The sequence below is a fragment of the Bizionia gelidisalsuginis genome (assembly GCF_008086185.1).
GTDB lineage: Bacteria > Bacteroidota > Bacteroidia > Flavobacteriales > Flavobacteriaceae > Bizionia > Bizionia saleffrena.
In genome coordinates this window covers 1-49,883 of the sequence record NZ_VSKN01000019.1, presented here as the reverse complement: position 1 = coordinate 49,883, position 49,883 = coordinate 1, and the positions used below count along the sequence as shown (strand labels likewise).

The window sequence follows — 49,883 nt, the reverse complement described above, 5'->3', positions numbered from 1 at the left end:
ACCAGCATTGCTTGATAACCAATCTTCTAAAGTTCCATCTGGAGTTACACCACATTGAATAGCTATATTTTCAACAGCGGTTGTATCGATAACAGGCGCCGTAGTATCTTCAATATTAATTGTCTGTTCTTGAGTTGTTGTGTTTCCACAAGCATCTGTTAGTGTCCAAGTTCTTATGAAAGACGATTCGTTAGCACAAGATTCGGCAGTTGAAGCACCATCAGTGTATGTTGCTTCTAAAGCAGCGTTTCCACAGTTATCAGCTTCATCGGTAACATCACCGGTTACTGTTAAGTCGGTAATATCTTCATCACATTCTAAAGTCACTGCAGCAGGAACCGTAAAGGTTGGCGCCGTAGTATCCTCGATGTTTATGGTTTGTGTTTGCGTATTATCGTTTCCACAAGCATCGGTTACTGTCCAAGTTCTTACAAATGAAGACGCGTTAGCACAAGATCCGGCAGTCGATGTTCCATCAGAATACGTCGCTTCTAAAACAGCGTTTCCACAGTTATCAGCTTCATCGGTAACATCACCAGTCAACGTTAAGTCGTTTACATCTTCATCACATTCTAAAGTAACTGCAGCAGGAACCGTAAAGGTTGGTGCCGTGGTATCTTCAATATTAATTATTTGCTCTTGAGTTGTTGTGTTTCCACAAGCATCGGTTACCGTCCAAGTTCTTATGAAAGACGATTCGTTAGCACAAGATCCGGCAGTCGATGTTCCATCAGTATACGTCGCTTCTAGAGCAGCGTTTCCACAATTATCAGCTTCATCGGTAACATCACCAGTCAACGTTAAGTCGGTAATATCTTGATCACATTCTAAAGTCACTGTTGCAGGAACTGTAAATGTTGGAGTAGTAGTATCTTCAATATTAATTGTCTGTTCTTGAGTTGTTGTGTTTCCACAAGCATCGGTTAGTGTCCAAGTTCTAATAAAAGAAGATTCGTTAGCACAAGAGCCAGCAGTTGAATTTCCGTCAGTATACGTCGCTTTTAAAACAGCGTTTCCACAATTATCAGCTTCATCAGAAACATCACCAGTTACTGATAAGTCGGTAATATCTTGATCACATTCTAAAGTCACTTCAGTTGGAACCGTAAAGGTTGGAGCCGTTGTGTCTTTAATGATTATAGTTTGTGTTTGTATAGTTCCATTTCCACACGTATCTGTTAAAAGCCATGATCTAATGAAAGATGATTCGTTAGCACAAGATCCAGCAGTTACTGGTCCATCAGTGTGCGTTGCTTCTAAACCAGTGTTAGCACAATTATCTGCTTCGTCTGTTACATCACCAGTTAATGTTAAGTCTGTAACATCTTGGTCACATTCTATAGTTACTTTAGGAGGTGCTGTAAATGTAGGAGCAATAGTGTCTTCTATAATGATTGTTTGAGTTTGAGTATTTATATTACCACATGCATCTGTTAATGTCCAAGTTCTAATAAAGGAGTATTCGTTAGCACAAAATCCTGTGGTTACTGCTCCGTCTGTATACGTTGCTTCAAGTGTTCCAGTATCACAATTATCAGCTTCGTCAGTGACATCTCCAGTTACTGTTAAGTCTGTAACATCTTCATCACATTCTAAAGTTACTGTTGCAGGAACCGTGAAGGTTGGAGCCGTCGTGTCTTTTATATGTATTGTTTGTGATGCATTCGTTTCATTCCCACAAGCGTCAGTAGCAGTCCAGTTTTTTGTAATTGAATATTCACCTTCGCAATCTCCAGCTGTTGTTACATCCTCGAATGTTAAAATCACTCGTAAATCGCAATTGTCAGCTCCTTTCGGTTCGGCCCACACAGGAACAGTATCACACTCTATTGTAGTTTCCCCAGGTAGAGCAGTTATTGTTGGAGGAGTAGTATCATTAATTAAAATAGTTTGAGTAGCATTTGCTGTAGAACCACAGTCGTCAGTTATTTTAAATGTTCTAGTTACAGTGATAGGACAAGATCCAGAAGCAGAATCTTGATAAGTTATACTTGCCACATTCTCTTCAGTAAAAACACCGCCTTCAGCAGTAAACTGTGCTTCAGTAATCGAATTTGGTGTTCCATTATATGATAAATCGGTTAAATTACCATTAGTAATATCGCTTGTAGAACACCCTTCAACAGTAATGCTTTCTGGTGCAGTAAGAACAGGAGCAATAGTATCGTTTACTAAGATATCAAAGTTTGCAGTTGCAGAGCAACTAGAATCTAAATCATTTACAGTAACTATATAATTACCCGCCGATAAATTAGAAATATCTTGAGTTGTTGAATTCGCTGTATCCTCCCAAGAATAGGTGTAGTTACCAGAACCGCCAGAAACATTAATATCAATAGCTCCATTACTCGTGTTATTACAAGAGTTGGGCGTGTTTGTAATCAAGGTTATGGTGATTTTATCGTAGACTTTTACCACGATTGGAACTCTATTCGGGCTCATACAACTAGCATCGATACCTTCGGCAACATAATAAGTTGTTGTTCCGGATGTCTCTGTATTAGGTGAAATCGATGATTGCCCATAAGTATTAGGGTTATTATCTGTATAATATAATAGTATATAGTCTGGATTAGAGGGGGTAGCCGTTAAAGGAATGGCAGTCTCGTCTTCACAATACTCAACATCTGTTGCTGTTGGAACCGATATAACTTCTTCTACATTAATTGTGAATTGGTAATAACACGTTGTCGATCCTGGGGGGATAGCATAATAAGTTCCTGATTGTGGAGGGAACGAATTAGAGCTGTTATATTGAATTGTATTGTTTGTTAAGGGGTATTCGTTATAAAATTGTGTTCCTGCCGGAAATTGAGGGGCAACCTCTATTACAGAAATAGGTGTAGAACCAATGTTACAGTAGTAAAAATCTTGAACAGCCGTGTAACTGCCACAATTCTCATTAACAAATTGTGTCGAGTTAATAGGTATTACGGTTGGAGTAGGTATAGGCTCTCCTAAACAATCTCCAGAGGTTTGATACCCTTGTATTAATGGTTGATTAAAAGTAGTTTGAGAGGTTTCTCCAATACCACTTATAGAACCTGTTAACGATACATTAGTACCACAATTAGCATTTACTAAAAGCGCACAATCTGTAGTTGCTAATAAATCAAAAGATAGGTAAGCTAAAACATCACCTGGATTATTGGGTAATGGTAAATCTCCAATTTCCCATACAATGGAACCTGTTGGCCCTAAAGTAATATCAAAGTATGGAGCAGGTACCGTGTTTAAATTTAAGGGAGGGTGAACAGTATAACTTATACTTCCAGCCTGATAGGTAGAAGTATAAGGAATAGGCAGCGTAATTACCGTATTGTTTGTGGTTTCCGTACCGTTATTTGTAATTTCTAAACCATATTGTACACCATCACCCGGTATTACTTCTAAGGGCACAGGATTTGGAGCATCATTTACTGTATTTGCAGTTAAAACACCATTAGTTTCTGGCACGTAAGCGTCCACAGAAAAAGTGACGTTATAAATTATATAAGTATCTCTGGTTGAGCCATATTTAAAACTTGCCGAAGTTTGGTTATTTGCAATTATATTATTGTTTGTATTATCAACATTAAACATACTAATATCCATACCAGTATTGTTTAAAAGATTAGGATTCCTAGTGTTGCCTCCGGTATAAATAGTAGAATTAAAGAAATTACCTGATGAGTTTTCAGGGTGATTTAAACTTACCCAATTATTACTTGTGTTTTTAATTCGAAAATAGTCTCCAGAAATATTTCTATCTCCTTCACCGGCCATCATTCCTAATTTAAAATTAACATCACCATTTTGAACGGCTTTAAATCCTGAGATACCAAAAGTATAATCAGCAACAGTGCTTCCTCTTACATAAGCATACCCATCAAAAACGGTAATATCTCGCCAATTCATTTCAGAATTTTCATAGACCACAACCATTCCCCAACCTCCGTAGTATCCTGTTCCTCCACCGTTTCCTTGAGAGGTTGCAATATCTGCGACAAAATACTCTCCAAGACCGCCGGCTTTAACAGGATCTGTTACTTCTATATAACCTGCAAACATATTGTTATCACCGGGATATTGAATATCATTTGCATTAGCCTCTAAGGTTGTATAAGACGACTGACCAGGAGTTTTAAATTTAACAGTTCTCCTCTCTAAGTTAGTATAATTGTTAGTATTTCTACCCGTCCAATACAAACCCGCATAAATAATGTTAGAACACTCAGGATTCGCACCATTTTCATCTGACAAGTTTAACGTTGCTGAAGATGAGTTGTCCGTAGAGTTATCATTATCAACATCAACATATTTCATTATATTGTTGTTACCAGTATTATCACCGTATGAACTTAATGTAAGGTTCGTGTTCCCTATCATAGTGAAATCACCACGAACATTATAGATCGTTTTTCCAGGAGAATAAACAGAAACTCTTGGGGTAAAGTTTTTTCTTACTTGGCCAAAAGAGTTTCCTACAAAAAAGAGTCCTATACAGAAAGCTATTAAAAAGCGAAAATTATTAAGAGTAAAATTTTTCATAGTTAGTACTATTATTAAGAAGGGATTTCTATTTTAATATATTGCAATATTACGTTAGAAAAACAGTTCGGTTTTGATAATTTTTTTTGGGTATCTAGTTTTGTTTCAATAATGTAAAACACATACTTTAGTGATTTAAACGCAGAAAGTTTTGAACAATCTATACGATCTAAATCGAAGTCTAAATCGGTTATTTTTATTAATAGCATTTCAATGGATTCAGAAAATCGAAACGGTTTATTTAAACGTGATAAATCAGCACTATTTATATATAATTTTTTAATGCCGTTTTCAGCGTTTAAAAAGTGAATTTGGTTGTCTTCAAAATAAGAGATACCAGATTTTTGATCCCCATAAAGTCTTAAAACAGGTTCCAATTTATTCTTAGAAACATAGGCTTTACTATTTAAGTTGGATTCTTTTAATACGACTGGTGTTTGCGCATAGCTGTTGTATGTTACATTTAAAACAAGTAAAAGAAGGAGTACTTTTTTCATATCCTGAAATTTTATTTTTATTACTTAGATTTAGCTGATTATCAATGTAAAAAATAATTTCATATTAAATTAACTACTTTTATTTCGTAAATTAATTGTAATACAACTCAGATTTCACTGTGAAAGGTGGGTAAATAGGTTAATGTATAAGAACAAAATTAGATTTGGGTATTGATAATAATAGCTGGTTACAAAATAAACCTGATTTTCAGCACAAAACAAAAAAATGAGGTAAATCACTTAAATAATCGTTAAAAGCGATTACTTAAGTAAATTAACGATAAAAGTATAAGAAAACACGATGAATAACGTAAAAATTTTAATTTTGATTAGACATTCGAAGTCATCATGGCGGCATAACGTGTCAGATATGCAAAGACCATTAAAAAAACGAGGCATTAACGATGCAAATTTGGTTTCAAACTCTTTAAAAGATGGGGCTTCAACTCCAAATTTCATTTTGTGTAGCCCGTCGAAAAGGACGCAAGAAACAGCACAAATATTTATAGATAATTTAGGGTTAAACACGGTAGATTTTAAACTTATAGATAATCTATACGATTTTTCAGGACATGAAGTTATTGAAGTGATAAAATCATGTGATGATATTTTAAATACAATAATGGTTTTTGGTCATAATAATGCCTTAACTGCTATTGCTAATAATTTTGGAAATGAGTACATTGCCAATGTTCCTACTTCTGGTTTTTTAGAAATACATTTTGAGACTTCTTCTTGGAAAAACCTAACTATGGGCCAGACAAAAAAAATAGTATTTCCAAAACATTTAAAATAATCAAATCAATACAATATATTTGTTACTAAATTCATTTTAATGGTTAAGAAAAATTCTAACAAAATATATATAAATCGCGAATTAAGTTGGTTGCAGTTTAATGCTCGTGTATTACAAGAGGCTTCAGATAAAACAGTGCCTTTAATTGAAAGACTGCGTTTTGTTGGTATTTTTTCGAATAATTTAGACGAATTTTTCAAAGTGCGTTACGCCACTATTAAACGAATAGATGAGGCAGGTAAAGCGGGTAAAAGTGAACTTGGAGGAATTACAGCTTCAGAATTGTTAGAGAAAATTACGCAAACCGTAATTACGCAACAATCTAATAGTCTACGAATTTTAAGCGCCATTCAAAGTCAATTAGAAAAAGAAAATATTTTCATCATAAAAGAAGACAATATTAATGAGGAACAGAAAGCGTTCATAAAACAGTATTACATTCAGAATGTTAGTCCGGCATTGGTAACCATTATTCTTAACGACTCTATAAAGCTTCCAAATTTAAAGGATAGTGCAGCCTATTTAGCGATTAAAATGACGCTAACAGATACTGATTATCAATATGCTCTAATAGAGATTCCTAAAAATATAAATCGTTTTGTCGCGCTACCTAAAATAGGTGACAAAAATTGTATTATAATGATGGACGATTTATTGCGTTATTGCTTAGATGATATCTTTAATATTTTTGATTATACTGCTATTTCGGCACATATGATTAAAATAACAAGAGATGCCGAGCTGGATTTAGAAAGTGATTTGAGTAAAAGTTTTATGGAAAAAATTAGCGATAGCGTTAAGGATAGGCAAGACGCCGAACCTGTGCGTTTTGTTTACGATAAAACAATCGATAAAAGCACTCTTAACTTTTTAATGAATAAAATGGGAATTGATGTGTCTGATAGTATTATTCCTGGAGGACGTTATCACAATCGTAGAGATTATATGGATTTCCCAAGTTTGGGACGTGCAGATTTATTATACGCAGCTATTAAACCATTACCAATTAAGGGATTGAGTTTAGAGACTAGTATTTTTACAGACATCGCAAAACAAGATTATTTACAGTATACACCCTACCAAACATTTGCATATACAGTAAAATTTTTACGAGAAGCCGCTCTAGATCCTAAAGTAAAAAGTATTAAAATTACTATTTATCGATTAGCACAAATTTCTCACGTGGCAAGTTCTTTAATAAATGCGGCTAAAAATGGTAAAAATGTAACCGTTTCTATGGAAATTCAAGCGCGATTTGACGAGCATGCGAATATTGAATATGCCGAGCAAATGCAACGTGAAGGCGTGACACTTTATTTTGGCGTTCAAGGTTTAAAAGTTCATAGTAAAATGTGTATTATAGAACGCGAAGAAGATCATAAAATAAAACGTTATGGCTTTATAAGTACTGGAAATTTTAATGAATCTACCGCCAAAATTTACACTGATTATACTTTGTTTACCTCAAATGATAAAATTTTGAAAGACATTAATAAGGTCTTTAATTTCTTTCAAGTTAATTATCGCATCTATCGATATAAACACATTATTACTTCGCCGCATTATACTAAAAATGCTTTTTTTCATTTAATAGATAATGAAATTGAAAATGTAAAAGCAGGAAAGCCAGCATATATAAGGCTAAAAATGAATAGCATTTCGAGCTATAAAATGATTGATAAGTTATATGAAGCGAGTAATGCAGGAGTAAAAATACAAATGATTGTACGCGGTATTTGCTGCTTGGTTCCAGGGGTTAAAGGGTTGAGCGAGAATATTGAAGCGGTTAGTATCATCGATAAATTTTTAGAGCACACACGACTTTACATTTTTTGTAATAATAATGATCCAAAAATTTATATTTCTTCAGCCGATTGGATGACAAGAAATATCGATAACAGAGTAGAGGTTAGCTGTCCAATTTATCAAGATTCTATAAAGTCTGAGATTATGGACACTTTCGATATTTGTTGGAACGATAACGTTAAAGCAAGAATATTAAACGAGACTCAAGATAATACGTATAAACGAAATAACGCCCCAAAAGTACGCTCACAGTTCGCTACTTACGAATATTTAAAAAACAAGCTTAATTAAAAAATATGCTTTCAATAAAAAAATATGGAGCAATAGATATAGGTTCTAATGCTGTCCGACTTTTAATATCTAACATCATTGAAGAAAAAGGTAAACCTGTGCGTTTTAAAAAGAGCTCTTTAGTGCGAGTTCCTATTCGTCTAGGTAGTGATGTCTTTTTAAATAACAAAATATCTAAGGATAATGTTGTTAGAATGATAGATACAATGCAAGCCTTTAAACTCCTGATGAAATCTCATAAAGTTGAAAAATATAAAGCGTGTGCCACCTCTGCAATGCGTGAGGCATCAAACGGAAAAAAAATAGCGGACTTAATTTTAGAAGAAACCAATATTAATATAGATATTATTGAGGGTGAAGAGGAAGCGGCCATTATTGCAGCAACCGATTTGCACGCCTTTATAGATACGAGTAAAACGTATCTTTATGTGGATGTTGGTGGCGGGAGTTCTGAGTTTAGTATTATTGATAAGGGGGAGAAAATAGTTTCAAAATCGTTTAAAATAGGAACGGTTCGTTTATTAAATGATATCGTTAAAAAAGAAACTTGGGGAGAGCTTGAAAAGTGGATAAAAGAGAAAACTAAAAATATTGATAAAATAGATGTTTTAGGTTCTGGAGGAAATATTAATAAAATTTTTAAGATTTCAGGTAAACCTTTGGGTAAACCGTTAACTTACTTTTATTTAACGTCGTATTACAATATGTTACAAACCTATTCTTACGAAGAAAGAATTACGGAATTAGATCTAAATCAAGATAGAGCAGATGTAATTATTCCAGCAACACGTATCTATTTATCGGCTATGAAATGGAGTGGAGCAAAAGATATTTATGTTCCCAAAATAGGGCTATCAGATGGGATTATAAAAAGCATCTATCACGAGACAGTTTTAAGCCATACAAAGTTAAAATAGTACAGTTCGTCTTAATAGTATTTCTTTTCTTAAAAAATTAATATATATTAGCTTGACCAAAATACAGTTAAATTTATTACATAAAATACACACCAAAAATTATGAAAAAAACATTACTTTTATTAGCACTAGTTATGTGCTCGTTTTATGGCTTTAGTCAAGATGCTTTATACGGAGTTAGAGCAGGTTTCAATATTTCTAACTTAGATTTCGATCCAGAAGTTCCGGCAGGTGTAGAAAATATGCACAGAAATGGTTTTGCAATTGGATTTTTTGGTGAATTTCCTATTTCTAAAGGATTTTCTATTGCTCCAGAAATTCAATTCTCTGCAGAAGGAGCTAAAGAAGAAGCGTTACGTTTAGACTTTATTCAACTTCCAGTGTTATTAAAATTTAAAGTATCAGATCGTATTGCTTTAGGAGTTGGTCCACAAGCAAGTTTAAAAGCACACGAATACCAAGACGGAATTCAAAACTTATCATTCTCAGGTATTGCAGGGTTTGAATATGCTTTAACGGATGAGTTCTTTTTAGATTTTAGATACTCTTATGGTTTAACTAACATTTTTGATGACGAAGTTGAACTAGAAGCAATAAACACTAATATGCAAATTGGATTTGGAGTAAAATTCTAAGCCAAACCTTAACATAATTAAAAAGCCAATATTTACTGAATATTGGCTTTTTTATGGGTGCTAAGTTCTAACCGTGAATACTTTGGTGTACGCTTAAATCTTTCATTATTTCAGCTTCAAACGCTAATAAGCTTTGCCATTTTTCATTGACTTCTTCAAGGTCTCCATACTGTCTTGCAAAGCCTAAAAACATAGTATAGTGGTTGGCTTCACTTACCATTAATTTTCTGTAAAATTCAGCCAAATCTTTATCTTCTAATTCTTCCGATAATAATCTAAAGCGTTCACAACTTCTGGCTTCAATTAAAGCAGCATAAAGCAATCTGTGTACTAATTGTGTTGTTCTACTGCCTCCTTTCGGGAAAAAGGCGATTAGCTTAGCGACATAGTCGTCTTTGCGATCGCGACCTAAAATCCAGCCGTTTTCTAATAACCTGTCGTGTACCATTTTAAAATGACTAATTTCTTCTTTAACTAAAGCTGTCATTTCCTGAACCAAATCAGAGTATTCTGGAAAACTTACTATTAAAGAAATTGCCGTACTTGCAGCTTTTTGTTCGCAAAAAGCATGATCGGTTAAAATATCTTTAATGTTTTTTTCTACGATGTTTACCCAACGCGGGTCTGTTGGTAATTTAAGTCCTAACATAATTATTATCTGTTTCTTTAATGGAAAATGTATTGTCTTTTTGAAAACGCAAAATATATTTTTTACAGCGTTTGTTGCCAGGTTTACAAAACTCTAGATAGAGTTGTGTAGTGTATAATAAGTCTTCGGGCGATTGAAGCAACTCTATATTCGTTAATATATAATCGGTTAACTGAACGTTAATTTGCTGTTCTAAAAACGTTGTATTGATAACTTCAGAGAATATTATTTTTTCTTTTTGAGTGATATCTAGATTAGCATTAAAACGTCTGTAATAGTGCTTTATAGAAAGCGCATCGGCTTTGTAGTACTTTATAATACTTGTCGATAAGTCCATATCCGAATAGTATTTTATTCTTACATTATACCCAGAAGCTAAGATCGTATCGTGTTGTATTTCTGTATAATTTTTTGGTGTGAATTGAATACGTTCAGAAAAAGAATCTAATAATTGGTGTCTTTTTAAAACCTCGCTAGACGATGTATGCTTGAGATCTTGTCCGTCACAACCGAGTACTAATAAGAGGACAATAGAAACGATAACAGCAAGATATTTTTTCATTTGAAATACAATTGATGCATTATAAAGATAATAGAATTAACGCAAAAAGGGAGTGTCTACCGATTATAAATCTAAATCGAAAGCCTTTCTAAGTAATTCTATATTAGGATTTTTTTCCTTCAACTTTTCGTATTTTTCGTCTGGAGTATAGGCAAATCTACTTTGCATAACTTCATTAACAGTAATTTCTAAGCTAATATCGAAGTTCTTAAGATTTTGTCTTAAAAACTGCATTAAATCATATTGCTGACGCTCAACTTCGACTTTATTTGTAGACGTAGGAAATGTAAGCTGAATTGTAGTGCCTTTCAATTTGGGCTTATCTATCGATAAAATAGAAGCTAAATTCATTTTACCATCGGTTTCTAGCTGTTTAATATAAGCGTTCCAAAACTCATAAAAATCGTCTTCGTGAAATTTTTCGCGAGGCAAATTTTCTTCATCCACCACAACATCCATCTGTTTAATAAGATGCTCTTTTTTTGTACGAATACTTTTTAAAGACAACCCCGAAGTGGCTTTCTTACCACTGTTCATTGTTATTTTTGGCGAAGGTTTACTTGGTGTCTCGCTGTGTTGCGATACCTGATTTTCAACTACAGTGGGTTTTGCAGGTTGCGCTTTAACTGCTGGTTGTTTTACCGGAATAGGTGTAATACCCAGTTTTTTGAAATAAGAGGGCGGGATTATGAAACGACTGCTATTTTTTTTTTCTCCATCGAAAGTGATAGAGGCAAGCTGCATTAAACAAAGTTCAACGAGGAGTCGTTGGTTTTTACTGGATTTATACTTTAAATCGGTGTCGTTAGCTAACTCAATACCTTTTAATAAAAATTCTTGAGTCGCTTTTTTAGATTGTTCTTGATATAATGCTTGCGTTTGTTCTCCAACTTCCAAGAGTTCTAATGTTGCAGGATTCTTGCAGACTAATAAATCTCTAAAATGGGAGGCTAATCCAGCAATATAATGGTGGCCATCGAATCCTTTCGATAAGGTGGTGTTAAATTGCATTAACAACTCGGGTATTTTGTTCTCGATAATTAAATCGGTACTTTTAAAATACGTTTCATAATCTAATACATTTAAGTTTTCTGTTACCGCTTGTCGCGTTAACTGTTTTCCTGAAAAGCTAACCACACGATCGAAAATGGATAAGGCATCACGCATTGCTCCATCTGCTTTTTGTGCAATTATATGTAAAGCATCGTCATCCGCCGTAATGCCTTGCTCGTTAGCAATATATTTTAGATACGCTTTAGCATCTTTAACCGTTATACGTTTAAAATCAAAAATCTGACAACGCGATAAAATGGTGGGTATAATTTTATGCTTTTCGGTCGTTGCTAAAATAAATATACAATGCTTTGGCGGCTCTTCTAAGGTCTTTAAAAAGGCATTAAAAGCGGCTTGAGATAACATATGTACTTCATCAATAATATAAACCTTGTATTTTCCTACTTGTGGCGGAATACGAACTTGATCGGTTAAACTTCTAATATCATCTACCGAGTTATTTGACGCCGCATCGAGTTCGAAAATATTAAAAGCGTAATCTTCTTCGCCAGTTTCATTACCGTCGCTGTTAATCATTTTAGCTAAAATACGTGCACAACTCGTTTTACCAACGCCACGAGGGCCAGTAAATAAAAGGGCTTGAGCTAAATGATTGTTTTCAATGGCATTTAATAAGGTATTTGTAATAGCGTTTTGGCCCACAACATCTTTAAAAGTTTGTGGTCTATATTTTCGTGCTGATACTACAAAATGTTCCATTGAAATCTATTTGAAAAACAAAGTTAAAAATTCGATTGTAATTTAGTAAGAATGATTTGCTAAATTAGTACAATTTATTAACAATTTGACTATTTTTGCAGTAAGTAAAGCGCCTTATCGCATCTTATTTATAAGATGAGGAAAGTCCGGACACCGTAGTGCAATATAGTGGTTAATCGCCACCAGTCGTGAGACTAGGAAAAGTGCAACAGAAAGAATGTACAGGTTATGCTGTAGTGAAACCAGGTAAACTCTATATGGTGCAATGCCATGTATACTAATGTTTGAGCGTGCACGCGCGATTGTTAGAGGGTAGGCAGCTAAAGTGTACTAGTAATAGTATGCTCAGATAAATGATAAGGGCTCGAAAGAGTACAAAATCCGGCTTATAGCTTTACTTATTTATACAAAAACCCTTCTTATACCATAAGAAGGGTTTTGTTGTTTTATAAAGTAATGGGAGTTAATACTCTTCTTCTTCTTCTTCTTCTTCTTCTTCGGTGATTTGTTCACCTTCAAAAAAACTGAAGACATTACCACCATAGCTTTTCGAGTAACTAAATTGTGGTAAATGAGATAGTGGCGTGTATTTAGAATGTTCTACAATTAATATACCGCCAGTTTCTAATAAGTTATTCTCGAAAACAAGCGTTGGTATTTTAACGAATGCTTCTAATGGAAAATCGTAAGGCGGATCGGCAAAAATAATAGTTGCTTTTTGTTTCGTGTTTTCTAAAAATTTAAACACATCACTTTTAATGGTCTTAATGGGCATTTCGAAACCTTCAGCGGTATCGTTAATAAACTTAATGCACCCAAAATCTTGATCTATCGCCACTATGTTTTCGGTACCGCGCGATGCAAATTCATAACTTATATTTCCTGTGCCCGAAAATAAATCTAATACCGAAATAGCGTCTAAAAAATATAAATTATTTAATATATTAAACAGTGCTTCCTTTGCCATATCTGTTGTAGGACGGACCGGTAATTTTTTTGGTGCGGTAATTCTTCTTCCTTTAAATTCTCCTGATATTATTCGCATTGTAAGCTTTTTATAAGTGTGAAATCTGAATAACTATTTACTGGTGTTTCAGAGTAATGGTAAGTGTCTAAGCGTTTTCCAAATGTAATATAACGAATGTACTTGTAGGCGATGGTGTATAAATCGTCGTTTTCAATTATAGCTCCTAAAAGTATCGTTTTAATAGTTTCTGGATTGAGTTGTAGTTGTTCGGTAGTGAATAATACGTAATAAATAAAATCTTCTGGCGTCGTGTATTCGAACGTGTTGTAGAGCACTAAATCGCCTTTTGTGACGGCTACTAACTGAAAATGGGTTTTCGAGACGTGTATATATAATTTCGAATCGTTAGCATTTGCTTCAGCATTTAAAATAGCTTCCACCAAAACGGTAGAGTAGTGCTTGAATGTAAAACTGCCAAATTTATCGTAAATATAGTTGTTGATATTTACATAAGGTAAATACACATTTACGCTATCGTTTATAGCAACAGTATCGAAAGTGATGTAATCTGTTTTTAATATTTTGATATTTAATTTTAAATAATCGACTAAAGCATCTTCATTAAAAAGCGCTTTTGGGACTAAAGTCGACCAATCATTTTCGTGAATGATAGTGATTTTATAAAAGGAATCTTTTAAAGCGTCTTCGGTTTCAAATTGCGTTTTAAGTGTCTCTAATAATTCATCTGGCGTTTGCTTTTTAGAGGCGCTGAAATGCTTTAAATGAATAATAGTATTTGTATCTGTGTTAAGAATACAAAAAGAAAGTCCATTCAAACCAAGTTGAATGGACAGTTCTTTAGTATGTATTTCGTTTAAAGAATTACTATTTTGTGTCATAAACTTTTGGCCAGTTACCATTAGTTTTTACTTGGTCCATAGAACCAACACGTATAGTATTTCCATTAATTTCTTCAACAGAATTTACTTGGTTTTCTTGAATGATGTAATCTCTTTGCTGATCGTGTAAAATGTCGCTTTTTAAGATAGACGCTTCAAAAACTGCTATTTTTTCACCGACATCTCCAAGCTCACCCGCTTCTAATTTAAATTTAGTACCTTCTTTTGCAAAAGGAACATTCATCATAGTTTTAAAACGTTCAGAAGATTTAAATAAAGAATCTTTTACACTAACAAAACCAAGTGTATCGATAATTCTAATATCTTTTTTCATTTCCACTCCACGATATAGTTTCGTTAATTCTTCGTCTATTATAGTAGAATCTCTACGCTCAATAATAGCATATTGCCCTGTTTCTATAAAGTGTACTAAACTATCGAAGTTATCTGTAAACTTTCCATTAACTTCATTATACGCTAATTCAGAATCTCTAATGTCTACTAGTTTCTCAATAACTTTAACATAACGCTTCTCTTTTACTTGGTTAAATAAAATAGGATTGTAGACCGACATAAAAGTTAAGTACCCTAAATAAGCTATTAGTACCCAAAGGACTATTGTTATAACTGGTTTAATTTTAATTGGTACATACTTATCTATTAGCCAGACTAAGCCAATAGTTACGAGTATTGCAGCGATTGCAATAAGAACAAATGTTATCATAATGATTCTGTTAAATTTAATTAATGATCTACGCAAATCTACAATTTTTTTTTATTCGTAAAAACCAATAAGACTAAAAATCATTATATCTTTGAAGAAAAGCATAAAAAAGAGATCTTTAAATGACCAATTCTGAATTTTATTCCCTTATAAAACAACAATTTCCGTTCGAACCAACTGCTAAACAAGATATTTTATTATTACAGCTTTCTAATTTTATTTTTAATGAGAATTCTGAAGAAGTCTTTTTACTTAAAGGGTACGCCGGAACAGGAAAAACAACAATTGTAGGAACGATAGTAAATAACTTGTCGAAAGCTAATAAAAGTGCGGTATTAATGGCGCCTACTGGGCGTGCGGCAAAAGTGATTTCTAATTATTCTAAGAAAGAAGCGTTTACTATTCATAAAAAAATATACTTTCCGAAGAAAGAAAAAGGCGGTGGTGTAAAATTTGTATTACAACCCAACAAACATAAAAACACCTTATTTATTGTCGATGAAGCATCTATGATCCCGGATACTCCCGGTGATTCTAAATTATTTGAAAACGGATCGTTGCTGGACGATTTAATGCAATATGTGTATTCTGGCCATAACTGTAAATTACTTTTAATAGGCGATACCGCTCAATTGCCACCGGTAAAGCTAGATTTAAGTCCGGCGCTAGACGAGAACACTCTAAGTCTTAACTATAATAAAGACGTCACAAAAATGGAACTTGACGAAGTGATGCGGCAAGGTCAAGATTCTGGAATTCTAGAAAATGCTACCGAAATTAGAGAGGTTATTGCTAGTAATTTTTTCGAAAGCTTTAAATTTAACCTTAAAGGGTTTAAAGATATAGTAAGATTAACTGATGGTTACGAGATACTTGACGCTATAAATGATTCTTACAGTACTTTAGGTAATGAGGAAATGGCAATTATTGTGCGAAGTAATAAGCGGGCCAATTTGTATAATCAGCAAATACGAAGTCGTATTTTATTTAATGAAAACGAGTTGTCGTCTGGCGATTATTTAATGGTGGTTAAAAATAATTATTTCTGGCTAAAACCTACAACAGAGGCTGGCTTTATTGCCAATGGTGATATTATTGAAATATTAGAAATCTTTAGTATTAAAGAACTCTATGGTTTTCGTTTTGCGGAAGTAAAAGTAAGAATGGTGGATTACCCTAATATGCAACCCTTTGAAACTGTTTTATTATTAGATACTATAGATGCTGAAACCCCCTCACTGCCTTACGAAGATTCTAACCGGTTGTACCAAGAAGTGCAAAAAGACTACGAGGACGAAACCAGTAATTATAAAAAGTTTTTAAAAATTAAAGGCAATCCACATTTCAATGCCTTACAAGTGAAATTCTCTTACGCTATAACGTGTCATAAATCTCAAGGTGGACAATGGAATACGGTGTTTGTTGAACAGCCTTATTTACCAAATGGTATCGATAAAGATTATATGCGTTGGTTATATACGGCCGTAACGCGTGCTCAGGAAAAACTGTATTTAATAGGTTTTAAGGACGATTTTTTTATTGAAGAGTAAACTGTGGAATACAGACTTTCCTGGTCTGGTGTGCCGCGCACTCTTTTAAACGCTAAATCAGGTTATTATATAACAGAGCACTTATTTGTTTATTTTAGAAGCTCAATCTTAAAAGCTATGTTATAACAGCGTGGGCCTTTTTAGTGTTGGTTTAGAAATCGGTTTTTTAGTAGCTGTCGATTTTCGCGGTTTTACACTTATTATCTATGCTAAGTTTGGCGGGTTATACCGTTATTTTGATAAGTAATGATTCTTGGCAATGGATTGGAAGTTTGCCTGCAGTATTAATTTTCGGGGAAGTGACTATTATTGATTTTTCCTTTTAAGTTTTATGAAAATTTTAAACGCCGTAAGGCTAGAATAGTCTATAAAATATCCTATTTTTGAAAAAGCAGATTTTGTTAAGAAAAGGCTACATATTTTAAAATTTTATACCATTTGATGAAAATAATTGCAATGATTCCTGCGCGCTATAAAGCCTCTCGTTTTCCTGCTAAATTAATGCAAGATTTAGGAGGCAAACCTGTTATTACGCGTACTTACGAAGCTACAGTAAACACTAATTTGTTTGATGATGTTATTGTGGTAACAGACAGTGATATTATTTATAACGAAATTATAAATACTGGAGGAAAAGCAGTAATGAGTAAGAAAGAACACGAATGTGGAAGCGATCGCATTGCTGAAGCTATCGAATTTATGGATGTAGATATTGTGGTGAATGTGCAAGGTGATGAACCTTTTACAGAAATTGAATCGTTAAAAAAATTAATCAACGTTTTTAAAAAGGATAGCGAAAAAGCTATTGATTTAGCCTCTTTAATGGTCCATATTACAGACGAATACGAAATTAAAGACCCCAATACGGTTAAGGTTATTGTAGATCAACAAAGCTTTGCACTGTATTTTTCGCGAAGTCCAATTCCTTATGCTAGAGATAAAGAAGTGGCTGTAAAGTATTTTAAACATAAAGGTGTTTATGCGTTTAGAAAAGAGGCATTAATGGACTTTTATCGTCTGCCAATGTTAACTCTAGAAGCTTCAGAAAAGATTGAATGCATTCGATATTTAGAATACGGTAAACGTATTAAAATGGTGGAAACAAATGTTCAAGGTGTAGAAATTGATACGCCAGAAGATTTAGAAAGAGCAAAAAAACTTTGGAAATAGACTATAAAAACATAAAAGTTATTGGTTTTGATGCAGACGATACCCTTTGGGTAAACGAGACGTATTTTCGAGAAGCAGAAAATGAGTTTTGCAAACTATTAAGTAATTTCGAGACCTTTAATAAAATAGATCATGAACTGGCTATAAAGCACATGCAACATTTGTCTCTTTACGGCTATGGCGTAAAAGGTTTTATGTTGTCTATGGTAGAAGTCGCTTTAGAATTATCGAACAACACGGTGTCTAGCAAAACTATTAATCAGATTTTAGACATTGGTAAAGAGATGTTAAATAAGCCGGTAGAGCTACTAGACGATGTCGAATTGGTATTAAAAGAATTATCGAAAAAATACAAACTAATAGTGGCCACCAAAGGTGATTTATTAGATCAAGAGCGCAAATTAGAAAAATCAGGATTGTTAGACTATTTTCATCATATAGAAGTATTAAGTGATAAAAAAGAAGCAAACTATTCGAAGTTATTAAATCATTTAGACATTAAACCATCGGAGTTTTTAATGATAGGAAATTCATTAAAATCTGATATTTTACCGTTAGTTAATATAAAAGCGAATGCTATTCATATTCCATTTCATACCACTTGGATTCATGAACAAGTAAAAGCATCTGAGACTAACGGCAAAGTCTATAAAACGATTAATACACTCAAGGAATTAACGGAGCTATTAAATTAAAATGCTGCACCGGTCTTTTAAAAAAATAGTTTACACGAATGTTTAGACAAAAAAAGTATATAAATTAAGAGTTAATGAGTTATAAAAATTTCCCTATGGTTTCCAAAGTGATCTTTGGACGCGGCTGTTTTAACCAGCTAGCAGATATTTTAAGTCCAAGGCGTTTAAATACAAAAGCACCATTTATATTCTTTGTGGATGACGTATTTAAAGGAAATTCGTGGTTAACCTCTCGAATTCCATTATCGTACGACGATAAATTAGTTTACGTTTCTACTAAAGAAGAGCCTAAAACCTCTCAGATAGATCAGTTGGTAGAAGATATTATACTAACGTATAAAGAACGCCCTTCTGGAATAATTGGAATAGGTGGTGGTAGCGTTTTAGATATTGCAAAAGCGGTGGCTATTATGCTTAATAATGATGGGGAATCTAAAGATTATCAAGGCTGGGATTTAGTAAATACGGAAGCCGTTTATCACGTTGGTATTCCTACTATTTCAGGAACAGGAGCAGAAGTATCTCGCACCACTATTTTAACTGGACCAGAACGCAAATTAGGAATTAATAGTGATTTCACGCCGTTCGATCAAGTTCTTTTAGATCCAGAATTAACTAAAGATGTACCAAAAGACCAATGGTTTTATACCGGTATGGATTGTTTCGTGCATTGTATCGAATCGCTTAACGGAACGTATTTAAATGCGTTTAGTAAAAGTTATGGTGAAAAGGCTTTAGAGTTATGTAAAGAAATTTTTATTGATAACGATTGTACTGATGAGGAATCGCAAGATAAATTAATGATGGCAAGCTGGCACGGTGGGATGAGTATAGCCTACTCCCAAGTTGGTGTTGCGCACGCGATGAGTTATGGATTATCTTACTTATTAGGTATAAAACACGGTATTGGAAATTGTATTGTTTTCGATCATTTAGAAGACTATTACCCGGAAGGTGTAGCACTTTTTAAAGTAATGAAGAAAAAACATAATATTACATTACCTCAATGTATTTGTGCAAACTTGTCTGACGAAGAATTTGATATCATGATAGATGTAGCCTTGAGTTTAGAGCCATTATGGGAAAATGCGATTGGCAAACAATGGAAAAAAATAATTACGAAAGAGAAATTAAAAGCGTTATATTTAAAAATGTAATATGCGTAAACTAGCTCTATTTTTATACTTCAAAGTTTTTGGTTGGCAAATAGTTGGTAATAAAAACTTTTCGAAGGATACAGTAAAAAAAGCAGTTATTATAGCTGCGCCACACACTAGTTTTTACGATTTTTTTGTAGGAATCTGCCTAAGAAAAATAGTCAATGTAAAAACAAATTTTATAGGTAAAAAGGAATTATTTAGGTGGCCTTTAGGTTTGTATTTTAAGTCTGTTGGAGGCGTTGCTTTAGACAGAACGCCAGGTCAAAATAAAGTGCAAGCGATTGCTTTATTGTTTAAAAATAAAAGAGAATTTAGATTAACATTAGCTCCTGAAGGTACTCGGGGCAAAGTTAAAGAATGGAAAACAGGCTTTTACTATATTGCCAAAGAAGCCAATGTGCCAATTATTATGTTTACTTTAGATTTTAAAAATAAACAAAATAAAATTTCAGAACCGTTTTATCCAACTCACGACAGTACTGCCGATCTGGCTTGTATTAGAAGTTTCTTTAAAGATGTTGTGGGTAAGGTGCCAGACTACTCTTAAACTATATATATATCTTTAATTGTTTAAAGCCAATGAGATAAAACTATCTGGAACGGGTGGTAATAAGGTAATTGTGTTTAATGAATATTTACTTTCAATTTCGGGATTAGTAGTATACAAATACTAATTTTAAACGAATATTTAGGCCATAAAAAAAGCTATCTACGAAAGATAGCCTTCTTTTAAGTATTTTAAACTGATTTAGATAACAAGTTAATCAGCACTATTTTCTTCCATAGTGTGATACACGTTTTGCACGTCATCATCTTCTTCAATTTTTTCTAACAGTTTTTCGACATCTGCCGCTTCATCAGGAGTTATTTTTTTTGTCACTTGAGGAATACGTTCAAAACCTGAAGATAATATTTCAATACTGCGCGATTCTAATTCCGCTTGAATTGCTCCAAAACTTTCAAAGGGCGCATAAATTAAAATACCATCGTCATCAGCAAAGACCTCTTCAGCACCAAAATCTATAAATTCTAATTCTAATTCTTCAGGATCTAAACCTTCAGCATCAATTCTAAAATTACACGTATGGTCGAACATAAAAACGACCGAACCTGAAGTTCCTAAACTCCCGTCGCACTTGTTAAAATAACTACGCACGTTAGCTACAGTTCTTGTGTTATTATCGGTTGCTGTTTCTACTAATATGGCGATACCGTGTGGCGCATACCCCTCAAAAACAATTTCTTTATAATCACCTAGACTTTTGTCGCTCGCTCGTTTTATAGCGCGCTCCACGTTGTCTTTAGGCATATTTATCGCTTTCGCATTTTGTATTATCGCTCTAAGCCTTGAATTGCTGTCTGGATCTGGGCCTCCTTCTTTAACAGCCATTACAATATCTTTTCCAATGCGTGTAAAGGCCTTACTCATTGCAGACCAACGCTTCATTTTACGTGCTTTACGAAATTCAAAAGCTCTTCCCATAGTATTTGTTTTATATTTTCTGTTTAGAAAATAGTATTTAATTAATGTTACACAAATTTAAAAATAAATATGAACTGCCTTCGTCTTTTCTTATAAACTAAGTAATAAAAGTGTGTAAAAATCGATTTAAAAGAGTTTTACAACGTCATCTGTTAACGCTATAGTTTCATATTATAGTCGGTTCTATAATGCATTTACCATAGTTTGTAAAAGCTAGATAATTTAACAACGTACATTTTAATTGTTGTCCTTAAATTATAAATTAGACAAAAACCGGATCGCGATTGCGCCCGAACTGATAAATCACAGTATTTAATTCTTTTAATATTAAAGTTTAAAGTCCATGTACGTAAGGACTATCCTTAAATTATTCCTCTTCTTCTTCTTCAACAATCAATTCAATGGCTTCTGCTAATTTAAAATCTTTTAAAGTCACACCATCAACGTCGTGAGTATTTAAAGAAATTTTAAGCACATTATAAACATTAGTCCATTCCGGATGATGGTTTAAAGCTTCACATTCAAAAGCAATTCTGCTCATTGCGCTAAAGCAATCTTTAAAGTTTTCGAATTCGAATTCTGCGTGAATAGCATTATCGTGATATTCCCATTCTGGAAGGCGTATTAATCGTTTTTCAATATCTTCTTCTGATAATTTTGACATAATAGATGTGTTTTTTGTAAGGTGAATATGTGCTAATAAAATTACGTTATTTTAAATGAAATCGGTTGTATTTTATACCTTTTTAACTGTAGTTATAAAATGAATGACACCTTAAATTTTAATAGTCCAACTCTTCTAAAATTAGAGTGCTCTCTAACTGAAGGTGTTTTGGAAGCGTGTTGCTTTTGGCTAAAATGGCTAAATATCTGTTATCGTTGGTGGTAAAAACCTGTTTAATTAGTGGCCTATTTACGCCTAAAGCCTCAATAATCTCTTTTGTAAAGTCGTCGTGATGCACCAAATCGGTGCTTCCTAAATGAAATACGCCATATTTATTTTGGTTTATGATATAATGAATCTGTTGGGTTACTTTAGTATCGGTGGTAACATTCATTATTAAATTGGGAAATACTTCTACCGGAAGTCCTTCTTTTACAAACGCTTTAATTTCTTTAATTCGCGGTGATTGCGCTCCAAAAACCATTGGCAATCGTAAAATTGCTACTTGATGAATAGGCAAACGCAGCAGCATATTTTCAATTTTTATTTTAAAATGACCATACGAGCTGTGACTTAGTGTTTTGTCTAATTCGTAACTAGGGAATTTACTGTAAGCATCAAAAACATTGGCAGACGATAAATAAATAAGTTTAGCATCGCTAACTATAAGATATTCTGCGATATGGTGGTGCGCAATAATCTGGGCTGAGAAATTGCCGCGTAGCGCCGAAATTATAATAGTAGGCTGTACGGCTTCTAAGATTTCGAAGATATCATCCTCTTCAAAATTATATTGAAAATAATGTTGATTTTTATCGTAGCTATAATTGTCCGTTCGGTAGGTTCCAAACGTTTTAAAATAGGGGCATAGTTCCTTATAGATGGCTTCACCTATAAAGCCGCTGGCGCCTAGAATTAAAATTCTATGTTTGGTATTTCTTTTTATCATTACCCGTTTAACGTTTAAAAAATAGATAAATTGGTTTGCGAAGTAAATTGCTCTAAGGCTTGCATTCCTATTAACGAGTTGCCTCTAGGATTTAATCCTGGTGCCCAAGTAGAAATTATAAAATTATTGGGTAATAGGGCAACGATACCGCCACCAACACCACTTTTTCCTGGTAATCCTACCTCGAAAGCAAATTCACCGGCCTCGTCATAAAACCCGCACGTAAGCATAATTGCATTGATACGTTTGGCTTGCTTTTTAGTAATATGTTTTTTACCCTTCATACATTTTCCACCGTTGGCGAATAAATAAAAGGCTTTAGAGAGTTGCGCGCAACTCATTTCTAGAGAACATTGATGAAAATAAAAATCTAGAACGTCCTCAACTTTGTTATTTAAATTATTGAAGGATTTTAAAAGATAAGCGGCAGCAAAGTTGTTAAAGCCTGTACTTTCTTCAGAATCGGCTACCTTAAAATTATATTTTATGGTTTGATCGTTAGTTATATCGCGAACATAGTTTAAAAAATCTTCTTTCGGGTTTTCTAAGTGTGAAACTAAAATATCTGCAATTACCAGAGCTCCAGAGTTTATTAGAGGGTTTCTAGGAATCCCGTTTTCTAGCTCTAATAAGGATAAATGGTTAAAAGGATTTCCTGAAGGTTCCACATCAACACGTTCCCATATTTTATTGTCCTCGTAAGCAATAGCTTTGGAAAGGGCTAATACTTTAGAAATACTTTGTATGGAAAAGGGCGTAAAAGCATCGCCGGCAGAAAACGATCTGCCGTCGACGTGTTGCATAAATAGTCCAAGGGTATTCACATCCTTTTTCGACAACTCGGGAATGTAAGAGGCCACAATACCTTTTACTTCTTCCGCTTTTAAATCGTCGTGTATGCTATTTAATATACCTTGAAAATCTACCATAACTTATCTTTTATGCTTTGTAAAACGGTGGTTTTACTATGGTTGCAGGAATGGCCTTTTTTCTAATTTGTATGTATATTTTTGTACCTGTTGTAGCGAGTTCTGTTGGTACGTAGCCTAAACCAATACCCTTACCTAAACTAGGAGACATTGTTCCAGAAGTTACTATACCAATAGCTTTACCATCTGCGTCAACAATCTCATAATCGTGTCTTGGAATACCGCGCTCATCTAATTCGAAAGCGATTAACTTACGTTTTGGTCCGCGTTCTTTTTCGGCTTTTAAAGCTTTAGAATTTGTAAACTCTTTAGTAAACTTAGTAATCCAACCTAAACCAGCTTCTATAGGAGAGGTGGTGTCACTTATATCATTTCCGTAAAGGCAATATCCCATTTCTAAACGCAACGTGTCACGGGCAGCTAAACCAGTTGGTTTTGCACCAGCTTCAGTTACTTTATCCCAAATTTGTTTTACTTCAGTATTTTTACAATAAATTTCGAATCCGCCACTTCCAGTATACCCTGTTGCCGAAATAATGACATCGTCAACACCTGCAAAAACGCCAACTTCAAAGTTGTAAAACTTTATAGCCGATAAATCGTGATTTGTTAAGGGTTGCATTTTTTCGACAGCATTAGGCCCTTGAATAGCTAGTAAAGAATAGTCTTCGCTTAAATCGCGAAGTGTTGCACCAACATCGTTTTTAGACGCGATCCAGTTCCAATCCTTTTCAATATTACTCGCATTTACTACTAATAAATATTGATCTTCTTTTAATTTGTAAATAAGTAAATCGTCTACCACACCGCCGTCATCATTTGGTAAACACGTATATTGCGCTTTCCCAACCTTTAATTTAGAAGCATCATTACTACATACTTTTTGTAATAAATCTAAAGCGTGTTCGCCTTCAACTAAAAATTCACCCATATGCGAAACATCAAAAACACCACAGTCTTTTCTAACTGCTTCGTGTTCGATATTTACACCGTCGTATTGTACAGGCATATTATAACCAGCAAAAGGAACCATTTTAGCTCCAAGAGCCTCGTGAGTAGATGATAATGCAGTATTTTTCATAGGTATAAGCTTAAAGTGCTATTTTGTTATTAAAATGTGATTGATTTTTGCCAAAGGTATCGAAAATTATTCGTTTTCGTAAAACGACTTAGGCATTAAAACGGTGTTACACTTATTTCTTTTGCTTTTTACTGAAGGGCTTATAATAATTCGAAAAAATTGCGTTTCCCTATTTTTATTTTAAGTTCTTTTTTGAGTTTAATTGTTGTAAACGGTGCTTTTATTTTTTCGTTATTTATCTGAACAGCTCCGCTTTCTATTAACGTCGAATGGCAGAATTGGATAATTCGCTTTTTAAGGCTTTACATATATCTAAAAGAGTTATAACGTTTGAAGCTAATTTTAAAGCTATAATTGAAACAGGTTCAAAAATTTTCTCATTAAACCCTCTATTTTGAAACTGATTTTCGAAAAACAGTTCTGCAGCCGTTGCTTCCGATTCATTATATTACTGACTTATTATATTTTTCGCAATGTGTTTTTTTAGAGTCATCGGGTTTGTTCCTGCGCTTATGTCTTTTAAAAATAATGCTTTCTTAACCTCTGAAAAACCTGTAGCAAGCTGTAAAAACTCTGGGATTAAATCGTCTGGCATTGATAAAGTTTTTCCAAACATATCATTGGGAGAATCTATTAATCCTATTATATTGTTTTAGGATTTACTCATTTTCTCTTTACCGTCTAAACCGCGTAGTAACGGCATACACATTACAATTTGTGGTTCTAAATTGTGGCTTTCTTGAAGCTGTCTTCCCATTGTGCAGTTAAAAAGCTGATCGGTGCCGCCCATTTCAATATCGCAGTGTAATTGTACAGAATCGTAACCTTGTAAAATAGGGTATACCATTTCGTGCATTGCGATGGGTGTGTTTTCGTTGTAGCGTTTGTTAAAATCTTTTCGGTGTATTATTTGGGTAACAGTCACTTTAGAAAGGAGTTGAATGACATCAGAAAATGAAAGTGCATCTAACCAATCCGAATTATAAACAATTTCGGTCTTATCGATGTCTAAAATCTTAGATAACTGATTAATGTATGTTTCAGCATTGAATTTAATGGCTTCGATACTTAACGGCTTCCTACTTTTATTTTTACCTGTAGGGTCTCCAATTCGCGCGGTAAAACTTCCCACCAAAATAATAACCTGATGGCCCTGATCTTGAAATTGTTTCAGCTTTTTCAATACCACTGTATGACCCAAATGCAAATCGGGTGCAGTAGGGTCAAAGCCTAGTTTAATTTTTAACGGACGCTGTTCCTTTTTAGATTGTAATAGTTTGTTTTTCAAACCATTTACAGGTAGTGTAATTTCTACGTTTTATTGTAAATTTTTAAGTGTTTGCATAATTTTTTGCATAAAAAAAGCCCGAACAAATTGCTCGGGCTTTACGGGTTATATAAATACTATTAGTTTATTTTAAACAATTATTGTTTTTAAATTTTAGCATATAATTCCTTAGCCACTCTATTATGATAATAGGTGCTGAAAAAAGGAAGACGTAATATGTTATTTAAAAATTTCATTTAGAAACGAATCGTTTAAAGTTTTGTTAAACAATTAATTAAAATCATTACGTCCTTAATTTATTTCTCTTTTCAAAACTACAAAACACAAAGTTTTGAGTCGTATTAAATGGCGTGGTATGATCTTCAGTTTTACAATTTAATTTACTGAAATCTCCCTTAAAAGTGTGCTCTAAAGTATTTTCTGAATATTGTGAAATAGCTAAACCGCTACATTTTTCAGGACCATTCTCAGAGAATGTACCGAGTATCATAAAACCAGAGACGGCATTCTTAGTGAGTTCTATGTAGCAATTAATAGCCTCGGGTGTTGTTAAAAAATGAAATGCTGCACGGTCGTGCCAAATATCATAAGTAGTATTTGGTTTAAAATTAATGATATCACTAACTACCCAATTCACCAATTCTGCACGATCGCCTAATCTTGCTTTTGCTTTATCTATCGCTTTTTTAGAAATATCGAGTACCGTAATATTTTTGTAACCGTCGTCTAGCAAACAATCTACGAGTTTACTGTCACCACCACCAATATCTATAATTTTTGCTGTTTTTTCTGCGTTAAGTGACGCTATAAAATCTAACGAGGTTCTTGGGATTTCCTGGGTCCAACTCACTTGCTCAGGTGTTTTCGTTTTGTATACTGTTTCCCAATGTTCTTTTTTATCTATAGTCATTTTAAGTAAATTTAATCTGTTTGGATAGTCAAAGTTAAAGGTTTTTTAGGAGGTGGCGGTTATTCAAGGCGTAGTGCTTTACTTCTTCTTAAAGAAATTATAAATGGTATTAAACTAAAGTTAAACCGTTAAAAAGAATAGCATTAAGTAATTTATAATAGTAAATTGATCTTATGGAAAATATATTAGTAGCTGGTGCCAATGGTACCACAGGAAAAAAAATAGTACACTTATTAAAGGAATCGCAATATTTTAACCCTGTTGCAATGGTTAGAAAAGAAGAGCAAAAAGCCTATTTTGAAGGACACAATATCGAGTCGGTTTTAGCTGATTTGGAAGACGATGTCACGCCAGCTTTCAAAACCAAAAGTAAAATTGATAAAGTTGTTTTTGCTGCTGGTTCTGGAGGAAAAAAAGTAGTTGAAGTCGATCAAGAAGGAGCAAAAAAACTTATTGATGCTTCCAATAAAAATAGCATAAGAAAATTTGTGATGTTAAGTTCTATGGGAGTAGATAATCCAGAAGAAATGTCAGAATTAAAGGACTATTTAAAAGCAAAACAGAATGCAGACGAACACTTGAAAAATAGTGGTTTGAATTATAGTATTGTGCGTCCGGGGTCTTTAACAAACGAAAAACCTTCAAATGAAATTGAACTAGAAGCTAAGCTAAATAAAAGAGGCGAAATTAGTAGAGATGATGTTGCGCAAACCATAGTCAGAACTCTAAATGATGATGTCGCTAATAAGGCCACCTTTGAAATCATAAAAGGGAATACTTTAATAGGAAAAGCGTTAGATAAAATTTCTAAAATTGATGCATAACTAATGCGACAATAAAAATGATTTAAATGCTTCGTAGCTGCCAATTTTGGTGGCTACTTTTGTTTTTGACAATACCGCTTTAATTTGAGGAGGTAACTCTTGTTTTTTTCCAATAACAGCTTCCACAACGTCTAAGAATTTTGTAGGATGTGCTGTTTCTAAAAATACGCAATGCACGTTTGTGTTATTTTTTAAATACGCTTTACAGCCTAAATAACCAACAGCTCCGTGCGGATCGGCTACATAATTGTATTTGGTATATAATTCTTTTAGGGCGATTTTGGTGTCTTCGTCGGTAAAACTGAAAGACGATAAGTTTTGTTTTAATGTTTCAAAATCGTGATTATAAATTTCTTGAATACGAATAAAGTTACTCGGGTTTCCAACATCCATTGCATTACTAATAGTTTGCACAGACGGTTTTGAGTTGTAATTCTTAGTTTTTAAATAGTTTGTAACACTGTTGTTAGCATTATTAGCTGCAATAAAATGAGAGACAGGTAAGCCTAATTGTTGCGCCATCATTCCAGCACAACTATTCCCAAAATTTCCACTGGGAATAGAGAATACTATGTTTTTATCTGTTTTATTTAGTGTTTTATAGGCAAACATAAAGTAAAACAACTGCGGTAACCAGCGCGCAACGTTGATAGAATTGGCCGAAGTCAGTGACATAGTCTCTGTAATATCCGAATCTAAAAAAGCACGTTTTACCATCTCTTGACAGTCATCAAAAACGCCATCGACTTCTAACGCAGTAATATTTTGACCTAAAGTGGTGAGTTGTTTTTCTTGAATATCACTCACTTTCCCACTCGGGTATAAAATAACAACATTCACGCCTTTTACTCCTAAAAACCCATTTGCAACCGCACCTCCTGTGTCACCAGAAGTGGCCACTAGCACAGTGATTTCTTTAGTATTATTGGTGTTAAAATAAGCCAAACATCGCGCCATAAATCGAGCACCGACATCTTTAAAAGCCATCGTGGGGCCGTGAAATAATTCTAAAGTTGAAATAGTTTTATCAAACGTTACGATAGGAAAATCAAAAGAAAGCGTCTCTTGGATAATCGTTTTTAAAACGGTTTCGGGTATATCTGGTGTTACAAATTGTTTAATGGCTTCAAATGCTATCTCTTCATTGGAATACTGGCTGATGTTTTTAAAGAAATCTTTTGGTAATGGAGTGGTTTTTTCTGGAAAATACAAACCTTTATCTGGGGCTAGCCCTTTAATAACAGCCTCTTTAAAGCTTACTTTTTTAGCTTTTCTATTGAGTGAATAGTATTTCATATTATAATATTTTGATTCCTGTCGGGTTAATTTTTGAAACATAAGTAGTAAAAGTGATTCCTGCTCTAAAATAGATGTCACGCATCACTTTTTCCACATTTTTAGCCATTTCTAAACCTTCGCTTAATGCAAAAACAGAAGGTCCAGAGCCTGAAATACCGCAACCTAAAGCACCTATTCTAAGAGTCTGTTTTTTTACAGTATCAAAGTGGGGGATTAACGTTTTACGGTATGGTTCGATAACGACATCCTGTAACGCAGAACTTAATAATTGGTAATTATTGGTATGTAAAGCGTGAACCAAACTTCCTACATTTGCCCATTGGGTGATCGCTGTTTTTAACGGAATCTGGTCTGGTAAAATCGATCGGGCATGGCGTGTTTTAATTTCAATTTCTGGATGAATGATTGTCGCGTAAAGAGCTGCTGGTGTTGGTAATTTTAAAATAGAAATGGGGTTACAAGATTTTACTAAGGTAAATCCGCCAAACAGAGCAGGAGCAATATTATCGGCGTGTTCTGCTCCGCTGGCAAGCGCTTCACCTTTCATTGCAAAAGCTGTTAATTGATGTGTATTGTAGGGTTTACCTAGTAATTCGTTGATGGCAAAAACGCTCCCCGACGCACTAGCAGAACTACTGCCAATTCCGCTACCAGGTTTTATCTTTTTATAGATTTCAATCTCAAAACCAAAATTAGGTTTTGCCTCTTCTAATAAAGCTAAAGCTGAAACTCCAGCCACATTCTCTAACGGATTTAACGGCAAATCGTAACCTTCAATTTTGGTAATACGAATACCTTTTTGGGGCGTTTTTTTTATAATCATTTCATCACCAATATTGTCTAAGCAAAACCCTAAAACATCAAAACCACAAGAAACATTGGCTACTGTAGCGGGCGAAAAAATTTTTATTTCGTTTCTCATCTGTTTAATTTAGTTGTTTCCAATTCTAATAATATCGGCAAATAAGCCAGAGGCCGTAACATCGGCGCCAGCTCCGGCACCCTTAATAATCATAGGTTGCTCTGGGTACCGTTGGGTGTAAAACATAACGATATTGTCTTTTCCCTCTAGGTTATAAAACGGATGCCCTATCGGAATTTCTTTCAATCCTACTTTTGCTTTTCCATTATTAAATTCGGCAACATATTTTAACTGGCAATCTTTGCTTTTAGCAGAAGCATACCACTTTTGAAAATGTGTTTCGTCTTCAATAAGTGTAGAATAAAAGTCATCTACCGTGTCACTTTTTAAATTATTTTGAGTTAAAAAAGAGTCATTTTTAATATCTTTCAAATCCATTTCGAAGCCACTTTCTCGTGCGAGAATTAATATTTTTCGAGCGACATCTACACCGCTTAAATCTATTCTAGGATCGGGTTCTGTATACCCTTCTAATTGTGCTTGCTTAACAACATCGTGAAATTTTGTGTTTTCATTAAAATTATTAAATACAAAGTTTAAACTTCCTGATAAAACAGCTTGAATACTCGTAATCTTATCTCCAGAAGCCATCAAGTTTCTTAGGGTATCGATTATTGGTAATCCTGCACCAACGTTGGTTTCAAATAAAAATGGTGCGTTGTATTTTAATGATAATAGCTTTAAAGAAGAGTAGCTTTTTTGAGAACTTGAACAGGCAATTTTATTACAAGCAACCACGGCAATACTTTCTTTTAAATAGTGCTCGTACAACTTAGAAACGTCTCTATTCGCCGTAATATCTATAAAAATGCTATTGCGTAAATTTAATAGTTTTACGGTGTCTAAAAAAGCAGTTAGTGTTGCTTTTTGTCCTTTTTGTAAATCTGCTTTCCAATTTTTTAACGACAAGCCTTCAGCATCAAATAACATCGTTCTAGAATTTGAAAGCCCTATAATACGCACATTAATTTTATGGTGTTTTAATAAATAAGATTTTTGCTGTTTAATTTGCTCCACTAAGCGTTCTCCCACATTGCCGACACCTATAATAAAAATATTTAATTGCTTAGTATTACTTTCAAAAAAGCGCTCGTGAACTACGTTTAGTGCTTTTTTTACATCTTTTTCAGCAATAACGGCCGATATATTTCTCTCGGAAGCTCCTTGAGCAATGGCTCTAATATTAATGTTGTTTTTACCTAATACGCTAAACATTTTACCACTTACACCTTGGTGATTTTTAATCTTATCACCCACAAGCGCAATAATTGATAATTCCTTTTCTACAAGAATAGGATCGATTTTATACGTTTTAATTTCGTATTCAAAAACTTCATTGATGGATTTTTTTGCCAAATCAACCTCATTTTCATCAATTCCGAAGCAAATAGAATGCTCTGAAGAGGCTTGAGTAATAAAAATAATATTGATTTTCTGATTTGCCAGTACTTCAAACAACCGTTTTGAAAACCCCGGTACGCCAACCATTCCATTACCTTGAAGCGTTAGTAGTGCGAGATTGTTAATATTTGTAATTCCTGTAGCTGGCGGTTTTTCTGTGCTATAATATTGAGAATCATTAGTGATTATTGTGCCTTTATTTTCAGGCTGTAAAGTGTTTTTTATATGAATGGGTATATTTAAAAACAAGACCGGTTGCACACTTGGCGGATATAGCACTTTAGCCCCAAAATGCGATAATTCCATTGCTTCTTGGTAAGAAATATAAGAAATAGGGTAGGCTTGCTTTACCAGTTTTGGGTTGGCCGTAAACATTCCGCTAACGTCTGTCCAAATTTCTAAGGTCTTTACTTTTAAAGCCGCAGCAACAATAGCTGCCGTATAGTCTGAGCCACCACGGCCTAAAGTGGTTATTTCGCTATGCTCAGATTTTGCAATAAACCCTGGTACAATGGTGATTTTTTGAGTAGCTGTTTTAAAATAGTTTAGAATATTTTTATTCGTTATTTCAAATTTAACTTCAGCCTTGGTGAAATTTGAATTGGTAACAATAAGTTCTTGCGCGTTTTTTCTGGCGACTTTATTTCCTTTTTTTTTCAATGCTTCAGTGATAATAAAAGAGGATAATAATTCTCCAAAACTCACTAGTTTATCTCCCGTTTGCGGCGATAATTCATTAATCAAATAAATGCCATCTAACAGTTTTTTTAAAGCGTCCAATTGACTAATCAGTTCTAGTTGAAACGTTTTGTTTTGTACTGATATCAATTCATCTGCAATTAATAGGTGCTTTTTTTTAATCTGTTCAAACACATTTTTGTAGTTAGCGTTTTTATCTTTTGCCAAATGACCCGCTTTTAATAAAGCGTCGGTAATACCACCAATAGCCGAAACTACACATATAATTTTACCGTTTCCCGTTTGTTTTTCGACAATTGAAATGACTTTATTTATATTTGTTGATGAACCTAAAGAGGTGCCTCCAAATTTTAAGACTTGCATAGGAAAGTGGTTTAGTTAGTTAATGGGGTATTGGTAGTTAAATAACTACAATTAGGCTGAAGTAAAATAAGTATAACCCTAATGGGTCAATGCCCCTTTATAATAGATATAGCCCGCAGAAATGGCCTCTTTAAAAGCGGTTATTAGAGACGTTAGTATTTTAGTTTTGTTAAACATTTTTCTGTGCTATGCCTTATAAATATATTACTTTTACTTTTAATTAGGTTAAAAATAATGATTTTTATAACCTTTATTAATTATAGGCAGATTGTCTAACCTTTTAAAAATCAAACGGAATGTTAATTTATAGACGATTATAGATGAAAATATTTACTAAAGATCAAATTTACGCTGGTGATGAGTTGACTGCTAAAAAACAAAACATAAGCGCAACCGATTTAATGGAACGTGCCGGAATTGAGATTTTTAATTGGTTGCATAGGCGTATGCAAGGTGCTCAAGTGCCTATTCACGTATTTTGTGGTATTGGTAATAATGGGGGAGATGGCTTGGTTGTGGCGCGACATTTAATTACTCACGGTTATAATGTGCACACCTATGTGGTTAATTGTAGTACTAAGCGTTCTAAAGATTTTTTAATTAATTACGATCGTATTAAAAATGTAACAAAAGAATGGCCAACATTATTAGATTGTAAAGAAGATTTTCCTGCAATAAATGAAAATGATATTATTGTAGATGCCGTGTTCGGCATAGGTATTAATAGGCCGGTAGGGGAATGGGTTAAAGGTTTGTTTAACCATTTTAAAGACTCTAAAGCTTATACGTTATCTGTAGATGTGCCTTCCGGATTACATACCGATCAAGTACCAAGTGATCCTGAAACTGTAGTTTCTGCTTCCCATACTTTAAGTTTTCAAACTCCAAAACTGGTGTTTTTCTTACCCGAAACAGCAAATTATACGGAACAGTGGGAAGTGTTAGATATAGGACTAGATCCTGGTTATTTAGTAGAAACACAAACAGAAGCCGAACTTATAGGGAAAAATGAAGTATTGCCGTTGTACAAGCCGCGAGAAAAATTCTCTCATAAAGGTACGTTTGGGCATAGTTTAATTATTGGTGGAAGTTATGGTAAAATAGGTGCTGTAACTTTGGCGAGTAAAGCAGCGTTGGTTTCTGGGGCAGGAAAAGTAACGGCCTATTTGCCAAAATGTGGTTATACCATTTTACAATCTAGTTTGCCAGAAGCGATGGTAATTACAGATGCTAATGAAGAATACCTTACTAATATTACATTCGATATCACCCCAACCGTTATTGGAATTGGGGTAGGGATGGGCACGGAAGAACGGACGATTAAAGCGTTTACTAAATTTTTAAAAACAACCAAAACACCTTTAGTAATTGATGCTGATGCGATTAATTGTTTAGCCAAAAGTAAGGAAACATTAAAATTGTTACCAGAATTTTCTGTGTTAACACCACATCCCAAAGAATTAGAACGTTTAATAGGGAAGTGGAGTGATGATTTTGATAAATTAAAGAAAACAAAAGCTTTTTCTAAAAAATACAATGTTATTATTGTTTTAAAAGGAGCAAACACCATTACGGTATATAAAGAAAAACTATTTGTTAATACCACAGGAAATCCGGGGTTAGCTACTGCAGGAACTGGAGATGTATTAACTGGTGTTATTACCGGACTAATATCTCAAGGTTACGAACCATTAATCGCTGCTATTTTTGGTGTGTATTTACACGGAAGAGCTGCCGACGTTATTATAGAAGATTTTGGCTACCAAAGTTTAACCGCAAGCGATGTTATAAACGGTATTGCTGAGGCGTATTTAGACTTATTCAGTTCGCCAGAACCTCAAGAAACTAAACCAACACAAGAGGATGAGACATCTAAGTCTAACGATAAAGGCCAACGTAAAAAATAGAAAGGACTCCTTAAAAGTCATAAAAAAAGCGAACTTAATAGTTCGCTTTTTTTGTATTATTTTATTTTGAAAGTTATATTTCTAAACTATCAAATAGATCAACTAACTTTTCGTCTGATGGTCTTGGAGCATCAGCGCTAACAATGTTTCCTGCAGGATCAATTAGTAAAAATCTAGGAATAGAATTAATTTTATAAGCTCTAATAAAATCAGATTGGAACGCTTTATCCGACATTAGTTGGATACCGCCTAATTCCTTTTCTTTCACCATTTCTTTCCATCCATCGTAGGCTAATTTAGCAGATTCTTCTGGAGTTTCAGCTCTATAACCACGACCATTATCTGTAGAAATACTAACAAATTCTATGTTTTTACCGTGGTATTCTTTTTCAAGTTTTTTAAGTGAAGGAATTTCTGCTTTACATGGCCCGCACCAAGTAGCCCAAATATCTACATATACAAATTTACCTTTTAAATCTTTTAAAGATGTTTTGCCGCCTTTAAAATTCTCGTAATTTACAAAGGTTGGCGATGGCGCTCCTTTAGGTAAATCTCTTTTTAAAGCAATCTTTTCTCCAACGTAACCTTTATAAAACTTAAGCATTGGCTTAACATTTTTAGTAGCAGTGTTGGTCAATGATGTGTCAATAGCTTTGTCAGCGTCGTAAAAGGCTAGGAGTTCCTTTTCTATTGCGCTCATTTTATTCTCTAATCCTAAAGAATCTAATTCTGCTAATTTATCAATGTCTAAAAGACGTTCTTCTAAAACTGATTTTTTAGCTAAAAAGTTGCTTTGTTCGGCACCATTTCCAGAATACTTCACGGTTTCATCAAACTTTTTTGTATCTAACGTTAAGTTTAAATCGTAACCATTTTTTAAATATGCTGCTGTTTGCTCGTTTCCATCATAAATGGAATAGAGACCAGTGTCAACCTTTAGAGTGTCAGAAAATGTTCCATCCTCATTCACTTTTATGGTTTTCGAAAACTCACGGTTTCTTACAACTATAGAATCACTACTTTTATCTGTGATTTTTCCTGAGAGTGTTACATAATCTTTGGGCGCTTCGTCTTTTTTTGTCCCTTCGTCTTTACACGCAACAATAGCTAATGCAGACATACATATTAAAAGTTTTTTCATTATTAGTTTATTTTAATTTTAATCAAAAATAGCAGAATAAAATTAGTATTAAATTATTAAGTTGAATTTATTTGCATAATATCTCTTGAATGATGACTTTTGACGGTTCAAAATAAATATATGGAAACAGTACATTATATATCTTCTGAAACCTTAGAGCTAACAACTTTAAGCACTATAATTTCCGAAGAAAAAACATTAGCATTATCTGAAGACTCTAAAAAGCGCATTGTTAATTGTAGAACCTATTTAGACGATAAATTAACTAAACAAGACAAGCCAATTTATGGTATAAACACAGGTTTTGGTTCTTTATATAATGTAGAAATTTCTAACGAAAACTTAACTAAATTACAAGAAAACTTAGTAATGTCTCACGCCTGCGGTACAGGAGATCGCGTTCCCGAAGCTGTGGTTAAACTAATGTTATTACTAAAAATACAATCGTTAAGTTACGGGTATTCTGGAATACAATTACAAACCGTAGAACGTTTGGTGGCTATGTATAACGCCTCTGTATTGCCCATTGTTTATACACAAGGTTCTTTAGGAGCCTCTGGAGACTTAGCGCCATTAGCACATTTATCGTTACCATTAATAGGAAAAGGAGAGGTGGTTTATAAGGGCGAAGAAATGACCTCGGAAGCGGTATTAAAAATATTGAATTGGGAACCTATTACCTTAAAATCTAAGGAAGGTTTAGCGTTATTAAATGGTACACAATTTATGAGTGCTTACGGCGTGTATTTACTTCTGAAGAGTTTTAAATTATCATATTTAGCCGATTTAATTGCGAGTGTTTCTATTGATGCTTTCGATGGCAGACTGGATCCTTTTAATGAGCTAATTCATTTGGTGCGACCGCATAACGGACAATTAAAAACGGCGGAAAGAATTAGAGAGTTTTTAAATGAAAGCGCTATTATTAATCAAGAGAAACAACACGTTCAAGATCCGTACTCATTTCGATGCATTCCACAAGTTCACGGGGCGACAAAAGACACTTTAGATTTTGTTTTAAAAACGTTTAAAACCGAAATTAATTCGGTAACCGATAACCCAAACATATTCTCTAAAGACGACGAAATTATTTCTGGTGGAAATTTTCACGGTCAGCCCCTGGCTTTAGCTTTAGATTATTTAAAGATAGCAATGGCCGAACTTGGTAACATTTCTGAACGTCGTATATTTCAATTAGTTTCCGGTTTAAGAGGTTTGCCCGTATTTTTAGTTAATAATCCGGGTTTAAATTCGGGGTTTATGATTCCGCAGTATACAGCCGCTAGTATTGTTAGTGCTAATAAGCAATTAGCAAGTCCGGCCAGTATAGATAGTATTGTTTCTAGTAACGGACAAGAAGACCACGTTAGTATGGGTGCAAATGCAGCAACACAAGCCTTTACTTTAATTAATAATGTAGAGCGTATTTTGGCTATTGAGTTATTTAATGCCTCACAAGCCTTAGCTTTTAGAAAGCCTTTACAGTCAAGCCCGTTTATTGAGCAATTATTAAGCTCATATAGAGTAGAAGTTCCGTTTATTGAAGAAGATGAAGTACTACATTACCCAATAGAAAATTCTATTATATTTTTACAGCAATTACAAATTGATACAGCAGAATTATTTTAAGTATGACTAAATAAATTAACGATATTCTTATCTATAAAAAACCTCTTTAAGTTATAAAGAGGTTTTTTTTGTTAGTTTGTTTCGTTAAGTAAATAATTGTTATAAATTAAAGTTGCCCAATTTTTGGCTTCGACAACACTGGTAAGTACTTTTAATGGTTTTTTTAAAAATAGACGCTCTATTTCAACGTTGCTTTCATTAAAATGATTCTGCGTAACAATACAGAACGCTAATAAGTTGGTTGCTTGCGATGTTCTTTTATAAATCAAAGGATCTACAGAGTAATTATTTTTCCTATCCGTTATGTAAACAAAGGGTTTATCCTGATAAAAATTTAAAATAACAGCGGTTATTTTTAAACTTAAATCTGACGTCAAAACAATACCTTCTTTTATTATAGAAACAACATAGTATTCATAAAAGGTAAGTTTGCAAAACTCCAAACTATTATTTTCAATTTTCATGAGCTAAATTTAATAAAAAAAGGCTTCAATTATAATAATTGAAGCCCTTTTTTTACCTAATGTAGTACTTAAGATTCAGTCGATTTTTTAGATTTTTCTATCACTATGCTAATCTCATTAGAGGTTTTATCTAAATCCATTTTAATGATGTCTCCCTCAGAAATATGAGATTTAATAATTTCTTCAGCCAAAGTATCTTCAACATATTTCTGTATTGCTCTTTTTAGAGGTCTAGCACCATACTGCTTGTCGAATCCTTTTTCTGCAATAAATTCCTTTGCAGCTGTAGATAACTCTAAAGTATAGCCCAAATCTTTAATACGAGACAATAATTTATCTAATTCTATATCTATAATCTTATTAATATCTTCTTTCTCTAGAGCATTAAATACGATAACGTCGTCGATTCTATTTAAAAATTCTGGAGCGAACGATTTTTTAAGAGCATTTTCTATTACTGATCGAGTATTGGCATCTTCTTGAGATTTTTGTGATGCTGTACCAAAACCAATACCTGCACCGAAATCTTTTATTTTTCTAGCACCAATGTTAGAGGTCATTATTATGATTGTATTTCTAAAATCAATTTTACGCCCTAAACTATCTGTTAAATAACCATCATCTAAAACTTGTAAAAGCATATTAAACACATCGGGATGTGCTTTTTCAATTTCATCCAACAGAATAACAGCGTATGGCTTACGTCTTACTTTTTCGGTTAGTTGACCACCTTCCTCATAACCTACGTATCCTGGAGGTGCTCCTACTAATCTAGAAATCGCAAATTTCTCCATATACTCACTCATATCAATTCTAATTAAAGAATCTTCACTGTCGAATAATTGTTGCGATAACACTTTTGCTAACTGCGTTTTACCAACACCAGTTTGTCCTAAAAATATAAATGAACCAATTGGTTTGTTGGGGTCTTTAAGTCCCGCACGATTACGCTGAATAGCTTTAACTACTTTGGCTACCGCATCTTCTTGACCAATAACACGACCTTTAATAAGTTCTGGTAATTGAGCCAATTTGTTACTTTCTGTTTGTGCAATACGATTTACAGGAATTCCTGTCATCATAGACACGACATCGGCAACGTTATCTTCGGTTACTGTTTCTTTATTTAGTTTGGTGTCTTCTTCCCATTTTTCTTGAGCGATACTTAACTCTTTTTCAAGACGTTTTTCGTCGTCTCTTAAACGCGCAGCCTCTTCGTACTTTTGCTTTTTAACAACCGTATTTTTAGTTTCTTTAACTTCTTCAAGTTGTTTTTCGAGTTCTAAAATTTTCTTTGGCACCACGATATTCGTAATATGCACACGCGATCCTGCTTCATCTAAAGCATCGATAGCTTTGTCTGGAAGGAAGCGCTCTGTCATATATCTACTCGTAAGTTTAACACACGCCTCAATAGCTTCGGGCGTGTACTCTACATTATGGTGTTCCTCGTATTTTTCTTTTATGTTATTAAGGATTTCTATGGTTTCCTCTTCGTTAGTAGGCTCGACAATTACTTTTTGAAAACGACGCTCTAAAGCACCATCTTTTTCAATATACTGTCTGTATTCATCTAAAGTTGTAGCTCCAATACATTGTATTTCTCCACGTGCTAAGGCTGGTTTAAACATATTTGAAGCGTCTAAGCTTCCGGTGGCTCCACCTGCGCCAACGATGGTATGAATTTCGTCGATAAACAAAATGACATCATCATTTTTTTCAAGCTCGTTCATTACGGCTTTCATACGTTCTTCAAACTGTCCTCTGTATTTTGTACCTGCTACTAAGCTGGCCAAATCTAGTGTTACGACACGCTTATTAAAAAGAATACGCGACACTTTTCGTTTTACAATTCTATTTGCTAAACCTTCAGCAATAGCCGATTTACCAACACCGGGCTCTCCAATTAATAAAGGGTTATTTTTTTTACGTCGCGATAGAATTTGAGACACGCGCTCAATTTCTTTTTCACGCCCCACCACTGGATCAAGTTTTCCTTCTTCAGCCATTGCTGTGAGGTCGCGCCCAAAATTATCTAAAACAGGTGTTTTAGACTTTTTATTCCCTTTATTAGGTGTCGGTGTATTAAAAATATCTTTAGAGTCGTTATCGTCGCTTGTATTGGCGTCATCATCTGGAAACGATTCTGCTTTTGGTTCTATGTAATTATCGTCGTTTGTTATCATAAACTTAAATTGTTCTTTAACGTTATCGTAATCCACTTTTAACTTATTTAAAAGTTTGGTTGTTGGATCATTTTCGTTTCTTAAAATGCACAGCAATAAATGTGCTGTGTTTATTGATGTACTTTGAAAAAGTTTAGCCTCTAAAAAGGTTGTTTTTAAAGCACGTTCTGCTTGACGCGTTAGGTGCAAATTCTTTTTCTCGTTAGTTACAATTGAAATATTTGGACTTGCTGGGCTTAGTATTTCAACTTTACGTCTTAAGTGGTTTAAATCTATATCTAGAGCATTCAATATATTAATAGCTTTACCATTACCATCTCTTAGAAGACCTAACATTAAATGTTCGGTACCTATAAAATCATGGCCAAGGCGTAACGCCTCTTCTTTGCTAAAAGCAATAACATCTTTTACTCGTGGTGAAAAATTATCGTCCATATAATAGTTTACTTTCTATGCTTAAAATTACTAAATCATATTACCAATGGCAAAAACTATTCCTTAAATAATATGTACTTAGCTAAGAGACAAAAAAAAATTATTAAATCAATATAATTAACAACTTACTTATTAAAAAAGGCAGATTATTAATTGTTAATAAAAAGTGTTAAAAGAAAGGGCTTAAAGGCTTGCTGTCACTAATGAATTGATTATATTAGCACGTTTTGAAACACTCATAAATACTTAATTATATTATATAATGGCAGAAGGAGGAAAACTTATCCCGATTAACATTGAAGATGAAATGAAGTCGGCTTACATTGATTATTCAATGTCAGTCATTGTGTCACGTGCTCTACCAGATGTTAGAGATGGCTTAAAACCCGTTCATAGACGTGTGCTTTTTGGTATGCACGAACTGGGTGTTAGAGCCAATAGTGCGCATAAAAAATCTGCGAGAATTGTAGGGGAGGTTTTAGGTAAGTACCACCCACACGGTGATACCTCTGTTTACGATGCAATGGTACGTATGGCTCAAGAATGGAGTTTGCGTTATATGCTAGTAGATGGGCAAGGGAATTTTGGTTCTGTAGATGGAGATAGTCCAGCAGCAATGCGTTATACAGAAGCACGTATGCGTAAAATATCTGAGGATATGCTTGCCGATATTGATAAAGAAACTGTAGACCATCAATTAAACTTTGATGACACCTTAGAGGAGCCAACAGTGTTGCCTACAAGGGTGCCAGGATTGTTAATTAACGGTGCTTCCGGTATAGCCGTAGGTATGGCAACTAATATGCCGCCGCACAACTTAACAGAGGTTGTCAATGGTACTATGGCTTATATTGAAAATAAAGACATAGAGATCGACGAATTAATGCAGCACATTACGGCTCCCGATTTTCCTACAGGAGGAACAATTTATGGTTATGATGGTGTACGCGAAGCATTCCACACAGGACGTGGTCGTGTTGTCGTGCGTGCAAAAGCAAATATCGAAGAGGTTAATGGTCGCGAGTGTATTATCGTAACCGAAATCCCTTATCAAGTTAACAAGGCAGATATGATTAAAAAAACTGCCGATTTAGTTAACGATAAAAAGATGGATGGGATAGCGAGTATTCGTGATGAATCGGATAGAAACGGAATGCGTATCGTTTATATTTTAAAGCGTGATGCTATACCAAATATTGTACTTAACAAATTATATAAATATACGGCTTTACAATCCTCTTTTAGCGTTAACAATATTGCATTAGTAGCAGGTAGACCTCAATTATTAAACCTTAAAGAATTAATTCATTATTTTGTAGAACACAGACACGATGTTGTCGTAAGACGTACTAAATACGAATTGCGCAAAGCTGAAGAGCGTGCTCATATTTTAGAAGGATTAATTATAGCGTCTGATAATATTGATGAAGTAATCGCAATTATTAGAGCCTCGAAGAATGCCGATGAAGCGCGCTCTAACTTAATTGAACGTTTTAAACTTTCAGAAATTCAGGCCAAAGCTATTGTCGAAATGCGTTTGCGTCAGTTAACGGGTCTAGAACAAGACAAGTTGCGTACGGAATATGAAGAATTAATGAAAACTATCGAAGATCTTAAAGCTATATTATTAAGCAAAGAGCGTCGAATGGAGATTATTAAAGACGAATTGATTGTAATTAGAGATAAATATGGTGATGAACGCCGAAGTATTATTGAGTACGCTGGTGGTGACCTAAGTATCGAAGATATGATTCCAGATGAGAAAGTGGTTATTACTATTTCTCACGCAGGATATATTAAGCGTACATCGCTTTCAGAATACAAAACGCAACATAGAGGAGGTGTAGGACAAAAAGCGTCTACAACACGTAATGAAGATTTCTTAGAAAATTTATTTGTGGGTACTAACCACCAATATATGTTATTCTTCACCCAAAAGGGGAAATGTTTCTGGATGCGTGTTTACGAAATACCAGAGGGTAGTAAAACATCGAAAGGTAGAGCGATTCAAAACCTTATAAATATAGAACAAGACGATAAAGTAATGGCATTTATTTGTACTCAAGATCTTAAAGATGAAGCGTACATTAACAGTCATTATGTAATAATGGCAACGAAAAAAGGTCAGGTTAAAAAAACCTCTTTAGAGCAATATTCTAGACCTAGAGCTAATGGTATTAACGCCATTACTGTAAAGGAAGACGACGTTTTACTAGAAGCTAAATTAACAACAGGTGAAAGTCAAGTGATGTTAGCTTTAAAATCGGGTAAAGCAATTCGTTTCGAAGAAGCCAAAACAAGACCAATGGGTCGTGGTGCTTCTGGAGTAAGAGGTATTACTTTGCAAAGTGAAACAGACGAAGTTATAGGAATGATCGCCGTAGACGATATGGAAAGCAACATTCTTGTGGTTTCAGAAAATGGTTACGGAAAACGTTCTAGTTTAGACGATTACCGAATTACTAACCGTGGTGGTAAAGGGGTGAAAACAATTTCTGTAACAGAAAAAACAGGAAACTTAGTGGCCATTAAAAATGTAACCGATCAAGATGATTTAATGATTATTAATAAATCTGGAGTCGCGATTAGAATGGCTGTTCAAGACTTAAGAGTTATGGGACGCGCAACACAAGGAGTTCGTCTTATTAATTTAAAAGGAAAAGACGCTATCGCTGCTGTTGCTAAAGTATTGCACGAAGATGAAGACGACGTTATTATTGATGACGATGGTAATGTTATTGAATTGGCTGAAGAGACTGTTGACACAACTGAGGTGTCGGAAGAAACTAACGAAGATTTAACAACAGATAACGAATAATTATTGGCATAACTATTGATTATTTAAGAATTAAAATTAAATACAAATTATAAATCAGATGAAAAAACAATTCATATTTGCTTTAGCAGTAATGGTTACTATTACGACCTTTGCGCAAAAAAGAGAGCTTAGAACTTTAGAAAGGGCCGTAAAAAATAATAATTACGCTGAGGCAAAATCAGTGGTATCAGAATTAGAATCTATGGTAGGTTCTATGGATGATAAATTAAAATCTAAATACTATTTTAATAAAGCGCAAGCCTATTATGCTAATGGAGCAGGATCGAATGCCGATTTTAAAATAGCGATTAGTGATTTGACTAAAGTGGACGATAATTACGTTAGCGAAGTTTCAGAGATTAAGCAATCACTTCAAAACGAATTATTAACTAAAGCTAATAATTTATATACCTCAGGAAAATATAGCGAAGCAGCTAAATTATTCGAAATGCTTTACGCTCTTGTGCCGTCAGATCAAGTGTATTTATATTACGCAGCTGCCAGTGCTGTTAGTGCTCAAGAAGTAGAAATAGCACTTAAGCATTATCTTGAACTAAAAGAATTGGGATATACGGGTGTTGAAATGCAATATCTAGCAACTAACAAAGAGACAGGAGAAGAAGAATCTTTCGATAAAGTAACTAGAGATGTCTATGTAAATAAGGTTAAAACGCATATCAGTCCTAAGGATGTAGAATCGGAATCTAAAACGGCAGAAATCACAAAAAATATAGCTTTAATTTATAATAGTTTAGGTGAATCTGAAAAAGGTTTAAAAGCGATTAAAGTAGCCCGTGAAGCAGATCCTTCAAATATCGATTTAATTCTTATTGAAGCGAATATGCATTACAAATTAGGAGACAGAGAAGCGTATACTAATTTAATAAAAGAGGCGACGCAGAAAGATCCTAATAATAAAGATTTATTATATAACTTGGGCGTACTATCTGCTGAAGCGGGGAATGCAAAGGAGGCAAAAATGTACTACAAAAAAGTGTTACAATTAGATCCGGCTTATGTTAATGCAGCGACTAATATTGCAGCATTAATATTAGAAGAAGAGGTTGCTGTTATTAAAGAAATGAATGGATTAGGAAGTTCGGCTTCAGATAATAACCGCTACGACCAACTTAAGAAGAAAAGATCTGATATTTATTACGAAGCTATTCCTTACTTAGAAGGCGTATTAGGAATTGACGAGGGTAACATAGATGTTGCTAGAACCTTAAAGGGTATTTATAGCGCCATTGGCGAAGAAGCGAAACTTAATGCGATTAAAGCAAAGTATAAAATTTAATCTATTTAAGATTTACCTAGTGAATTCTGAAAAATAAGTATAAAAAAAGCCAACTTGTAAGTTGGCTTTTTTTATTATATAATTTTTTTAATGACTCTTAGTTTGTGGGTGTGCTTTCTAGTATCTACATTATAAATACCAGAGTGATCTAAGCGATCTATTCTCACTTTTCCGTGGGCGTGAATAATGTAATTATCTTGCATTATAATACCCACGTGAGTTATTACGCCCTCATTATTATCAAAAAAAGCGAGATCTCCTGGCTCACTTTCTTCAATAAAACTTAGTGGTTCCCCTTGCATTGCTTGCTGCGATGCGTCTCTTAAAAGGGCGTAACCATTCAGTTTGTAAACCATTTGGGTAAACCCAGAACAGTCAATACCAAAAGGCGTTTTACCGCCCCATAAATAGGGTGCATTTATATATGAAAAAGCAGTACCGATAATAGTACTTTTATCATTAATCGCGCACGATGAGTGTCCTTCGAATGTATGGTTTAATAACTCTGTGCCATTAAGGACAGAACCCATAGGTATTGTGTATAATTGCTTGTCGTTATCCTGAATAAAATCGACTAAATCGGTAGTTAATTGTAACGGTTGGGATGACAAATCAGTGTATTGCTCTTCAGTAAGTTCACTATACTGCTTATTATCTACCCATCCTTCATATTTATCGAAAGCCAAACGAATTTTACTCCAAGATTTACGGTGTTCTAATACTTTAAAGATATCGCCATACAATACCTGCGAGACTAACTCGCTGGCATCGGAGGCTTCAAATCTTAAGGGAACGATACTTAAATTACAAATTCCGTATTGCATTAGTTCATTTTAACGGCTATTACAAACGCTCGATTACTACAGCAGAAGCTCCACCACCACCATTACAAATAACGGCTGCTCCAGTTTTAGCATCGTTTTGCTCTAAAACATTTAAAAGTGTAATTAAAATTCTAACTCCCGAACATCCAAGTGGGTGTCCTAAAGAAACAGCACCACCGTTTACGTTTACATTTTTATCGGTAAGTCCTAATATTTTCATATTAGCTAAACCAACAACTGCAAATGCCTCGTTGAATTCAAAAAATTCAACATCTTTAAGAGCAATACCTGCTTTATCTAAAGCTTTAGGCAATGCTTTTGAAGGTGCAGTTGTAAACCACTCTGGCTCGTGTGCTGCGTCGGCGTAACCTTTAATAACGGCTAAAGGTTTTAATCCTAATTCATCAGCTTTTTCTCTACTCATTAATACCATTGCTCCGGCACCATCGTTAATTGTCGATGCATTTGCAGCGGTTACCGTTCCGTCTTTTGAGAAAGCAGCACGTAAAGAAGGAATTTTATTTAATGTTACATTTTCAAACTCTTCATCTTTAATCACTACAACAGGTTCTCCACGACGTTGTGGTACTTCAACAGGAACTACTTCGTTATTAAATTTTCCTTTCTCCCAAGCATCAGCCGATCTTTTGTAAGATTGTATTGCGTACGCATCCTGATCTTCTCGAGAAAATTTATATTTAGTAGCACAAGCATCTGCAGAAACTCCCATCGCATTCTGATCGTAAGCATCAACCAAACCATCTTTTTGCAGACCATCTATAAGCGTAGCAGAACCAAATTTAGTTCCTTTTCTGGCATACATATAATGAGGAATCATACTCATATTTTCCATTCCCCCAGCAACAATAATACTCGCATCCCCTAAAGCTATAGATTGTGCGGCTTGCATTACAGTTTTCATACCAGAAGCACATACCTTATTAACTGTAGTACATGGCACTGTATTAGGAATTCCGGCAAAAATAGCAGCTTGTCTGGCAGGAGCCTGACCTGTACCTGCTTGCACAACATTTCCCATTAAAACTTCTTCAACCAATTCTGGTTTTAGATTTATTTTTTCTAAAGCACCTTTAATGGCTATAGCCCCTAATTTTGGTGCAGGAATGGTTGATAGTGCGCCTAAAAAACTACCTATAGGGGTTCTGGCTGCCGATACAATAACTACTTCTTTACTCATTTTGTTTTAAATTTTTTATATGTTCAGCGAAATTAATCATTTTTTAGCAAAAAGGAGAACCTTAAATCGATATTAACGTGCTTTAAAAACAATATTTAGTACTTTTGATGTGCTAAACCATTGGGTTAAGATAAAATAATTTACTATTTTTTATTGATGAAAGACTTCATAAATACGTTTTATAAAAACCATTCTCTTTTATATAAGGTAATTCTATTTATAGCCACCACTTTTTTAATAGTGTATTTGTTTCCGAAAAGCGGTCGTTTTAAATACAACTTTGAAAAAGGAAAACCATGGCAGTCGGAAACCTTATACGCACCTTTTAATTTTGCGATTCAAAAAACACCTATAGAACTGTCCAAAGAGAAAGAGGACATAGAATCTAGCGCTGTAAAGTATTTCTCGATAGATACTAAAGTACTACCTATTGTAAAAAGGGATTATCAGGGTAATTTTCACAAAATTTTCCCCGATTCTATCTATGGTGATGAAGGGGATTCGCTAAAAAGGCAAGGAGAGCAAATCGTTGATGAGTTGTATGAATTTGGGATTTTAGAAGATAATTTATCTAGCGCAAAAACAACCAACGTCACTATTTTAGAAGATCGGGTAGAGCGCTACAAAACCCAATTTTCTAATATTTATCAGCTTGAAAATATAAAAAATGATGTTTTAGAAAAGCTCAAGAAAGCTAATTTGGAGACGTATGAAAGTGAATATATAGCCTTGTTTTTCGATATTATTAAACCTAATTTAACTTATAATAAAATATTTACGGAGACTGTTTTAAATCAAGCAGTGCAATCTATTTCTTTTACAAGAGGAAGTATTGAAAAAGAGACACTAATCATCTCTAAAGGTGAAATTGTTGAAGGTAATAAATTTTTGATTTTAAAATCGTTAGAATCGGAATATGAATCGCAAGTCTGGAACGAATCTAATTACAATTTAATAGTATTTGCGTACACATTATTGGTTGCTTTGGCTTTAATGATCCTATTGCTTTTCTTACGTAAATACCGACTAGACGTTTTTAAAAATGATACCAAAGTAACGTTCATATTTTTCAATATATTATTAATGGTTTTTTTAACTAGCTTAATGGTTAATTACAACTCTAAATACATTTATATTATACCCTTAGCGATGCTACCCTTGGTTCTAAAAGCCTTTTTCGACGCCCGTTTAGGATTGTTCACTCACGTTATTACGGTGTTGTTATTAGGGTCTATTGTCCCTAATAGTTACGAGTATATGTTCTTACAAATTATAGCGGGTATCGTTACTATTTTAACGGTTTCTGAACTGTATAAAAGAGCTAATTTATTTATCTCTGTTGGACAAATTACTTTGATTTATATTATTGCCTATTTTGCTTTTTTCGTTATTCATGAGGGCAGCGTAGAAACTTTAAAATGGGAAACCTTTGCAATGTTTGTACTGTGTGGGCTAGCAACTTTATTCGTACAGCCATTAATTTATATCTACGAAAAACTTTTCGGTTTGGTATCTGATGTTTCTTTATTAGAGCTTTCAGATACAAACTCTAAACTATTAAAACAACTCTCTAACGATGCGCCAGGAACGTTTCATCATTCTTTAAACGTCGCTAACTTAGCTGAAGCTGCTGCTAACGAAATTGGTGCAAATGCTATGCTGGTTAGGGTAGGAGCGTTGTATCATGATATTGGTAAAATGAGAAATCCTACCTATTTCACCGAGAATCAATCTTCGGGCGTAAATCCGCACGATGATTTATCTCCAATAGAAAGTGCGCGCATTATAGTGGGTCACGTTATAAATGGAATAGAAATAGCTAAAAAAAATAACTTACCAGATCGCGTTATCGATTTTATAAGAACCCATCATGGTACAAGTACGGTGTATTATTTTTATATGAAAGAGAAAAGGGTAAATGAGGATGTTTCTATCACCGATTTCTCTTATCCTGGGCCCAAGCCGTTTAGTAAAGAAACAGCTATCTTAATGATGTGTGATAGTGTGGAGGCGGCATCAAAAAGTTTAAAAGACCCAACGTCTACTAAAATTGATAAATTTGTCGAAAACATACTCAATAAACAAATGGACGAGGACCAATTCTTAAATGCGAACATTACTTTTAAAGAAATTCAGGTGATTAAAAAAGTCCTAAAACGCAAGCTTGCAAATATTTACCATCTTAGAATTGAATACCCCGAATAATTTTTAAAAAAAAGTACTAAAAAATGTTGCGATATATGAGATCTTGTCTTACATTTGCATCCGCAATACGGAGGTAAAAAAAGTTCATTGCAAAATTACTGGAGAGGTGCCTGAGTGGCCGAAAGGAGCGGTTTGCTAAATCGTCGTACCCCAAAAGGGTACCCAGGGTTCGAATCCCTGTCTCTCCGCAATTAGATAACCAAATCGGGGTGTAGCGTAGCCCGGTTATCGCGCCACGTTTGGGACGTGGAGGCCGCAGGTTCGAATCCTGCCACCCCGACAAATTACCGAAATGTCATACTAAAGGTGTGACATTTCAAATTTTATAGTTACGGGCTCGTAGCTCAGTTGGATAGAGCACCTCCCTTCTAAGGAGGCGGTCACAGGTTCGAATCCTGTCGGGCTCACAAAAAGACTTACTGTTTTCAGTAGGTCTTTTTTGGTTTATAGGGTTTACAATACTTCACAAGGATTTAGAGTGTTTCTTAAGATTGGATATTTTGAAGATATCTTTTCTTTTAAGGAGTACTATTAGGTGTACCATTTTACTTCAGGTGTACCATTTTTAAAAATCGATTAAAAATGAATGATTTCAAACTATCTGTATTGTTTTTACGGATCAAGGAATATTTTTGGGGAGTGACATAAATTAGGCATATAATTTAGTAAGTCTAAACAAGAAAAACTTAACATCTCTTACGCCTCTAAACATCGACCTGAACTCTTTGATTTTTGCATTAAAAGATTCCGCGGAAGCATTGGTGCTCCTGTTGTTAAAATAATTCAAAATTGGTTTGTAATGGATTTGTATAGACCTTGCAATGGTATTGAAGGACTTAAAATTTGAGTTTTCTACTTCGTTATACCACTGAGCCAATTTTAGTCTTGCTACATCTTTATTCGTATTGTTTTCATATATATAACTTAGTGCTTGCGCTAACTTATAGGCTTTTTCAATAGTTGGATGAAGCTTAAACGGATCAAGGAATATTTTTGGGGAGTGACATAAATTAGGCATATAATTTAGTAAGTCTAAACAAGAAAAACTTAACATCTCTTACGCCTCTAAACATCGACCTGAACTCGTATCAAGGAATATTTTTGGGGAGTGACATAAATTAGGCATATAATTTAGTAAGTCTAAACAAGAAAAACTTAACATCTCTTACGCCTCTAAACATCGACCTGAACTCTTTGATTTTTGCATTAAAAGATTCCGCGGAAGCATTGGTGCTCCTGTTGTTAAAATAATTCAAAATTGGTTTGTAATGGATTTGTATAGACCTTGCAATGGTATTGAAGGACTTAAAATTTGAGTTTTCTACTTCGTTATGCCACTGAGCCAA

41 protein-coding genes, 3 tRNA genes and 1 other RNA gene are annotated in these 49,883 nt (G+C 34.1%); 19 read left to right on the top strand and 26 right to left on the bottom strand.

Features of this window, described 5'->3' with window-relative positions; translation table 11 throughout:
* Both ES677_RS12315 and ES677_RS12310 read right to left on the bottom strand, forming a co-directional pair.
* The coding region (locus ES677_RS12315) for a SprB repeat-containing protein (protein WP_148381404.1) at positions 1-4,530 on the bottom strand (4,530 nt) is incomplete at its 3' end.
* Between the two features lie 14 nt (positions 4,531-4,544).
* Complete coding sequence (locus ES677_RS12310) at positions 4,545-5,027, bottom strand: hypothetical protein (RefSeq protein ID WP_148381403.1); 483 nt, start codon at positions 5,025-5,027, stop codon at positions 4,545-4,547.
* 301 nt (positions 5,028-5,328) lie between these two features.
* Here ES677_RS12310 and ES677_RS12305 point away from each other — a divergent pair, with 301 nt between their 5' ends.
* From ES677_RS12305 to ES677_RS12290, 4 genes are all read left to right on the top strand, one after another.
* The gene (locus ES677_RS12305) at positions 5,329-5,823 is read left to right on the top strand and encodes a SixA phosphatase family protein (RefSeq protein ID WP_148381402.1); all 495 of its coding nucleotides are present in this window, start codon (positions 5,329-5,331) and stop codon (positions 5,821-5,823) included.
* A gap of 39 nt (positions 5,824-5,862) precedes the next feature.
* A complete protein-coding gene (gene ppk1, locus ES677_RS12300) occupies positions 5,863-7,920 on the top strand; it encodes a polyphosphate kinase 1 (protein WP_148370877.1) in 2,058 nt (685 codons plus the stop codon).
* A 5-nt stretch (positions 7,921-7,925) separates the two neighbouring features.
* Positions 7,926-8,837, top strand: a complete 912-nt coding sequence (locus ES677_RS12295) for a Ppx/GppA phosphatase family protein (protein ID WP_148370876.1) — start codon at positions 7,926-7,928, stop codon at positions 8,835-8,837.
* 101 nt (positions 8,838-8,938) lie between these two features.
* Entirely contained in the window at positions 8,939-9,472 is a 534-nt protein-coding gene (locus ES677_RS12290) for a porin family protein (RefSeq protein WP_148370875.1), read from the top strand.
* 67 nt (positions 9,473-9,539) lie between these two features.
* Here ES677_RS12290 and miaE read toward each other — a convergent pair whose 3' ends face one another.
* From miaE to dnaX, 3 genes are all read right to left on the bottom strand, one after another.
* Entirely contained in the window at positions 9,540-10,121 is a 582-nt protein-coding gene (gene miaE / locus ES677_RS12285) for a tRNA-(ms[2]io[6]A)-hydroxylase (RefSeq protein ID WP_148381401.1), read from the bottom strand.
* The gene (locus ES677_RS12280) at positions 10,108-10,683 is read right to left on the bottom strand and encodes a hypothetical protein (protein ID WP_148381400.1); all 576 of its coding nucleotides are present in this window, start codon (positions 10,681-10,683) and stop codon (positions 10,108-10,110) included. Before ES677_RS12280 ends, miaE begins: the two co-directional genes overlap by 14 nt.
* 63 nt (positions 10,684-10,746) lie before the next feature.
* The gene (gene dnaX, locus ES677_RS12275; RefSeq protein WP_148381399.1) at positions 10,747-12,456 is read right to left on the bottom strand and encodes a DNA polymerase III subunit gamma/tau; all 1,710 of its coding nucleotides are present in this window, start codon (positions 12,454-12,456) and stop codon (positions 10,747-10,749) included.
* 101 nt (positions 12,457-12,557) lie between these two features.
* Here dnaX and rnpB point away from each other — a divergent pair.
* An RNA gene (rnpB, locus tag ES677_RS12270) (RNase P RNA component class A) lies at positions 12,558-12,861 on the top strand.
* 58 nt (positions 12,862-12,919) lie between these two features.
* Here the strand turns inward: rnpB and ES677_RS12265 are convergent.
* The 3 genes from ES677_RS12265 to ES677_RS12255 are packed head-to-tail and all read right to left on the bottom strand — an operon-like array spanning position 12,920 to position 15,046.
* Complete coding sequence (locus ES677_RS12265) at positions 12,920-13,501, bottom strand: RsmD family RNA methyltransferase (RefSeq protein ID WP_148381398.1); 582 nt, start codon at positions 13,499-13,501, stop codon at positions 12,920-12,922.
* Positions 13,492-14,322, bottom strand: a complete 831-nt coding sequence (locus ES677_RS12260; RefSeq protein WP_148381397.1) for a DUF3822 family protein — start codon at positions 14,320-14,322, stop codon at positions 13,492-13,494. Before ES677_RS12260 ends, ES677_RS12265 begins: the two co-directional genes overlap by 10 nt.
* Positions 14,309-15,046, bottom strand: a complete 738-nt coding sequence (locus ES677_RS12255; RefSeq protein ID WP_148370869.1) for a hypothetical protein — start codon at positions 15,044-15,046, stop codon at positions 14,309-14,311. Before ES677_RS12255 ends, ES677_RS12260 begins: the two co-directional genes overlap by 14 nt.
* A 122-nt stretch (positions 15,047-15,168) precedes the next feature.
* On the opposite strand from ES677_RS12255, the gene ES677_RS12250 reads away from it, so the two are divergent.
* From ES677_RS12250 to ES677_RS12230, 5 genes are all read left to right on the top strand, one after another.
* Positions 15,169-16,596 carry an ATP-dependent DNA helicase gene (locus ES677_RS12250; RefSeq protein ID WP_148370868.1) on the top strand — a complete coding sequence of 476 codons (1,428 nt, stop codon included), beginning with the start codon at positions 15,169-15,171 and terminating at the stop codon, positions 16,594-16,596.
* A gap of 441 nt (positions 16,597-17,037) precedes the next feature.
* Positions 17,038-17,766 carry a 3-deoxy-manno-octulosonate cytidylyltransferase gene (gene kdsB, locus ES677_RS12245; protein ID WP_148370867.1) on the top strand — a complete coding sequence of 243 codons (729 nt, stop codon included), beginning with the start codon at positions 17,038-17,040 and terminating at the stop codon, positions 17,764-17,766.
* A complete protein-coding gene (locus ES677_RS12240; protein ID WP_148370866.1) occupies positions 17,757-18,461 on the top strand; it encodes an HAD family hydrolase in 705 nt (234 codons plus the stop codon). Before kdsB ends, ES677_RS12240 begins: the two co-directional genes overlap by 10 nt.
* A gap of 74 nt (positions 18,462-18,535) precedes the next feature.
* Entirely contained in the window at positions 18,536-19,618 is a 1,083-nt protein-coding gene (locus ES677_RS12235) for an iron-containing alcohol dehydrogenase family protein (protein ID WP_246124528.1), read from the top strand.
* Between the two features lies 1 nt (position 19,619).
* Positions 19,620-20,168 carry a 1-acyl-sn-glycerol-3-phosphate acyltransferase gene (locus tag ES677_RS12230; RefSeq protein ID WP_148370865.1) on the top strand — a complete coding sequence of 183 codons (549 nt, stop codon included), beginning with the start codon at positions 19,620-19,622 and terminating at the stop codon, positions 20,166-20,168.
* A gap of 213 nt (positions 20,169-20,381) precedes the next feature.
* Here ES677_RS12230 and ES677_RS12225 read toward each other — a convergent pair whose 3' ends face one another.
* The 8 genes from ES677_RS12225 to ES677_RS12195 form a co-directional block, all read right to left on the bottom strand.
* On the bottom strand, positions 20,382-21,104 hold the full coding sequence (locus ES677_RS12225; RefSeq protein ID WP_148370864.1) for a YebC/PmpR family DNA-binding transcriptional regulator: 723 nt from the start codon (positions 21,102-21,104) through the stop codon (positions 20,382-20,384).
* Between the two features lie 367 nt (positions 21,105-21,471).
* Positions 21,472-21,768 (bottom strand): 4a-hydroxytetrahydrobiopterin dehydratase, encoded by a 297-nt coding sequence (locus ES677_RS12220; protein WP_148381396.1) that lies wholly within the window; start codon positions 21,766-21,768, stop codon positions 21,472-21,474.
* A gap of 118 nt (positions 21,769-21,886) precedes the next feature.
* Entirely contained in the window at positions 21,887-22,717 is an 831-nt protein-coding gene (locus tag ES677_RS12215; protein ID WP_148381395.1) for a sugar nucleotide-binding protein, read from the bottom strand.
* Positions 22,718-22,731: 14 nt separating this feature from the next.
* Entirely contained in the window at positions 22,732-23,646 is a 915-nt protein-coding gene (locus ES677_RS12210) for a glutaminase (protein ID WP_148370861.1), read from the bottom strand.
* 10 nt (positions 23,647-23,656) lie between these two features.
* Positions 23,657-24,727 (bottom strand): glycine cleavage system aminomethyltransferase GcvT, encoded by a 1,071-nt coding sequence (gene gcvT, locus ES677_RS12205; RefSeq protein WP_148381394.1) that lies wholly within the window; start codon positions 24,725-24,727, stop codon positions 23,657-23,659.
* A 448-nt stretch (positions 24,728-25,175) separates the two neighbouring features.
* A complete protein-coding gene (locus ES677_RS15695) occupies positions 25,176-25,322 on the bottom strand; it encodes a hypothetical protein (protein WP_246124527.1) in 147 nt (48 codons plus the stop codon).
* A gap of 57 nt (positions 25,323-25,379) precedes the next feature.
* Positions 25,380-26,015 (bottom strand): tyrosine--tRNA ligase, encoded by a 636-nt coding sequence (tyrS, locus tag ES677_RS15690; protein ID WP_246124525.1) that lies wholly within the window; start codon positions 26,013-26,015, stop codon positions 25,380-25,382.
* A gap of 283 nt (positions 26,016-26,298) precedes the next feature.
* Positions 26,299-26,925: a class I SAM-dependent methyltransferase gene (locus tag ES677_RS12195; protein WP_148370859.1), complete on the bottom strand. Its 627-nt coding sequence runs from the start codon at positions 26,923-26,925 to the stop codon at positions 26,299-26,301.
* Positions 26,926-27,098: 173 nt separating this feature from the next.
* Between ES677_RS12195 and ES677_RS12190 the strand changes: the two genes are divergently transcribed.
* Positions 27,099-27,749, top strand: a complete 651-nt coding sequence (locus ES677_RS12190) for an SDR family oxidoreductase (RefSeq protein ID WP_148370858.1) — start codon at positions 27,099-27,101, stop codon at positions 27,747-27,749.
* On the opposite strand, the gene thrC is transcribed toward ES677_RS12190, so the two are convergent.
* Genes thrC through thrA form a run of 3 tightly spaced genes read right to left on the bottom strand, consistent with a single transcriptional unit; the run spans position 27,750 to position 32,433 of the window.
* Positions 27,750-29,045 (bottom strand): threonine synthase, encoded by a 1,296-nt coding sequence (gene thrC, locus ES677_RS12185; protein ID WP_148370857.1) that lies wholly within the window; start codon positions 29,043-29,045, stop codon positions 27,750-27,752.
* A 1-nt stretch (position 29,046) separates the two neighbouring features.
* A complete protein-coding gene (locus ES677_RS12180) occupies positions 29,047-29,970 on the bottom strand; it encodes a homoserine kinase (RefSeq protein WP_148370856.1) in 924 nt (307 codons plus the stop codon).
* A gap of 9 nt (positions 29,971-29,979) precedes the next feature.
* On the bottom strand, positions 29,980-32,433 hold the full coding sequence (gene thrA, locus ES677_RS12175; RefSeq protein WP_148381393.1) for a bifunctional aspartate kinase/homoserine dehydrogenase I: 2,454 nt from the start codon (positions 32,431-32,433) through the stop codon (positions 29,980-29,982).
* Between the two features lie 320 nt (positions 32,434-32,753).
* Here thrA and ES677_RS12170 point away from each other — a divergent pair, with 320 nt between their 5' ends.
* Positions 32,754-34,340: an NAD(P)H-hydrate dehydratase gene (locus ES677_RS12170; RefSeq protein ID WP_148381392.1), complete on the top strand. Its 1,587-nt coding sequence runs from the start codon at positions 32,754-32,756 to the stop codon at positions 34,338-34,340.
* Between the two features lie 73 nt (positions 34,341-34,413).
* Here ES677_RS12170 and ES677_RS12165 read toward each other — a convergent pair whose 3' ends face one another.
* Positions 34,414-35,481 carry a redoxin family protein gene (locus tag ES677_RS12165; RefSeq protein ID WP_148381391.1) on the bottom strand — a complete coding sequence of 356 codons (1,068 nt, stop codon included), beginning with the start codon at positions 35,479-35,481 and terminating at the stop codon, positions 34,414-34,416.
* Between the two features lie 120 nt (positions 35,482-35,601).
* On the opposite strand from ES677_RS12165, the gene hutH reads away from it, so the two are divergent.
* Positions 35,602-37,110 carry a histidine ammonia-lyase gene (gene hutH / locus ES677_RS12160; protein WP_148370852.1) on the top strand — a complete coding sequence of 503 codons (1,509 nt, stop codon included), beginning with the start codon at positions 35,602-35,604 and terminating at the stop codon, positions 37,108-37,110.
* 71 nt (positions 37,111-37,181) lie between these two features.
* Here the strand turns inward: hutH and ES677_RS12155 are convergent, their stop codons facing one another.
* Both ES677_RS12155 and ES677_RS12150 read right to left on the bottom strand, forming a co-directional pair.
* The gene (locus ES677_RS12155) at positions 37,182-37,574 is read right to left on the bottom strand and encodes a hypothetical protein (protein ID WP_148381390.1); all 393 of its coding nucleotides are present in this window, start codon (positions 37,572-37,574) and stop codon (positions 37,182-37,184) included.
* Between the two features lie 68 nt (positions 37,575-37,642).
* The gene (locus tag ES677_RS12150; RefSeq protein ID WP_148381389.1) at positions 37,643-40,195 is read right to left on the bottom strand and encodes an ATP-dependent Clp protease ATP-binding subunit; all 2,553 of its coding nucleotides are present in this window, start codon (positions 40,193-40,195) and stop codon (positions 37,643-37,645) included.
* Positions 40,196-40,457: 262 nt separating this feature from the next.
* Between ES677_RS12150 and gyrA the strand changes: the two genes are divergently transcribed.
* A complete protein-coding gene (gene gyrA, locus ES677_RS12145) occupies positions 40,458-43,013 on the top strand; it encodes a DNA gyrase subunit A (RefSeq protein WP_148381388.1) in 2,556 nt (851 codons plus the stop codon).
* A gap of 58 nt (positions 43,014-43,071) precedes the next feature.
* A complete protein-coding gene (locus ES677_RS12140; RefSeq protein WP_148381387.1) occupies positions 43,072-44,310 on the top strand; it encodes a tetratricopeptide repeat protein in 1,239 nt (412 codons plus the stop codon).
* A 74-nt stretch (positions 44,311-44,384) separates the two neighbouring features.
* Here ES677_RS12140 and ES677_RS12135 read toward each other — a convergent pair whose 3' ends face one another.
* Together ES677_RS12135 and ES677_RS12130 are read right to left on the bottom strand one after the other, a co-directional pair.
* A complete protein-coding gene (locus tag ES677_RS12135) occupies positions 44,385-45,134 on the bottom strand; it encodes a C40 family peptidase (RefSeq protein ID WP_148370847.1) in 750 nt (249 codons plus the stop codon).
* 19 nt (positions 45,135-45,153) lie between these two features.
* Positions 45,154-46,332 (bottom strand): acetyl-CoA C-acyltransferase, encoded by a 1,179-nt coding sequence (locus ES677_RS12130; protein WP_148370846.1) that lies wholly within the window; start codon positions 46,330-46,332, stop codon positions 45,154-45,156.
* 156 nt (positions 46,333-46,488) lie between these two features.
* On the opposite strand from ES677_RS12130, the gene ES677_RS12125 reads away from it, so the two are divergent.
* From ES677_RS12125 to ES677_RS12110, 4 genes are all read left to right on the top strand, one after another.
* The gene (locus ES677_RS12125) at positions 46,489-48,537 is read left to right on the top strand and encodes an HD family phosphohydrolase (protein ID WP_148381386.1); all 2,049 of its coding nucleotides are present in this window, start codon (positions 46,489-46,491) and stop codon (positions 48,535-48,537) included.
* A 100-nt stretch (positions 48,538-48,637) separates the two neighbouring features.
* Positions 48,638-48,725 (top strand) — tRNA-Ser (locus tag ES677_RS12120).
* 17 nt (positions 48,726-48,742) lie between these two features.
* Positions 48,743-48,817 (top strand) — tRNA-Pro (locus ES677_RS12115).
* A 53-nt stretch (positions 48,818-48,870) separates the two neighbouring features.
* Positions 48,871-48,944: transfer RNA gene (locus ES677_RS12110), tRNA-Arg, on the top strand.
* A gap of 242 nt (positions 48,945-49,186) precedes the next feature.
* Here ES677_RS12110 and ES677_RS12105 read toward each other — a convergent pair.
* Entirely contained in the window at positions 49,187-49,555 is a 369-nt protein-coding gene (locus tag ES677_RS12105; protein ID WP_246124523.1) for a transposase, read from the bottom strand.
* Positions 49,556-49,655: 100 nt separating this feature from the next.
* The coding region (locus ES677_RS12095; protein ID WP_246124521.1) for a transposase at positions 49,656-49,883 on the bottom strand (228 nt) is incomplete at its 5' end.

Bases quoted from the DNA above. Each gene is read 5' to 3' on its own strand.
- ES677_RS15695 (WP_246124527.1), bottom strand. From the start codon at position 25,322: ATGCCAGACGATTTAATCCCAGAGTTTTTACAGCTTGCTACAGGTTTT.
- ES677_RS12180 (WP_148370856.1), bottom strand. From the start codon at position 29,970: ATGAGAAACGAAATAAAAATTTTTTCGCCCGCTACAGTAGCCAATGTT.
- miaE (WP_148381401.1), bottom strand. From the start codon at position 10,121: ATGTTAGGACTTAAATTACCAACAGACCCGCGTTGGGTAAACATCGTA.
- ES677_RS12225 (WP_148370864.1), bottom strand. From the start codon at position 21,104: ATGGGAAGAGCTTTTGAATTTCGTAAAGCACGTAAAATGAAGCGTTGG.
- ES677_RS12130 (WP_148370846.1), bottom strand. From the start codon at position 46,332: ATGAGTAAAGAAGTAGTTATTGTATCGGCAGCCAGAACCCCTATAGGT.
- ES677_RS12105 (WP_246124523.1), bottom strand. From the start codon at position 49,555: ATGCCTAATTTATGTCACTCCCCAAAAATATTCCTTGATCCGTTTAAG.
- ES677_RS12295 (WP_148370876.1), top strand. From the start codon at position 7,926: ATGCTTTCAATAAAAAAATATGGAGCAATAGATATAGGTTCTAATGCT.
- ES677_RS12125 (WP_148381386.1), top strand. From the start codon at position 46,489: ATGAAAGACTTCATAAATACGTTTTATAAAAACCATTCTCTTTTATAT.
- ES677_RS12265 (WP_148381398.1), bottom strand. From the start codon at position 13,501: ATGCGAATAATATCAGGAGAATTTAAAGGAAGAAGAATTACCGCACCA.
- ES677_RS12230 (WP_148370865.1), top strand. From the start codon at position 19,620: ATGCGTAAACTAGCTCTATTTTTATACTTCAAAGTTTTTGGTTGGCAA.
- ES677_RS12220 (WP_148381396.1), bottom strand. From the start codon at position 21,768: ATGTCAAAATTATCAGAAGAAGATATTGAAAAACGATTAATACGCCTT.
- ES677_RS12195 (WP_148370859.1), bottom strand. From the start codon at position 26,925: ATGACTATAGATAAAAAAGAACATTGGGAAACAGTATACAAAACGAAA.
- ppk1 (WP_148370877.1), top strand. From the start codon at position 5,863: ATGGTTAAGAAAAATTCTAACAAAATATATATAAATCGCGAATTAAGT.
- ES677_RS12165 (WP_148381391.1), bottom strand. From the start codon at position 35,481: ATGAAAAAACTTTTAATATGTATGTCTGCATTAGCTATTGTTGCGTGT.
- ES677_RS12155 (WP_148381390.1), bottom strand. From the start codon at position 37,574: ATGAAAATTGAAAATAATAGTTTGGAGTTTTGCAAACTTACCTTTTAT.
- ES677_RS12250 (WP_148370868.1), top strand. From the start codon at position 15,169: ATGACCAATTCTGAATTTTATTCCCTTATAAAACAACAATTTCCGTTC.
- ES677_RS12260 (WP_148381397.1), bottom strand. From the start codon at position 14,322: ATGACACAAAATAGTAATTCTTTAAACGAAATACATACTAAAGAACTG.
- dnaX (WP_148381399.1), bottom strand. From the start codon at position 12,456: ATGGAACATTTTGTAGTATCAGCACGAAAATATAGACCACAAACTTTT.
- hutH (WP_148370852.1), top strand. From the start codon at position 35,602: ATGGAAACAGTACATTATATATCTTCTGAAACCTTAGAGCTAACAACT.
- ES677_RS12235 (WP_246124528.1), top strand. From the start codon at position 18,536: ATGAGTTATAAAAATTTCCCTATGGTTTCCAAAGTGATCTTTGGACGC.
- gcvT (WP_148381394.1), bottom strand. From the start codon at position 24,727: ATGAAAAATACTGCATTATCATCTACTCACGAGGCTCTTGGAGCTAAA.
- ES677_RS12210 (WP_148370861.1), bottom strand. From the start codon at position 23,646: ATGGTAGATTTTCAAGGTATATTAAATAGCATACACGACGATTTAAAA.
- ES677_RS12135 (WP_148370847.1), bottom strand. From the start codon at position 45,134: ATGCAATACGGAATTTGTAATTTAAGTATCGTTCCCTTAAGATTTGAA.
- ES677_RS12255 (WP_148370869.1), bottom strand. From the start codon at position 15,046: ATGATAACATTTGTTCTTATTGCAATCGCTGCAATACTCGTAACTATT.
- ES677_RS12170 (WP_148381392.1), top strand. From the start codon at position 32,754: ATGAAAATATTTACTAAAGATCAAATTTACGCTGGTGATGAGTTGACT.
- ES677_RS12140 (WP_148381387.1), top strand. From the start codon at position 43,072: ATGAAAAAACAATTCATATTTGCTTTAGCAGTAATGGTTACTATTACG.
- ES677_RS12150 (WP_148381389.1), bottom strand. From the start codon at position 40,195: ATGGACGATAATTTTTCACCACGAGTAAAAGATGTTATTGCTTTTAGC.
- ES677_RS12280 (WP_148381400.1), bottom strand. From the start codon at position 10,683: ATGAAAAAATATCTTGCTGTTATCGTTTCTATTGTCCTCTTATTAGTA.
- kdsB (WP_148370867.1), top strand. From the start codon at position 17,038: ATGAAAATAATTGCAATGATTCCTGCGCGCTATAAAGCCTCTCGTTTT.
- thrC (WP_148370857.1), bottom strand. From the start codon at position 29,045: ATGAAATACTATTCACTCAATAGAAAAGCTAAAAAAGTAAGCTTTAAA.
- ES677_RS12290 (WP_148370875.1), top strand. From the start codon at position 8,939: ATGAAAAAAACATTACTTTTATTAGCACTAGTTATGTGCTCGTTTTAT.
- gyrA (WP_148381388.1), top strand. From the start codon at position 40,458: ATGGCAGAAGGAGGAAAACTTATCCCGATTAACATTGAAGATGAAATG.
- thrA (WP_148381393.1), bottom strand. From the start codon at position 32,433: ATGCAAGTCTTAAAATTTGGAGGCACCTCTTTAGGTTCATCAACAAAT.
- ES677_RS12215 (WP_148381395.1), bottom strand. From the start codon at position 22,717: ATGATAAAAAGAAATACCAAACATAGAATTTTAATTCTAGGCGCCAGC.
- ES677_RS12310 (WP_148381403.1), bottom strand. From the start codon at position 5,027: ATGAAAAAAGTACTCCTTCTTTTACTTGTTTTAAATGTAACATACAAC.
- ES677_RS12305 (WP_148381402.1), top strand. From the start codon at position 5,329: ATGAATAACGTAAAAATTTTAATTTTGATTAGACATTCGAAGTCATCA.
- ES677_RS12190 (WP_148370858.1), top strand. From the start codon at position 27,099: ATGGAAAATATATTAGTAGCTGGTGCCAATGGTACCACAGGAAAAAAA.